43 protein-coding genes, 1 other RNA gene and 1 pseudogene (2 of these 45 running past the window's edge) are annotated in these 57,671 nt (G+C 71.5%); 19 read left to right on the top strand and 26 right to left on the bottom strand.

Annotation, left to right across the window (positions count from 1 at the left end):
* A protein-coding gene (locus tag OG440_RS26610) for a small ribosomal subunit Rsm22 family protein (RefSeq protein ID WP_406009299.1) crosses the window boundary here: on the top strand, nucleotides 1–10 show its 3' portion. 977 nt of this gene lie to the left of the window's left edge; 10 of the gene's 987 nt are visible here — the last part of the coding sequence; its start codon lies beyond the left edge, outside the window; its stop codon occupies nucleotides 8–10.
* A gap of 30 nt (nucleotides 11–40) precedes the next feature.
* Here the strand turns inward: OG440_RS26610 and OG440_RS26605 are convergent, their stop codons facing one another.
* Nucleotides 41–1,681 (bottom strand): alkaline phosphatase D family protein, encoded by a 1,641-nt coding sequence (locus tag OG440_RS26605; RefSeq protein WP_406009298.1) that lies wholly within the window; start codon nucleotides 1,679–1,681, stop codon nucleotides 41–43.
* Between the two features lie 159 nt (nucleotides 1,682–1,840).
* Here OG440_RS26605 and OG440_RS26600 point away from each other — a divergent pair, with 159 nt between their 5' ends.
* Nucleotides 1,841–2,611 carry an SDR family oxidoreductase gene (locus OG440_RS26600; protein ID WP_406009297.1) on the top strand — a complete coding sequence of 257 codons (771 nt, stop codon included), beginning with the start codon at nucleotides 1,841–1,843 and terminating at the stop codon, nucleotides 2,609–2,611.
* 287 nt (nucleotides 2,612–2,898) lie between these two features.
* On the opposite strand, the gene OG440_RS26595 is transcribed toward OG440_RS26600, so the two are convergent.
* Nucleotides 2,899–4,104, bottom strand: coding sequence for a D-alanyl-D-alanine carboxypeptidase family protein (locus OG440_RS26595; RefSeq protein WP_406009296.1), 1,206 nt, complete (start codon nucleotides 4,102–4,104; stop codon nucleotides 2,899–2,901).
* A 223-nt stretch (nucleotides 4,105–4,327) separates the two neighbouring features.
* Here OG440_RS26595 and OG440_RS26590 point away from each other — a divergent pair, with 223 nt between their 5' ends.
* Together OG440_RS26590 and OG440_RS26585 are read left to right on the top strand one after the other, a co-directional pair.
* Entirely contained in the window at nucleotides 4,328–5,794 is a 1,467-nt protein-coding gene (locus OG440_RS26590; RefSeq protein ID WP_406009295.1) for an ABC transporter permease, read from the top strand.
* Between the two features lie 96 nt (nucleotides 5,795–5,890).
* Nucleotides 5,891–6,580 carry an ABC transporter ATP-binding protein gene (locus tag OG440_RS26585; RefSeq protein ID WP_406009294.1) on the top strand — a complete coding sequence of 230 codons (690 nt, stop codon included), beginning with the start codon at nucleotides 5,891–5,893 and terminating at the stop codon, nucleotides 6,578–6,580.
* A gap of 140 nt (nucleotides 6,581–6,720) precedes the next feature.
* Here OG440_RS26585 and OG440_RS26580 read toward each other — a convergent pair whose 3' ends face one another.
* On the bottom strand, nucleotides 6,721–7,047 hold the full coding sequence (locus OG440_RS26580; protein WP_406009293.1) for a nuclear transport factor 2 family protein: 327 nt from the start codon (nucleotides 7,045–7,047) through the stop codon (nucleotides 6,721–6,723).
* A gap of 158 nt (nucleotides 7,048–7,205) precedes the next feature.
* Here OG440_RS26580 and OG440_RS26575 point away from each other — a divergent pair, with 158 nt between their 5' ends.
* The 5 genes from OG440_RS26575 (at nucleotide 7,206) to OG440_RS26555 (ending at nucleotide 13,988) form a co-directional block, all read left to right on the top strand.
* Nucleotides 7,206–7,751 carry a DoxX family membrane protein gene (locus OG440_RS26575; protein ID WP_406009292.1) on the top strand — a complete coding sequence of 182 codons (546 nt, stop codon included), beginning with the start codon at nucleotides 7,206–7,208 and terminating at the stop codon, nucleotides 7,749–7,751.
* A gap of 112 nt (nucleotides 7,752–7,863) precedes the next feature.
* Entirely contained in the window at nucleotides 7,864–8,343 is a 480-nt protein-coding gene (locus tag OG440_RS26570; protein ID WP_406009291.1) for a MazG-like family protein, read from the top strand.
* Nucleotides 8,344–8,509: 166 nt separating this feature from the next.
* Entirely contained in the window at nucleotides 8,510–9,370 is an 861-nt protein-coding gene (locus OG440_RS26565) for a hypothetical protein (protein WP_406009290.1), read from the top strand.
* Complete coding sequence (locus OG440_RS26560) at nucleotides 9,370–11,766, top strand: bifunctional serine/threonine-protein kinase/ABC transporter substrate-binding protein (protein WP_406009289.1); 2,397 nt, start codon at nucleotides 9,370–9,372, stop codon at nucleotides 11,764–11,766. The genes OG440_RS26565 and OG440_RS26560 overlap by 1 nt, the downstream gene beginning before the upstream one ends.
* On the top strand, nucleotides 11,766–13,988 hold the full coding sequence (locus OG440_RS26555) for a bifunctional serine/threonine-protein kinase/ABC transporter substrate-binding protein (protein ID WP_406009288.1): 2,223 nt from the start codon (nucleotides 11,766–11,768) through the stop codon (nucleotides 13,986–13,988). Before OG440_RS26560 ends, OG440_RS26555 begins: the two co-directional genes overlap by 1 nt.
* On the opposite strand, the gene OG440_RS26550 is transcribed toward OG440_RS26555, so the two are convergent.
* From OG440_RS26550 to OG440_RS26535, 4 genes are read right to left on the bottom strand one after another with little or no spacing between them, the layout of a single operon-like run.
* On the bottom strand, nucleotides 13,967–15,271 hold the full coding sequence (locus OG440_RS26550; protein ID WP_406009287.1) for a sulfate adenylyltransferase subunit 1: 1,305 nt from the start codon (nucleotides 15,269–15,271) through the stop codon (nucleotides 13,967–13,969). The two genes, OG440_RS26555 and OG440_RS26550, sit on opposite strands and share 22 nt — an antisense overlap.
* Nucleotides 15,271–16,206, bottom strand: a complete 936-nt coding sequence (gene cysD, locus OG440_RS26545; RefSeq protein ID WP_406009286.1) for a sulfate adenylyltransferase subunit CysD — start codon at nucleotides 16,204–16,206, stop codon at nucleotides 15,271–15,273. The genes OG440_RS26550 and cysD overlap by 1 nt, the downstream gene beginning before the upstream one ends.
* Entirely contained in the window at nucleotides 16,203–16,790 is a 588-nt protein-coding gene (gene cysC, locus OG440_RS26540; RefSeq protein ID WP_406009285.1) for an adenylyl-sulfate kinase, read from the bottom strand. Before cysC ends, cysD begins: the two co-directional genes overlap by 4 nt.
* The gene (locus tag OG440_RS26535) at nucleotides 16,787–19,876 is read right to left on the bottom strand and encodes an amino acid adenylation domain-containing protein (protein WP_406009284.1); all 3,090 of its coding nucleotides are present in this window, start codon (nucleotides 19,874–19,876) and stop codon (nucleotides 16,787–16,789) included. The genes cysC and OG440_RS26535 overlap by 4 nt, the downstream gene beginning before the upstream one ends.
* Before the next feature lie 292 nt (nucleotides 19,877–20,168).
* Here OG440_RS26535 and OG440_RS26530 point away from each other — a divergent pair, with 292 nt between their 5' ends.
* Entirely contained in the window at nucleotides 20,169–21,323 is a 1,155-nt protein-coding gene (locus OG440_RS26530) for an argininosuccinate synthase domain-containing protein (RefSeq protein ID WP_406009283.1), read from the top strand.
* A gap of 58 nt (nucleotides 21,324–21,381) precedes the next feature.
* On the opposite strand, the gene OG440_RS26525 is transcribed toward OG440_RS26530, so the two are convergent.
* The 8 genes from OG440_RS26525 to OG440_RS26490 form a co-directional block, all read right to left on the bottom strand.
* On the bottom strand, nucleotides 21,382–22,374 hold the full coding sequence (locus OG440_RS26525) for an aldo/keto reductase (protein ID WP_406009282.1): 993 nt from the start codon (nucleotides 22,372–22,374) through the stop codon (nucleotides 21,382–21,384).
* 22 nt (nucleotides 22,375–22,396) lie between these two features.
* Nucleotides 22,397–23,185, bottom strand: a complete 789-nt coding sequence (locus tag OG440_RS26520; RefSeq protein WP_406009281.1) for a methyltransferase domain-containing protein — start codon at nucleotides 23,183–23,185, stop codon at nucleotides 22,397–22,399.
* Between the two features lie 78 nt (nucleotides 23,186–23,263).
* Complete coding sequence (locus OG440_RS26515; protein WP_406011467.1) at nucleotides 23,264–24,847, bottom strand: condensation domain-containing protein; 1,584 nt, start codon at nucleotides 24,845–24,847, stop codon at nucleotides 23,264–23,266.
* Nucleotides 24,772–29,811, bottom strand: coding sequence for an amino acid adenylation domain-containing protein (locus tag OG440_RS26510; protein WP_406009280.1), 5,040 nt, complete (start codon nucleotides 29,809–29,811; stop codon nucleotides 24,772–24,774). The genes OG440_RS26515 and OG440_RS26510 overlap by 76 nt, the downstream gene beginning before the upstream one ends.
* Before the next feature lie 83 nt (nucleotides 29,812–29,894).
* The gene (locus tag OG440_RS26505; RefSeq protein WP_406009279.1) at nucleotides 29,895–30,638 is read right to left on the bottom strand and encodes a thioesterase II family protein; all 744 of its coding nucleotides are present in this window, start codon (nucleotides 30,636–30,638) and stop codon (nucleotides 29,895–29,897) included.
* Complete coding sequence (locus OG440_RS26500) at nucleotides 30,635–30,871, bottom strand: MbtH family NRPS accessory protein (RefSeq protein ID WP_142263938.1); 237 nt, start codon at nucleotides 30,869–30,871, stop codon at nucleotides 30,635–30,637. Before OG440_RS26500 ends, OG440_RS26505 begins: the two co-directional genes overlap by 4 nt.
* The gene (locus OG440_RS26495) at nucleotides 30,868–33,189 is read right to left on the bottom strand and encodes an acyl-CoA dehydrogenase family protein (protein ID WP_406009278.1); all 2,322 of its coding nucleotides are present in this window, start codon (nucleotides 33,187–33,189) and stop codon (nucleotides 30,868–30,870) included. The genes OG440_RS26500 and OG440_RS26495 overlap by 4 nt, the downstream gene beginning before the upstream one ends.
* Before the next feature lie 2 nt (nucleotides 33,190–33,191).
* On the bottom strand, nucleotides 33,192–36,539 hold the full coding sequence (locus OG440_RS26490) for a non-ribosomal peptide synthetase (protein ID WP_406009277.1): 3,348 nt from the start codon (nucleotides 36,537–36,539) through the stop codon (nucleotides 33,192–33,194).
* Between the two features lie 354 nt (nucleotides 36,540–36,893).
* Here OG440_RS26490 and OG440_RS26485 point away from each other — a divergent pair, with 354 nt between their 5' ends.
* The 6 genes from OG440_RS26485 to OG440_RS26460 all read left to right on the top strand — a co-directional run bounded on the left by OG440_RS26485 (nucleotide 36,894) and on the right by OG440_RS26460 (nucleotide 44,069).
* Complete coding sequence (locus OG440_RS26485) at nucleotides 36,894–37,637, top strand: sulfotransferase family protein (RefSeq protein ID WP_406009276.1); 744 nt, start codon at nucleotides 36,894–36,896, stop codon at nucleotides 37,635–37,637.
* A 29-nt stretch (nucleotides 37,638–37,666) separates the two neighbouring features.
* Entirely contained in the window at nucleotides 37,667–38,689 is a 1,023-nt protein-coding gene (locus OG440_RS26480; RefSeq protein ID WP_406009275.1) for a thioesterase domain-containing protein, read from the top strand.
* Nucleotides 38,686–39,537 (top strand): class I SAM-dependent methyltransferase, encoded by an 852-nt coding sequence (locus tag OG440_RS26475; RefSeq protein WP_406009274.1) that lies wholly within the window; start codon nucleotides 38,686–38,688, stop codon nucleotides 39,535–39,537. The genes OG440_RS26480 and OG440_RS26475 overlap by 4 nt, the downstream gene beginning before the upstream one ends.
* A gap of 65 nt (nucleotides 39,538–39,602) precedes the next feature.
* A complete protein-coding gene (locus OG440_RS26470; protein ID WP_406009273.1) occupies nucleotides 39,603–41,708 on the top strand; it encodes a non-ribosomal peptide synthetase in 2,106 nt (701 codons plus the stop codon).
* Nucleotides 41,705–43,030 carry an MFS transporter gene (locus tag OG440_RS26465; protein WP_406009272.1) on the top strand — a complete coding sequence of 442 codons (1,326 nt, stop codon included), beginning with the start codon at nucleotides 41,705–41,707 and terminating at the stop codon, nucleotides 43,028–43,030. Before OG440_RS26470 ends, OG440_RS26465 begins: the two co-directional genes overlap by 4 nt.
* A 367-nt stretch (nucleotides 43,031–43,397) precedes the next feature.
* Nucleotides 43,398–44,069: a response regulator transcription factor gene (locus OG440_RS26460; protein WP_142263945.1), complete on the top strand. Its 672-nt coding sequence runs from the start codon at nucleotides 43,398–43,400 to the stop codon at nucleotides 44,067–44,069.
* Here OG440_RS26460 and OG440_RS26455 read toward each other — a convergent pair.
* Genes OG440_RS26455 through OG440_RS26435 form a run of 5 tightly spaced genes read right to left on the bottom strand, consistent with a single transcriptional unit; the run spans nucleotide 44,047 to nucleotide 49,678 of the window.
* Nucleotides 44,047–45,120, bottom strand: a complete 1,074-nt coding sequence (locus OG440_RS26455) for an ABC transporter ATP-binding protein (protein WP_406009271.1) — start codon at nucleotides 45,118–45,120, stop codon at nucleotides 44,047–44,049. The genes OG440_RS26460 and OG440_RS26455 overlap by 23 nt on opposite strands.
* Nucleotides 45,113–46,138, bottom strand: coding sequence for an ABC transporter ATP-binding protein (locus OG440_RS26450; RefSeq protein WP_406009270.1), 1,026 nt, complete (start codon nucleotides 46,136–46,138; stop codon nucleotides 45,113–45,115). The genes OG440_RS26455 and OG440_RS26450 overlap by 8 nt, the downstream gene beginning before the upstream one ends.
* Before the next feature lie 19 nt (nucleotides 46,139–46,157).
* Nucleotides 46,158–47,078, bottom strand: coding sequence for an ABC transporter permease (locus OG440_RS26445; RefSeq protein ID WP_406009269.1), 921 nt, complete (start codon nucleotides 47,076–47,078; stop codon nucleotides 46,158–46,160).
* 29 nt (nucleotides 47,079–47,107) lie between these two features.
* Nucleotides 47,108–48,022 carry an ABC transporter permease gene (locus OG440_RS26440; RefSeq protein WP_406011466.1) on the bottom strand — a complete coding sequence of 305 codons (915 nt, stop codon included), beginning with the start codon at nucleotides 48,020–48,022 and terminating at the stop codon, nucleotides 47,108–47,110.
* Nucleotides 48,023–48,067: 45 nt separating this feature from the next.
* Nucleotides 48,068–49,678 (bottom strand): ABC transporter substrate-binding protein, encoded by a 1,611-nt coding sequence (locus OG440_RS26435; protein WP_406009268.1) that lies wholly within the window; start codon nucleotides 49,676–49,678, stop codon nucleotides 48,068–48,070.
* 521 nt (nucleotides 49,679–50,199) lie between these two features.
* Here OG440_RS26435 and rsgA point away from each other — a divergent pair.
* Complete coding sequence (gene rsgA, locus OG440_RS26430) at nucleotides 50,200–51,360, top strand: ribosome small subunit-dependent GTPase A (RefSeq protein WP_406009267.1); 1,161 nt, start codon at nucleotides 50,200–50,202, stop codon at nucleotides 51,358–51,360.
* A gap of 18 nt (nucleotides 51,361–51,378) precedes the next feature.
* Here rsgA and rnpB read toward each other — a convergent pair.
* The 3 genes and pseudogenes from rnpB to OG440_RS26415 all read right to left on the bottom strand — a co-directional run bounded on the left by rnpB (nucleotide 51,379) and on the right by OG440_RS26415 (nucleotide 53,534).
* An RNA gene (rnpB, locus tag OG440_RS26425) (RNase P RNA component class A) lies at nucleotides 51,379–51,783 on the bottom strand.
* A 94-nt stretch (nucleotides 51,784–51,877) separates the two neighbouring features.
* Nucleotides 51,878–52,705, bottom strand: a pseudogene (locus OG440_RS26420) (DMT family transporter); the annotation flags it as partial.
* Nucleotides 52,706–52,730: 25 nt separating this feature from the next.
* Nucleotides 52,731–53,534: a helix-turn-helix domain-containing protein gene (locus OG440_RS26415; RefSeq protein ID WP_406009266.1), complete on the bottom strand. Its 804-nt coding sequence runs from the start codon at nucleotides 53,532–53,534 to the stop codon at nucleotides 52,731–52,733.
* Nucleotides 53,535–53,796: 262 nt separating this feature from the next.
* On the opposite strand from OG440_RS26415, the gene yaaA reads away from it, so the two are divergent.
* On the top strand, nucleotides 53,797–54,588 hold the full coding sequence (gene yaaA, locus OG440_RS26410) for a peroxide stress protein YaaA (RefSeq protein WP_406009265.1): 792 nt from the start codon (nucleotides 53,797–53,799) through the stop codon (nucleotides 54,586–54,588).
* Between the two features lie 142 nt (nucleotides 54,589–54,730).
* A complete protein-coding gene (eda, locus tag OG440_RS26405; RefSeq protein WP_406009264.1) occupies nucleotides 54,731–55,393 on the top strand; it encodes a bifunctional 4-hydroxy-2-oxoglutarate aldolase/2-dehydro-3-deoxy-phosphogluconate aldolase in 663 nt (220 codons plus the stop codon).
* Here eda and OG440_RS26400 read toward each other — a convergent pair.
* From OG440_RS26400 to OG440_RS26390, 3 genes are all read right to left on the bottom strand, one after another.
* Complete coding sequence (locus OG440_RS26400) at nucleotides 55,365–56,786, bottom strand: bifunctional RNase H/acid phosphatase (RefSeq protein ID WP_406009263.1); 1,422 nt, start codon at nucleotides 56,784–56,786, stop codon at nucleotides 55,365–55,367. The two genes, eda and OG440_RS26400, sit on opposite strands and share 29 nt — an antisense overlap.
* An 82-nt stretch (nucleotides 56,787–56,868) precedes the next feature.
* Entirely contained in the window at nucleotides 56,869–57,612 is a 744-nt protein-coding gene (locus OG440_RS26395) for a zinc ribbon domain-containing protein (protein ID WP_406011465.1), read from the bottom strand.
* A protein-coding gene (locus OG440_RS26390; protein ID WP_406009262.1) for a Nif3-like dinuclear metal center hexameric protein crosses the window boundary here: on the bottom strand, nucleotides 57,609–57,671 show its final stretch. Its footprint extends 813 nt past the window's final position; the window shows 63 of its 876 coding nt (coding positions 814–876); its start codon lies beyond the right edge, outside the window; it ends in the stop codon at nucleotides 57,609–57,611. The genes OG440_RS26395 and OG440_RS26390 overlap by 4 nt, the downstream gene beginning before the upstream one ends.

Here is a 57,671-nt window from a genome sequence, read left to right as displayed (position 1 = left end):
GGCTCCCTGAGGCCGGCCCGTTCTCCGTACGGCGGCCGGCTCAGGCGGGCTTGAGCCCCTGGTCGCCGACCTCCGTCACGAAGGACGCGGCCGTGGTGAGGGGGGCGCCCTGCGTGGTGACGTACGGGACGGTCTTGAAGTCGGCGCGGGCGAGGTCGCGGCCGAGCGAGACGGTCGCGTAGCCGCGCAGGCCGTTGTAGAACCTCAGGTGCGGGTTGGCGGCCATGAAGGTGGCCCAGTTGGCGGGCTTCGCCGAGCCGTTGCCGCCGCTGGAGATCGACGAGGTGACGATCTCCGTGCCGAGCGTCTTCGACGCCGGGTCGGCGAAGTCCCGCTTGATGTCGAAGCCGTAGTGCACGTGGACGTCGCCGGTGAGGACCATCAGATTCTCGACTCCGGCGGCCTGCGCCCCGGCCAGGACGCGCTCGCGGGAGGCCGGGTAGCCGTCCCAGGAGTCCATGGAGACCTGGGAGGGCGCGGTGGTGGAGTTGTGTCGCCGGGCGAAGGTGACCTGCTGCGGGACCACGTTCCACAGGGCGCGTGAGCGGTGCCAGCCGTCGATCAGCCACCGCTCCTGGGCGCCGCCTGTGAGGGTGCGGGCCGGGTCCTGCGACTCGGGCCCGGGGACCTGCCAGCCGTCGCCGTACGCCTGGTCGGAGCGGTACTGGCGGGTGTCGAGGACGTCGAACTGGGCGAGCCGGCCCCAGTGCAGGCGCCGGTAGAGCCGGAGGTCGGCGCCGTCGGGGAGCTGCGGGCGGCGCAGCGGCTGGTTCTCCCAGTAGGCGCGGTAGGCGGCGGCCCGGCGGACGAGGAACTCCTCGGCGGGGTCGTCGTTCTCCGAGACCGCGCCCGCGTAGTTGTTCTCGGTCTCGTGGTCGTCCCAGGTGACGACGAACGGGTGGGCGGCGTGCGCGGCCAGCAGGTCGGGGTCGGACTTGTACAGCGCGTACTTGAGGCGGTAGTCGTCCAGCGTCACCATCTCGTGGCCGTAGACGGCGGGCACGGTCCCGGCCGGATAGGCGCGGGCGCCGCCGACGCCGCTGACGGCGTACTCGTAGAGGTAGTCGCCGAGGTGCAGGACGAGGTCCACGTCGTCCTCGGCGAGGTGCTTGTACGCGGTGAAGTAGCCCTGGTCGTAGCGCTGGCAGGAGACGACGCCGACGGTGAGGGCGGCCGTCCCGGCGCCGGGGGCCGGGGCGGTGCGGGTGCGGCCGGTGCGGCTGATCCAGGTGCCCGCCTTGAAGCGGTAGTAGTACACGCGGTCGTTCTCGAGGCCGTCGACCTGGACGTGCACGCTGTGGCCGAACTCCGGGTGCGCGAGCGCGGTGCCGCGTCGGACGGGCCGGCGGAAGGTCTCGTCGCGGGCCAGTTCCCAGTGCACGGTGATCCGCTCGGCGGGCAGTCCGCCGTCCGCCTGGTACGGGGCGGGCGCGAGGCGGGTCCAGAGGAGGACGGAGCCGGGCAGCGGGTCGCCGGACGCGACGCCGAGGGTGAAGGGGTCGTCGGTGAGCCGGGCCGGGTCGAGTTCGGCGGCGGCCGCGGTGCCGGCGGCGGGCAGGTTCACCGCGAAGGCGAGCGTGGCGGCGGCCGCGGTGCCGGTGAGGAAACGGCGGCGTCCCAAGTGGCGTGCGCCGGAGCGGAGTTCGGGGGCGTGCTGGGACTGGTGGGCTGCGGGTGTCATTCCGGTCCTCCCCTGAGAAGTGGTGACAGAACGCATTGGAGTGGCCGGAGACGGCTCGGGGGCGTCGTCGGGTTGGCGCGTACACACCAGTCGGATGTCGGACGCGCGCGTTCCGCATGCCGGATCGAGGGGGAGGGGGCTCACGTACGCTGCGTGGCCATGGATGCGAACCTCACTGCCGGACGAACGAAGATCGCGATCGTCACCGGGGCCGGTTCCGGGATCGGGCGCGCGGTGTCCGTGGAACTGCTGCGCGCGGGCTGGTCGGTAGCGCTGGCGGGGCGGCACGCCGAGACCCTGGAGGCGACGGCCGCACTGGTGCCCGAGGGCACGGGTCTCACCGTGCGGACCGACGTCTCACGCCCGGAGGAGGTGACGGCCCTGTTCGACGCCGTGCGCGACCGCTTCGGGCGCCTGGACCTGCTGTTCAACAACGCCGGCACCTTCGGGCCGGGAGGCGTGCCGTTCGAGGAACTCCCCTACGAAGCATGGCGGCACGTGGTGGACACCAACCTCGACGGGGCGTTCCTGTGCGCGCAGGGGGCGTACCGGCAGATGAAGGAGCAGGACCCCCGGGGCGGCCGGATCATCAACAACGGCTCGATCTCGGCACACACGCCCCGCCCGATGTCGGCGCCCTACACGGCGACCAAGCACGCCCTCACCGGCCTGACGAAGTCCCTGTCGCTGGACGGCCGGGCGTACGGCATCGCGGTCGGCCAGATCGACATCGGCAACGCGGCCACCGACATGACGGCACGGATGCAGACGGGCGCGTTGCAGGCGAGCGGGGAGACCGCGCCGGAGCCGGTGATGGACGTCGCCGACGTGGCGCGCACCGTGCGGCACATGGCGGAGCTGCCGCTGGAGGCGAACGTGCAGTTCGCGACGGTGCTGGCGACGGCGATGCCGTACGTGGGACGAGGCTGAGGACGGGCGCCGGGGGCGACCCGCGGTCGGCGTTCCGGTCCCCCACAGGTCGTCAACTCCTCAACCTGCACAAGCGGAGTTTCTCCGTCCGCACCATTGCGGCCGGTGGCGGACTTATGCTCAACTCTTCTCCACGAGAACTTCACACTTGGGGCACGACAGTCCACACCGGACGACCGCAAGCCACACCGAGGGGGGAGGGGCAGCCGTCCCATGGCACCGGGTGGGGGTGGACCTCGCCGGGACCGCGAGGTACGCACCGGCGCCGTGGGACGGCTGCCGCACCATCAACTCGCGGGCGGCGCCTCGCCGGAACGGCGCGCCGCCCGACGGCGCCGACGCAGCGCGTAGGCCCCGCCCGCCAGCAGCGCCACCGCGCTCGCGGACCCGCCGAGCACACCCCAGCCTTCCCGACCGCCGCCGGCCGACGACGCGGCCTGCGCCCCGGCGTGCGGCGCCTCCCCCGCGGGCGACCCGCTCGCCTTCGCCCCGCCCTCGCTCAACGCCTCGACCAGCGTTCCCACCGCCCGCGCCGAACCCCCCTGCGCGAAGCCCCAGTCGAGCAGCGCGGCGGTCTCCTCGTAGACGGCGTTGTGGCCGCTCTTCGGGTGCAGCACGGTGACGACGAGCGTGCGCCCCGCGCGGGTCGCGGCGCCGGTGAAGGTGTTGCCCGCGTTGCTGGTGAAGCCGTTCTTCACGCCGATCATGCCCGGGTACGGCGTCACCCCGTACGTCCCCGACAGCAGCCGGTCGGTGTTCTCGATCCGGAACGTCTTCCCGCCCCCGGCCGGGAACCGGGCCGCCCTGGTGCCGCAGTAGGCGCGGAAGTCGGCGTCACGCAGACCGTGCCGGGCGAAGAGGGCGAGGTCGTAGGCGGAGGACAGCTGGCCGTCGTGGTCGTAGCCGTCGGGGCTGACGACCCGGGTGTCCAGCGCCTGGAGGTCGACCGCCCTCGCCTGCATCTCGGCGACCGTCTTCGCGACCCCGCCGTTCATCCGCGCGAGCACCTGCACGGCGTCGTTGCCCGAGCGCAGGAACACGCCCTGCCACAACTGCTCGACGGTGTAGGTGACCCCGGCCTTGACGCCGACGAGGCTGGAGCCGGACGGGATCCCGGCCAGGTCCGCGTCGGTCACCAGATGGCGCTCGGTGCGCTCGAACCTGTCCAGCAGGGTGTCCGCGAACAGCATCTTCAGCGTGGAGGCGGGCGCCACCCGCAGATGCGCACGGTAGGAGGCGAGCACCTCGCCGCTGTCCTGGTCGGCGAGCAGCCAGGCCCGCGCGGTGAGCTTCGCCGGCAGGGCGCCGCCCCCGTTCACCTGGACGCCGTCGGCGACGAGCCGCGCGCCGCCGACCACCACGTCGGACGCGGCCTCGGCGGGTGCCGCGGCGAGCGCCGCGGCGGTCGGTGGCGTGGCGGCCGCGAAGGCCAGCAGGGAGCGTCGCGACAGACGCGGGGACGGGCGCGGGGACGGGCGCGAGAATGCGTGCACTGCGGGACCGTACAAGGGGATTCGGGGAAAAAGGAAATCCCCACTGAACCCCTGCCACCTGGGAAAAGCCCCTCCACAGCCTAGGAATCAGCTGTCTCAAGGAATTCTGATCCGACCCCCCGCATTCTCAGTCCTTACACATCTTTTACTCAGGATGACTCAAAGGTTTCTTCCTAAGTTGTGGCCGCGCCCACAGCGGGCGCCAAGAACCTTAGGGAACGGGATGTTTGGCATCTATCTCAAGCGTGAACTGGGCCGGCGCAAGAAGGCCGCCCTGGTCATCGCACTGGGTCTGGCGCTCGGAATCGCGCTGGTCATCACCGTCAACTCGGTGTCGGCCGGCATGACACAGGCTCAGGACAAGGTCCTTCAGTCGCTGTACGGCCTCGGTACCGACATGACGGTCACCAAGGCCCGCACGGCACCCACGGCCAACAGTTCGGGTGGCCCCAGATTCGAGTTCGACGCCTCGGCCGATGACGACGACGACTCGCAGCAGAGTTCGGACCGGGTGACGACGCAGGGCGGCCAGGCCCTCAAGGCCGCGCTCGTCACGCAGGTCGCCGACCAGAAGGGTGTGGAGGCCGCGGTCGGCGCCCTCACCCTGAACGTCACCAAGGTCGACGGCTCCTTCACCCAGGGCAAGGCGGAGAGCTCCAGCGGAAGCAGCGGCAACAGCGGCCAGGGCGGCCCCGGCGGCAACGGCGGCGGCTCCACGGCGGCCCCGAAGGTACAGGGCGGCGGCGCCTCCTTCGACGTCAACTCGTACTCCGTGGCCGGTGTCGACGTCACCAACCAGGACCTCGGACCGCTGGCCGGCTCCAAGATCACCTCGGGTGTCACGTTCACCTCGGCGCAGACCGACGCCAAGGTCGCCGTCGTCAGCAAGTCGTACGCCAAGGAGAACTCGTACAAGGTCGGCTCGACGCTGACGATCTCCAGCACCAAGTACAAGATCATCGGTATCGCCACCCCCGACAGCAGCGACTCCACCACGGACGTCTACCTGCCGCTGAAGCAGGCGCAGACCCTCGGCGACGCGGCGGCCCAGGTCACCACGATCTACGTCAAGGCGACCGACTCCCAGCAGATCGACACCGTCAAGGCGACGATCACGAAGAACATCTCCGGTACGACGGTCACCACCTCCGCCGACCTGGCCGAGACGGTCTCCGGCTCCCTCTCCACCGCCTCCAACCTGGCGACCAGCGTCGGCAAGTGGCTCTCGATCGCCGTCCTCGTCGCCGCGTTCCTGGTGGCCGCGCTGCTCACCTCCTCGGCCGTGTCCCGCCGGGTGCGCGAGTTCGGCACCCTGAAGGCACTCGGCTGGCCGAGCCGCCGGGTGACCCGGCAGGTCGTCGGCGAGTCCATGGTCAACGGTCTCCTCGGCGGCGCCCTCGGCATCGGCCTGGGCCTGGCGGCCGCGTACACCGTGACCGCGATCAGCCCGAAGCTGACCGCCGAGCTCGGCAACACCGGCGGCGGCGCGGGCGGCGGCCCGGGTGGCGGCGGTCCCGGCCGGCAGTCGGCCTCGAACACGATGGAGATCGCCCTCTCGGCTCCCGTCTCCGTCACCACCATCGCGCTCGCGGTGGGCCTGGCGATCGCCGGCGGCCTGATCGCCGGCGCGATGGGCGGCTGGCGCGCCTCCCGGATGCGTCCCGCGGACGCCCTGCGCAGCGTCTCCTAGACACGCCCCGACCAGTCGTCACATCCCGTCACGTTCCGTCGCCCCCGTCACCTCCGTCACGGAGAGCCCGGAGAGCACGGAGAACCCGGAGACCCCATGTACAACCTCACCGGCGTCACCAAGCGCTACACGCGCGGCAAGGAGACGATCGAGGCGCTGCGCGGCATCGACCTCACGATCGCGCAAGGCGACCAGCTCGTCATCCAGGGCCCCACGGGCGGCGGCAAGTCGACGCTGCTCCAGATGATCGGCGGCCTCGACCGGCCGACCGAGGGCAGCGTCGAGCTGGACGGCGTCGACCTCGCGCGCATCAGCGAGGCGAAGCTGACCCGGCTGCGCGCCGAGAAGATCGGCATCATCTTCCAGTCGTTCAACCTGATCCCGACGCTGACCGCACAGGAGAACGTCGAGACGGCCCTCGTCCCGCTCGGGGTGAAGCCCGCGGAGCGGCGCGAGCGCGCGGCGGAGGCCCTGCGCTCGGTCGGCCTGGGCGAGCGTCTCACGCACGCCCCGGCCGAGCTGTCCGGCGGCCAGCAGCAGCGCGTGGCGATCGCCCGCGCGCTGGTCAAGAAGCCGAAGGTGCTGCTCGCCGACGAGCCCACCGGCAACCTCGACGAGGGCATGCGCGACGAGATCATGGAGGTGCTCGAAGGGCTGTGGCACGAGTACGGGCTGACCTTCATCATGGTCACCCACGACTCGTCCATCGCCCGCCGGGCCCCGCGCCTCGCCACCATCAAGGCGGGCCGGCTCACCCTGACGGAACAGGCGGCCGCCCACTCCTGAAGGACTCCCGAGGAACTCCCTCAGGACTCACCGAAGAGCTCACCGAGGAACCCACTGCGGAAACCACTGCGGAACTTCCGTACTACGAGGGGCCGTTGACCGCCTGCCCGGCGATGAACGGCCCCTCGGCCGTGCCCCCGCTACGCCTGACCGGTCTCGAAGCGGGAGATCCGGCCGTCGTCCTCGACCACGAAGCTCCACCTGGTGCGCATCTCGCCCCAGGTGTCGTTGCGGTAGTCGGCGATCAGGGCGCGCCCGCCGGCCGATTCCTTGGTGACGTCCATGTGGCCGTGGGAGGAGAAGATCTCCCGGTCGGTCCACTGGGCGAGATCACGGTCGGAGCCGTCGTCCGCCATGGTCGCGTCGGGGGTGAGCAGGCTGCGGAACGCCTCCTCGTCGTGGGCGTTGACGGCGGCGACGAAGGCCCGCACGGCCGGGTCGCTGAGTCTGTCGATCTGGATCGCCATACGGGCCACCCTCACACCGAGGTCCGGGCCCCGCCACCCGAACGGCGTTCAGGACGGGCCGGACGGGTGTGAGTGATGCGACGGTGGAAACGCGGAGGGGACCGTTCCCGACCTTTTCTGCCCGCTCACGTCCGCAGTTCTCTGCTCAGGGAGTCACCGTGACCTGTTACGACCGTCGTGATCTGGGACTGCTGCTGCTCCGCCTCGGCACCGGCGGAGTGCTGGCGGCCCACGGCGCACAGAAGCTGTTCGGCTGGTTCGGCGGACACGGCCTGGAGGGCACCGGCCAGTTCATGGAGTCCGTCGGCTACGCGCCCGGCAAGGCCAGTGCGACGGCGGCGGGCCTGGCGGAGGCCGGCGGCGGCACGCTGCTGGCCCTGGGCCTGGCCACCCCGGCGGCGGGCGCGGCGGCGGCCGGCGCGATGGCGGGCGCGTCCGCGGTGCACGTCCCCAACGGCTTCTTCGCCCAGAGCGGCGGCTACGAGCACGCGGCCTCCCTGGGCCTGGCCGCCGCGGGCCTCGCCGTCACCGGCCCGGGCCGCCTCTCCCTCGACCACGTCCTCGGCCACACGGTCGACCGGCGCTGGATGGTCCCGGTGGCGCTCGGAGCGACGGCGGCGGTCACGGCGGTGGTCGTCGGCATGCGGACCAAGCGGCTGCGCCGGCAGGAAGAGGGGGAGCAGGAGGCGCTGTTCGAGGAGTGAGCCCGGGGGGGTACGGGAAGCGGCCCGTGAGCTGGAGGTGGGCCGCCGGTGAGCTGCTGGTGCGCCGCCCGTGAGCTGTCGGGGGCCGGGTCCGACCTGACACGCTTCTTCCATGAGCACCCGCCCCCGGCCCTCCAGGTCCGCACCCCCCGAACCCGAGGTCGCCGACCCCACCTCAACCGAGTCCGCCGACCCCGCTGAAACCCAGGTCGCCGACCCCACCGCACCCGAGGTCACCGGCCCCACCGATCTCTGGGCCACCGTCGATGCCCTGTGGACCTGGCTGGACGCCAACTCGGCGCACCGCGGCCGCGAGGGTCTGCTGCTGCGCGTGCTGAAGCTGTCGGAAGAGGTCGGCGAGGTCGCGCAGGCGGTCATCGGCGCGACCGGCCAGAACCCCCGCAAGGGCGTCAGCCACACGTGGGAGGACGTGCAGGGCGAACTGTGCGACGTGGCCATCACGGCGTTGGTGGCGCTGCGCACGCTGACTCCGGAGGCGGAGGCGGTGTTCGCGGGGCAGCTGGCGCGGGTGGCGGAACGGTCGGTGGGGCCGACGGCCGGACGTGTGGCGGATCGGTCGGCGCAGCGGTAATCGGCGCAGCGGTGATCGGCGTAGTCGGCGGGGCCTGCCGGTGAGGCCGCGGCCGACGTCCGCTGATTCCGGTCGCCCCCTCTTCGACGAACCGTCCGCCCGCTCCGCGCGTCCCTCTGTACGATCACCGCACGCGAGGCGGGGGCCGTAGGCGGAGGGGGCGTGGATGGACGACAACGCTGGTAGACGCAGGGCGGCTTGGCCGTGGCAGGTCGGTGCGTCGGTGGCCGCGGCGGCCGTGGTGCTGGGCGGTTGCGGTGCCGGAGACGACGACAAGGGCGCCGGGCCGAGCCCCTCGGCATCCACGCGTTCCGCGACCCCCGCGGCGTCCGGGGCCGCCGCCTCGTCCTCCCCCGCCGCGTCGGGGGGAGGTGACACCTCGTCACTGACGCCGTTCCAGGCGGATGCCGCCAAGGTGCCCACGACGAAGCGTCAGGCCGAGGCACTGGCGGCGGCGGTCGCGCTTCAACCGGGGGCGTGGGGTGCGGACTTCAGGGCCCAGCAGCCGGCCGAGAGTACCCCGGGCACCGTGGCCGTACTGGACGATCAGTGCCGGTGGGAGCGCAAGAGCCCGCCCCGCGGTGTCCTCGCCTCACTGTCCCGCTACAGCGAACTGCCGGGCGCCGCGGGCAAGGGAGAGGTCAAGGTGACCGCGGCGGTCACCGTGCACGCCACGGTGCTCGATGCCGACGACCAGCTGTCCACCACGCTGGAGGAGCCGTTGCGCTGCCGGGAGCAGCAGGTCCGTAGCGACGAGCGGATATCCGGGCTCATGTCGACCGGCACTCCCTACGGCCAGGGAAACAACACCTACGCCGACGACCAGGTCGTGGAAATAGGTTCCTATCTCGCCGGGAGCAGCGAGCAGTCGTACTTCTGGTTCGTCACCCGGCTCGGCACCGTGACCCTGGCGGTGTCGGTGAAGGGTGCGAAGGGCTACACGGACACCGAGTTGAACACGTTCGCGTCGCAGGCGACCGCCACGATGCTCAGCCGGGTGGAGTTCGAGCTCGGAGGGAAGAGCTGATGGAGTCACTGCGTTCGTCGGATCCCGCGCACATCGCGGAGCACCGCCTGCTCGGGCGGCTCGGTGCCGGAGGCATGGGCGTGGTGTACCTGGCCCGCACGCCGGGCGGCGCCCTGGTGGCGCTGAAGGTGCTGCTCGCCGAGTACGCCGAGGAGCCGGATTTCAAGGAGCGGTTCCGCCGCGAGGTGGAGGTCGCCCGGCGGGTCGACAGTCCCTGGGTGGTGCCGCTGGTGGACGCCGACGCGGACGCCGAATCGCCGTGGCTGGCCACGGCGTTCGTCCCCGGCCCGTCGCTGGGCGAGGCGGTCACCGCGTACGGGCCGCTGACGGAGCGCGGGCTGCGGCTGCTCGGCGCCCGGCTGGCCGAGGCGCTGGGCGAGGTGCACCGGGCGGGGCTGGTGCACCGGGATCTGAAGCCGGGCAATGTGCTGATCGCCCATGACGGGCCGCGGCTCATCGACTTCGGCATCGCCCGGGCCCCGGAGGACAGGACGCTCACGGCGACCGGGATGGTGGTCGGCACGCCCGGCTATCTGTCGCCCGAGCAGGCCGCGGGTCGCGGGGACGGCATCGGCCCGCCGAGCGATGTGTTCTCCCTCGGGTGTGTCCTGGCCTTCGCGGCGACCGGCCGGGCGCCGTTCGGCAGCGGAGCGGTCGACGCCCTGCTCTTCCGGGCCGTGCACGATCCGGCGGACCTCGACGGGGTGCCGGTGGGGCTGCGGGAGGTACTGGAGCGCTGCCTGGAGAAGGATCCTTCCCGACGGCCCGATGCCGGCGAGCTGGCCCGGGAACTGACGGCCGAGGGCGATCGCCCGGCTATCGGCGAGGGCGCGCCCCGGGACGGGCGGCGGGACAACCGAGCGTCCGACTGGCTGCCCGAGCCGGTCACCCGGCTGATAGCCGAGCGATCGGCCGCCGCGCTCGCGCTGCCGGACATCGAGCACACCCAGGTCACTTCCGGCGCGCAACTCGCTTCCGGCACACAGGCCCCTACGGACGGACAGCTCTCCTCGGGCGAACAGGCCTCCTCGGACGAACGGGCCTCCTCGGACGGACAGGTCCCTTCGGACGCGCGGGTGGCGTCCGACGCGGAGGCGCCGGCCGACGCCGTGGCCGGCGCCGGGGCGGCCACCGACCCGGCGGAGCCCGGTCCGCAGGACGCCCGCCCGGCCGACCGGCGCCGTTTCCTCCTGCTCGCGGGTGGGGCCGTGGCGCTGGCCGCGGCCGGGGGCGGAGTCTGGTGGGCGGTCTCCCGGGACGGCGGTCCCGGAGACGACAGCCCCGCCGCCGCGTCCTCGCGCCGCCCGGTGCACACCGTCGCACTGCACGGCGACCTCAGCGGACCGCAACGGGAGACGGGCAGGGCCCAGGAACGCGGACTGCGCCTGGCCGTCGCCGAGTTCAACGCGCGCGACGACGCCCCCTTCACCGTGAAGGTCAGGGCCGTCGACGACGGGGGCGATCCGGCGGCCTCGGCCCGGCTCGCCGAGGAACTCGCGGACGACCCGGCGGTCCTCGCCGTGGTCGGCCCGACCACCGACGCGACCGCACAGGCGGCGCTGGCCAAGTACGACGCCGGGCTCGTGCCGGTCGTCGCCGTGTCCCCCGGGAGTATCAGCCTCGTCATCCAGGGATTCCGCTCGTTCCTGCTCGGGCGGCTGCCCGACTCGGTGCTCGCCCTCTACATGAGCAACTACCTGCGCGGAACCGCCCGTTCGCAGAAGGTCGGGCTGGTCGTCGACCGTCCGGCAGGCAACTACGGCACAGATCTCGGTACTTCCCTCAGTACTCAGCTCAGCAACGCACAGCAGCCGGCGGTGCCGGAAGTGGTCAGCGCGATGCGCCACGACTTCGGCACCGCGGTGGACGCGGTGCTCTCCGCGGGCGCGGACTCCGTGTTCTTCGCCGGGCTGCCCGACCGGGGCGCGCTGATCGCCGCGACGCTGCGGCAACGCGCCTTCCGGGGCGCGCGCGTGTCCGGCCCGGCCCTGCTGGACGGACGGTTCCTGACCGGAGCTCAGGAGGCCGCCGACGGCTGGGTGATGGTGGCCCCGGTCGTCGACCCGGCCCGCAAGCCCGAGGGCGCGAAGTTCGCCGCCGCCTACCGCACGCGCTTCAAGGAGGCACCACCCCGGTACGCGGCTGAGGCGTACGACGTGACCGGGATGCTGCTGAAGGCGCTGTCCGGGCTGCCGGCGAAGAAGCGCACCCGGGCGAACCTGCTCGAGACCGTGCGGACGGGGAAGTACGAGGGCATCACGAAGGCGTTCGCCTTCGAGCAGACCGGCAAGATGGCCCGCACCGGGCTGATGGTCATCGACGGCACCGGCGGTTTCCTCTGGCGGGTCGAGCAGGGCGACTTCGTGTACGACGGCCCCGCTCCGCTCACCGTCTGATGGAGCCGCTGCGCACCGGCGACCCGTCCCGGATCGGCCGCTACCGTCTGCTGCGGCGGCTGGGCGCCGGTGGCATGGGCGTGGTCTTCCTGGCCCGCGCGCCGGGCGGAGCGATCGCCGCGGTGAAGGCGGTCCGGTCCTCGTACGCCGACGAGAGCGGTTTCCGGGCTCGTTTCCGCCGCGAGGTCGAGGCCGCCCGGCAGGTTCGCAGCCCCTGGGTGGTCCCGTTGCTGGACGCGGACGCCGACGCGGAGACACCGTGGCTGGCGACCTCGTACGTGCCGGGGCCCTCGCTCGGCGAGGCGGTGGACACCTTCGGGCCGCTGTCGCTCGCCTCCGCGCGGGTGCTGGGCCTGCGGCTCGCCGAGGCACTCGACGCGGTGCACGGAGCCGGCCTCGTGCATCGCGACGTGAAGCCGGGGAACATCCTGCTGGCCCCGGACGGGCCACGGCTCATCGACTTCGGCATCGCCCGCGCGCCGGAGGCCACCGCGCTCACCTCCAGCGGCGTGATCGTCGGCTCGCCCGGTTTCCTGTCGCCCGAGCAGGCGCGGGCGCGGGGCGGCGAGATCGGCCCGCCCAGCGATGTGTTCTCGCTGGGGTGCGTGCTGGCGTTCGCCGCGACGGGGGTCCGCCCGTTCGGCGGCGGCGGGGCCGCGGGCATGCTGCTGCGCACGGTCTACGAGGATCCGGATCCGGCCGCGATCCCGGACGGCCTGGCGTCCCTGCTGCGAGCCTGTCTGGGCAAGGATCCGGCCGACCGGCCCACCCTCGCCCACCTGCGCGAGGCCCTCGGGGAGGAGGCGGCGACCGACTCCGCCGAACGGTCGGGCTGGCTGCCCGCGCAGGTCGTCCGGCTCATCAACGACCGTTCCGCCGCCGTCCTCACCCTCGGCGCGATCGAGCCGACCCAGGTGCCCGCGCCCGCGGCGGCGAGCACGGTGTCCCCGGAAGCCGCGACACTGACGGCCGTCTCCGCCCCCCGGCCTCCCACCCCCACCGTCAACCGCCGCGGCTTCCTGCGCCTCGGTTCGACGGCCGGCGTCCTGGCGGCCGGCGGTGGCGGGGCCTGGTGGTGGAGCACCCGCCCGGAGAGGGGGGCTGGTGCCTCTCCGCCCGACGCGACTGCGCGTCCCGACCTGGTCGTGGCGTTCCACGGCGACCTGACCGGAGCCCGCAAGGAGCTCGGGAACGCCCAACTCGACGGGACCCGGCTGGCCGTCGAGCAGATCAACGCCAAGGGCCGCCACCCCTTCCGGCTGAAGCTGCTCCCCTACGACGACGGCGGCGACCCGAAACGGGCCGATCAGCTGGCCGGCCGCCTGGCGAAGGACGCCGCCGTCCGCGCCGTCCTCGGCCCCACCACCGACGCCTGCTTCCTGGCGAGCGAGGTCACCTACACCGAGGCGGCGATGCCCGTCGTCTCCGTGTCGGTGGGCGTCGACACACGGAGCAGGACGATCGACGAGAACCAGTTCCACCACTCCCACGCGGCCCTGCGCGTCACGGACCCGCTGCTCGCCGCCCCCTGTACGAGCTACCTCACCCACCACGTCGACGCGCGCAAGGTGTTCCTCGTGGACGACCGGGTCCAGGGCGACTTCTCCTGGGCGCTGTGCAAACAGACCGAACAGGCCCTGAAGCAGGGCGGCCGGGGCGCCACGGTGACCACCGTCGCCGCCGGGAAGGCCGACTACACGTCGCTCGCCGCCGCGGTGATGTCCGCCCGCGCGGACGCTGTCCTCTTCACCGGCGACGCGGCCCGGGCCGCCGGCATCGCGTCGGCGCTGAGCACCGCCGGGTTCACCGGAACCCGCATGGCGACGGAACGCGCCTTCGCCCCACGGTTCCTCACCTCGGCAGGCGCCGCCGCGACCGGCTGGGTCTTCGCGACCTCCTTCACCGACCCGACGGCCCGCACCTCGGCCCGCGCCTTCACCAAGGCCTACCGCGCCCGCTACGGCACCGGCCCCGGCTGGTACGCGGCGGAGGCCTTCGACGCCGTGATGTTCCTGGCGGACGCCTGCACCAAGGACGGCGCGGCGGTGACGGAACGGGGAGCGATCGCCCGCCGGCTGCCCGAGACCACGTATTCCGGCATCACCCGGACCGTCGAGTACGAGCAGGGCTACGGCTACAACCACGACGCGATGTTCCTGTTCCGGGCCACGGACGGGGCGTTCCGGTATCTGGGGCAGTATCAGGAGGCGGGGGTGTCGTGAGGCGGGAAGGCCTCACCCACCATGCCCGCGGTGAGCGTGCTGCCGTCCTCGGGATCGATGAGGATGAAGGAGCCGGTGAGGCGGGACTCGGCGTAGGTGTCGAGCGGGAGGGGCTCGGCGGTGCGGAGCACGACGGCGCCGATGTCGTTGACGTCGAGTGCCGCGGGGTCGGGTTCCCGGGCCAGGCCTTCGCTGAGGTCGACGCGGTGCGGCAGCTGCCGGACGACCGCCCGCACGGTGCGCGAACCGTGCTTGAGCAGGACCCGGTCGCCCTCGCGCAGGGGCCGTTCGTGGAGGTGGCAGACGGTGGCCCGGATGTCGTGGGTGATCGCGGGCGCCCCGGCGGTCGGCGCGATGAGGTCGCCGCGGGAGATGTCGAGGTCGTCGGCGAGCAGCACGGTGACCGACTGCGGCGCCGAGGCCTGCTCGACGCTCGTCCCGAGGGCGTCGATGCCGCTGACGGTGCTGGTCGCGCCGGAGGGCAGCACCGTGACCGGGTCGCCCACGCGCAGCACACCGGAGGCGATCCGTCCGGCGTAACCGCGGTAGTCGGGGTGCCGCGCGGTGCCCGGGCGGATGACGTACTGCACGGGGAAACGGGCCGGGGCTTCGGTGGGTGCGGGGCCGGCCGGCACGCGCTCCAGATGTTGGAGCACGGTGGGGCCGTCGTACCAGTCCATCGCGGCGGACCGGTCGACCACGTTCTCCCCGGTCAGCGCGGACACCGGGATGGCGGTGACGTCACGGACGCCGAGCGACGCGGCGTAGGCGGCGAACTCCTCGGTGATCGCCCGGAAGACGGCTTCGGCGTGGTCGACCAGGTCCATCTTGTTGACGGCCAGCACGCAGTGCGGGACGCGCAGCAGGGCGGCGACCGCGGCATGGCGGCGGGTCTGCTCGACCACGCCGTTGCGGGCGTCGACGAGGATCACGGTCAGGTCGGCGGTCGAGGCGCCGGTGACCATGTTGCGGGTGTACTGCACGTGCCCGGGGGTGTCGGCCAGGATGAACCGCCGCGCCGGTGTGGCGAAGTAGCGGTGGGCGACGTCGATGGTGATGCCCTGTTCGCGTTCGGCTCGCAGCCCGTCGGTCAGCAGCGCCAGGTCCGGATCCGCCAGGCCGCGCCGCCGGGAGGCGTGCTCGACCGCCTCCAACTGGTCGGCGAGTACCGACTTGGAGTCGTGCAGCAGCCGCCCGACCAGCGTGGACTTGCCGTCGTCCACGGACCCGGCGGTGGCGAAGCGCAGCAGCGTGGCCGCCGGGATCTCGACGGTTGCGGTCATCAGAAGTACCCCTCGCGTTTACGGTCTTCCATCGCGGCCTCGGACAGCCGGTCGTCGGCGCGCGAGGCCCCTCGTTCGGTGACCCGGCTGCCGCCGATCTCCGCGATGACCTGGGCGATCGTGCCCGCGCCGGAGTCCACGGCTCCGGTGCACGACATGTCGCCCACGGTGCGGTAACGGACCAGTCGGCGCTCGACGCTCTCGCCGGCCCCGGGTCCGCCCCACTCGCCCGCGGTCAGCCACATGCCGTCGCGGGCGAAGACGTCGCGTTCGTGGGCGTAGTACAGGACGGGGAGGTCGACGTGCTCCCGGGCGATGTACTGCCACACGTCCAGTTCGGTCCAGTTGGACAGCGGGAACACCCGGACGTGCTCGCCAGGGGTGTGCCGGCCGTTGTAGAGCTGCCACAGCTCCGGGCGCTGGCGGCGGGGATCCCAGGCTCCGAACTCGTCGCGCAGGCTGAAGACCCGCTCCTTGGCGCGGGCCTTCTCCTCGTCGCGCCGCCCGCCGCCGAAGACCACGTCGTGGCGCCCCGCGCCGATCGCGTCGAGCAGCGGCACGGTCTGGAGCGGGTTGCGGGTGCCGTCCGCGCGCTCGCGCAGCCGCCCGTCGTCGAGGTAGTCCTGTACACGTGCCACGCGCAGCCGCAGTCCGTGCGCGGCCACCGTGCGGTCGCGGTACTCCAGGACCTCGGGGAAGTTGTGCCCGGTGTCGATGTGCAGCAGGCCGAAGGGGACCGCGGCGGGGGCGAACGCCTTCCGTGCCAGGTGCAGCATGACGGCGGAGTCCTTGCCGCCGGAGAACAGCATCACCGGCCGCTCGAACTCCCCCACCGCCTCCCGGAGGATGTGCACCGCCTCGGACTCCAGCGTGTCCAGGTGCGACAGCGCGCCGGGCGGGCGGACCGCTTCGGCCCGCTCGGGAGCGATCGTCATGCCAGTCCCCTTTCGCCGAGCAGCGCGTGCAGCGCCGCGGCGCAGTCCTCGACGCCTCGGTCGTGTGTCCGGATCCGCAGGTCGGGCGTCTCGGGCGGCTGGTACGGGTCGTCCACTCCGGTCAGTCCGGTCAGCTCACCGGCGGCCTGCCGGGCGTAGAGGCCTTTGACGTCCCGGGTCGAGCAGACCTCCACCGGGGTGGCGACGTGGACCTCCAGATAGGGGGTGCCGTGCCGCTCGTGGCGCTCACGGACCGCCTGGCGGCTGTCGGCGTAGGGCGCGATGACGGGGACGACGGCCTTGACGCCGTGGGACGCGAGGAGTTCGGCGACGAAGCCGACGCGCCGGACGTGGCGGTCCCGGTCCGCGCGGGTGAACCCCAGGTCCGCGGAGAGGAACGCGCGGAGTTCGTCGCCGTCGAGCACCTCCACCCGGTGGCCCGTGCCGCGCAGCCGTTCGGCCAGCGCACGGGCGAGGGTGGTCTTGCCCGCGCTCGGCAGGCCGGTGAGCCACACCGTGGCGCCGCGACGCGCCGCGTCGGTCTCCCCGGGTGTCACCGGCTCGGCGTTCCTGCCGTCCGTCACTCGCCCATCACGGCCTCGGACGGGGCCGGGCGGTCGCCGACGAGCGTGGCGGCGCCGGCCGCGGAGCGGTAGTACAGGGCGTACCGGTGGAGGACGGCGGCGCCGACGGGCGGCCAGTCGAGTCCGGCGCGGGCCGCCAGCGCGGTGGCGTGCGTGCTGGAGAAGGCCGCGGGGTCGTCCCGGAAGAGCCCGGCCAGGGTCTCCTTGACCAGCACCTCGCCCGCGTCGCTGTCGGCGGGTTCAGGGATCAGCGCGAGGACACTCGCGAGTCCGTGGTTGTCGGGCTCCTCGACCGCCGTGCGGCGCACCGTCTCCCAGAAGGTCCGGTACGGCACCTCGGCGAGCCGGAACTCCTCCCGGAAGACCGCCATCAGCTCGTCGAGGCTCACGGCGCGCGGCTGGACGGTGTGGAACCAGCCGCGCTCGCCGCCCGCGACGGCCGCCACCACCAGACCGCTCACGTAGTCCACCGGTGTGTAGTCGGTGACGATCGGGCTGGGGAACCACATTCCGGTGCGCAGACAGGCCCTCACCAGCAGGTCGGGCAGGCCGTAGCGGCTCGGAACGCCGTGCCGCGAGTGGGGCATCACCTCGCCGAACCGGTGGACCACCGTGGGCACGCCCCGTTCGGCGGCCTGGGCGACCAGCCGCTCGGCGACCCACTTGGACCGGGTGTAGCCGTCGGACGGCGGGCGCTCGCTTCCCACCGGGCCCTCGAGGCACCGGCCGGCGCCGGGGGCGGCCGCGGGGAACACCCCGAGCGTCGAGATGAAGTGCACGGCCTTGAGCCGGCGGGTGGTGGCCAGCCGGAGGATCTCGACGGTGCCCAGCACATTGGTGGTCCGGTGCGCCCGGTAGCTGCGGGCGAGGTTGACCATGGCCCCGTTGTGGACGACGGTGTCGATCTCCCCGGCCAGCCGCCGGTAGGCCGTCTCCTCCAGGCCCAGCCGGGGCCGACCGAGGTCGCCCGGGACGGCGCTGATCCGGTCGGCGAACCGCTCGTCCCACAGCTGGTAGTGCGTCAGGTTGGCGACGACGCGCTGCCGGGCGGTGCGCTCGTCGGCGGCCCGGACCAGGCAGTGCACCGTCAGCGATGTTCCGGTCAGCAGATCGTGCAGCAGATGACCGCCGATGAAGCCGGTCGCTCCGGTGAGCAGAACGCTGCGCGGGGCCTGCCCGGCGAGTACCTCGACCGCCGCGCTCACCCGGATGTCCTCGGGCAGCTCGCCGTCCGTGTCGTACTGCTCGTGGGGCGGTTGGGGCGGGCCGGCCGGGCCGGGGTCGCCGGGACCGGCCTCGAAGGCGCCTTCGAGGTGGGCGGCCTGTCCGGCGAGCGTCGGCCGTTCGAACACGTCCCGCACCGAGACCCGGCGCCGGAACCGTTCGGTCAGCATGACGGCGAGCCGCTGCGCGGAGAGCGAGTCGCCGCCGAGGTCGAAGAAGTCGTCGTCCGGTCCGACCGTGCCGACCGGCAGCAGATCGAGCCACGCGGCCAGCACCGCGGCCTCCGTCCCGCCCGGAGCGACGCCGCCCTCGCCGGCCGTGGCCGGCTCACGGACCGCCGTCGCTCCGGCCATCCGGGCGAGTTCCCTGCGGTCCGCCTTGCCGTTGGGGGTGAGCGGCAGCTTGTCCAGGACGAGGAAACGGCGCGGTACCAGGGGCGCCGGCAGCACCTCGCGGGCGTGCGCCCGCAGGGCCTGGGCATCGGCTTCGGCGTGCGGCGCGCCGCCGTCGGGTTCGGCGGGGCGCACGGTCACGAAGGCGACCAGGGACCGGTTCTCCTGGCTCTCGTGCACGACGACCTTGGCCTCACGCACCCGAGGGTGGCTCAGCAGCCCGGCCTCGACCTCGGTCAGCTCGATGCGTACGCCGCCGATCTTGACCTGCTGGTCCCGGCGCCCGACGAACTGGAGCAGCCCGTCCGGCCGCCGGTGTCCCAGGTCGCCGGTGCGGTACAGGCGCGTGCCGGGGATCTCCGGAAAGGGGTTGCCGACGAACGCGGCCGCGGTCTTCCTCGCGTCCTTCAGATAGCCCAGGCCCAGACACTCGCCACCGATGCAGATCTCACCGGTCTCACCGGGCGCGACGGGTTCCATCCGCTCGTCGACGATCACCGCGTAGGTGTTGTCGATGGGGAGGCCGATGGGCATCGGGTCGTGGTCGGCGTCGGTCACCACGTGGAAGACCGAGCCGATGGACGCCTCCGTCGGCCCGTACGTGTTGACGATCGCGACGCCGGGCAGCAGGGACCGGAAGGTCTGCACGCTGTCCGCCGTCATCTCCTCCCCGCCGATCAGCAGCCGGCGCAGCGAGCGCAGCCGGTCGGCCGACTCGGGCTGGACCCGCAGCAGTTCCACGAGCGTGTTGAAGATCGACGGCACGAAGTCGGTGGTGGTCACGGCATGGCGGTCGATCACGTCGAGGGTGGCGGCCAGGTCCAGGATCCCGGAGCGTTCGGGGATGACGACCTGGCTTCCGGTGGTGAGCGGCCACAGCAGCTGCCACAGAGAGGAGTCGAACTGGTGCCGGCTGTTCTGGAGCACCACCTCGTCCGGGCGGTCGCTGAGGTGGCGGCTCATGTAGGTGAAGCGGTTGAGCAGCCCGCGGTGGATGTTGAGGGTGCACTTCGGCACGCCGGTCGAACCGGAGGTGTAGAACCCGTACACGAGGTCGTCGAGGCCGGCCGGTGCCGTCACCGGCGGCGTCGGCCGGTCCCGCAGTGCGGTGACGTCGACGTGCACCGAGGGTACGTCCAGCGGCAGGGGGCGGCCGGTGCGCGAGCGCACCACCACCTTGGCGTCCAGGGTCTCGATCATCCGCGTGACCCGGTCGGCCGGCGCGGTGTCGTCGATGGGCACGAAGGGCGCCGCGAGCTTCATGGCCGCGATCATGGCGAGGGGCAGCTCCAGTCCGCCGTCCACCGCCAGCGGCACGAAGTCGCCCCGCCGGACGCCGAGTCGGCCGAGGCGCTCCGCCAGATCGTTGGCCCGTTGGTCGAGTTCGCGGTACGAGAGCGTGCGGCCGCCGAAGGTGACGGCCGGCGCGTCGGGGACGGCCCGGGCCCGGTCCTGGAACAGCTGGAGCACGGTCCGGTCCACGGGATAGGCGACCGAGCGCCCCGCATTTCCCTGCACTTGAGCCCGCGACGCGCTATTCAAAGTCCAACGCCCCTTCGTTGAGCGAATCCCCGGCATGGCCACTCACGCTAATCGCATGCCCGCGCTCCGGGTACCGTCCAGCGATTACGGAACATGTAACCCTGGCGCTTACTCGATTACTTGTACATACGGAATGCTTGACTGAGCTGATTGATTGGCAGCGCATTTCCACAGGGGGTTGAACTGCATTATGGAACTGAATGACCTGAAAAATCAGCGGGTGGGTCTCCTGGTGTCGGGTGGGCTCTCGTCCACCGCCGTGGCGGCCTGGCTCACGGAAAAGGGTGTCGACACCGTCTGCTACGTGGCGGACATCGGCCAGGAGACACCGATGCCCGCCGGCGAACTGACCTCGGTTCTCGCCCGCATGGGGCTGAAGGCGCACACCGTCGACCTGCGCACGGACATGGCGGAGATGGCGCTCGACCTGGTCACGTACCAGGCGAGCTACGAGGGCGGGTACTGGAACACCACCGGCGCCTCCCGTGCGGTCCTCGTCGCCGGCCTGGCCGAGGCCCTGCGCGCCGACGAGCGCACCGTCCTCGCCCACGGCTGTGTCGGCGGCGGCAACGACCAGGCGCGCTTCGCCCGGTACGGCGCCGCCCTGGTGCCCGACCTGCCGGTGTTCACGCCGTGGACCACGCCGTGGATGCTGGAACGCTTCCCCGACCGCGGCTCCATGTCCGCCTACCTCGCCGAGGTGGGCTTCCCCGAACGGCTCACCGACTGGGCCACGTACTCGGTGGACGGCAGCATGGCGGGCTTCTCGCACGAGAGCGACGCCCTCGAATCGCTGAGCACGCCGCCGACCGGCCTGCGCCCTCTGCTGACACGCTGGCCGCACGAGGCGCCCGATACGGCCGAGACGTTCACGGTGCGCTTCGAACAGGGCCGTCCCGTGGAGATCGACGGCCGTCCGGTGTCCCCGCTCGACGCGGTGCTGAGCGCCAACGCCGCCGGCGGACGCCACGGTCTGTCGATGCGGACCGTCGTCGAGAACCGGGTCAACGGCACCAAATGCCGTGGCGTGTACGAGGCGCCGGGGCTCGACCTGCTCAGCCACTGCCTCACCGCGCTGTACCAGGTCGGACTCGACAAGCCCGCGACGGGACTGCTGAAGAGCCTGTCCGCGGCGCTCGGCGTGGCCGTGTACGAGGGCCGCTTCCACGACCCGTACGGCAGGGCGGCGGCCGCGGCGGCCGACACTCTCGCGGCGGGTGTCGGCGGCACCGTCGAAGTGGAGCTGTACAAGGGGAACGTCACCGTCCAGCGGCTCACCGGGCTGCCCGCCGCACCCGGCACGGCACGCCAGACCCGCTTCTCGGGCGGCGGCCACCACTGGCAGCTGGAGCCGGTGACGGCCGCCAGGCCCTGACCCGGACGACCCGGACGCGAAGAGGGCCGGCCCGCTGTGGGCCGGCCCTCTTCCGCGTCTACTGGGACCAGGCCGTCGGCGTACGGTCCCAGCGGTGCCGCCGCAGCTCCGCGACGAGATCGTCCGGCAACGGCTGCGCGCCGCTGACCCCGAGGTTGGCCCGGACGTGCGCGACGCTACGCATCCCGGGGATCACCGTCGCGACCGCCGGATGGCGCAGGATGAACCGCAGGGCCAGTTCGGGCAGGGTCATACCGTCCGGCACCACCCGCTTCAGCCGCTCCGCCCGCTCCACGCTGGCGTGCAGGTTCTCCGGTACGAAGTACGAGTTGCGCCAGTCGCCCTCGGGCCAGGTCGACTCGTGCGTGAGTGTCCCGGTGAGTGTGCCCTCGTCGAACGGCACCCGGCAGATCACGGCCACGTCCAGATCCTGGCAGGCGGAGAACAGCTCGTCCTCGGGCGCCTGGTCGAAGATGTTGTGGATGACCTGGACGGCGTCGATCAGGCCGGTGTCGAGCGTCTTCAGGACGTTCTCGGGCTCCCAGCGGTTGACGCTGATGCCGACGCCCTGCACGAGCCCCTCGTCCTTGAGCCGCCGGATCGGCTCCTGCCACCGCTCGTCGTCGGCCCAGGAGTCCTCCCAGACATGGAACTGGAGCAGGTCGATCGTCTCCACGCCGAGGTTCGCCAGGCTCTTGTGGGCGTACTCGATTATGTGGTCCCCGGGAAAGACGTCGACGAGTCTCGACTCCCGGGTCGACGGCCAGTTCCGGTCCTTCGGAGGAATCTTCGTGGCGACGTAGCACCGATTCCCGGGATTTCCCGAGTTCTCCTTCAGCAGCTTCCCGAGCAATTCCTCACTGTGCCCGCGCCCGTAGATCCACGCCGTGTCGAAGAAATTGCAGCCGAGCCGGACGCTCTCCCGCAGGGATTCACTTCCCGCGTCGTCGTCCGCCCCCGTCCAGCCGCCCTCCCCACCGGCGATGCCCCACATTCCGTAGCCGACCTCGCCGACCTGCCAACCGAGCCGGCCAAAACGTCGATACTGCACAGCCGATCACCTTTCACTTCACTCAGGACCCGAGAACGGATTTCACCCCGATGATGCCCTCGAACGCCATCTGCTTCTGGACCAGTTGAGGAGAGGCGAAGCCCGCCTCCGACAGCAGACGCATGTTCTCCTCGGTGGTGAACGGCTCCAGCACCGACCTGAGGCTGCGTGACTTGCCCAGGATCTCGTCCGCCGTGAAGCCCTTGGTCTGCTTGTACTCCTCGTAGCACTGGTTGAACATGTCCTGCATCCGCGCCTCGGGCGAGCGGGTCTTCTCGAAGAGGATCAGCGCACCCCCCGGCAGCATCTCCGAGCAGATCCGCTTGATCAGCGCCGGACGCTTCCAGATCGGTACGAACTGAAGCGTGTAGTACATGATCACCAAGCTGCAGTCGCTGTAGTCCACCCGGAGGGCGTCGCCGAGCTCGATGTTGACGTTGGGCAGCTCCACACAGCGCTGACGCGCCTGCGCCACCATCTCCGGCACGATGTCGATGCCGAAGAACTTCACATCCGCTTCCCGGTGGCGCACGGCCAGCTTGGCGGTGAGCGCCGCCGTGGAGCAGCCGATCTCGGCCACCCGACTGCCCGGGGTGACGAAGAAGTCGGACAGCTGCGCGATGATCTCGTGCCCCGCCTCGTACCCCGGGATGCTCCGGGACACGTGTTCGTCGAAGTGATCGGCCGTGTTCCCCGAGAAACTCCACCTCGGGGACTGCAACTCGATGTTGTCCCCGACCGTGGGAACACCGGACGCGTCCGTGATCAGGTCGATGTCCGCCAGCTCCTCTACCGCTTTGCTCTCAGCCATGACCAAGGCCTTTGCCTTCCCTCGTACGGTTGTGTTGACTGCTGTGCCGGTGAGAGGCGGTGTGTCCCGCCGTGCTCTTCAACTCGGCTTCGGCACCGGGCGCTTGACGTCGCCCGTCAGCGCGGTGAGTGCCTCGACGAACAGCTCCGCCACCCGGGCCCCGCCGGCCGGGGACGTCTCGTGCGGGTCCACCCGCACGCTCAGCTCGACGCCCTCCCCGTCCTGGAGCCGGTTCACCTCGACCAGGACGGGGAAGTTGGTGCGGTCCTCGTACCGCCAGCCGTCCACGGTGACGTGACGCAGCCCGTGCAGCGCGTCGGAGGCGTGGAAGTCGGTGTAGTTGAACATCACGGCGAACGGGGGCCGTCCGAAGTCACGCTGGATGCGCGCCAACGGGTAGGCGCGGAACGGCAGATGCTGCCGCTCGGCGTCGAACACGGCACGTACCAGGTCGGCCCAGGTGCCGTCGGCGATCCCGATCCGCACGGGCAGCACGTTCAGGAAGAGGCCGAGCAGCAGATCGGCGCCCTCCGTCTCCGGCCGGCCGTTGCCGCACAGTCCGCTCACCACGTCGGTCACGCCCCGCCAGGTGCCCAACGCCCACAAGTGCGCCGCCAGATAGACGCTTTTGACCGGCACCCCCAGTTCGTCCGCCACCCGACGGGCCCCGGCGGTGAGCTCCGCCGGGAGCAGCAGCAGGGTCGCCGGGTCCTGCCCACGGTCGTCCCCGTCGTCCCCGTCACCCCGGTCGGCCTCCGGGACGGACAACGGCTCGGCGCCGGCGAGCAGGTCCCGCCAGAACGCCCGGGCCTCCCGGGACTCCCTGAGGCGCTGCTCGGCGGCCACGAAATCCCGGTACCGGATCTGCGGCATCCGTTCGAGGGCACCGCCGCCGGAGCCGAGCCTGCTGTCGTACTCCACCAGCAGTTCGGTGGCGAACCGCGCGAAACTCCACCCGTCGAGCAGTACGTGGTGCACCGACAGCGACAGCTGGAACGTGTCCGCCGACCACCGCACCACGTGGGCCCGCAGCAGCGGCGGGGCGTCGAGGTCGAAGGCCGTGGCCGACTCACGGTCCCACCAGGCGCGCAGCCGAACCTCCTGCTCGCGCTCGTCCAGCACCCCGAACGCCTCCTCCACCTCCAGCGGGACGGTGGCGACGCGGTGCACCAGCTGCATCGGCTCGTCGAACTCGGCCAGATCGAACGAGGTCCGCAGGATCTCGTGCCGCCCGCACAGCGCGTCCAGCGCCCCCCGCAGCGCGGCCTCGTCCCAATCCGAGGTGACCCGCACGCTGGTGAGGTCGCGGTAGAGCCGCGAGTCGTCGCTCAACTCGACGTGGTAGAGGATGCCCAGCTGGAGATCCGCGAGCGGGTAGGCCGCCTCGACACCCTCTGGCACCAAGGCCGGGTCGAGTTCGGCGAACACGCCGGTCGACGCGGCGCCCGTCGCCGACGCACCCTCGGCCGGCACCGCGGCCCGAGGGTCCTCGATGTCGGCCATCGCCGCCGCCAGTTCGCCGATCGTCGGATGCAGGAAGAGCTGCTCCAGGCTGAGCGGCACCCCGGCCGTCCGCGCCTCCGCGATCAGCCGCAGCGCGGTGATGGAGTCGCCGCCGAGAGCGAAGTAGTTGTCGTCCGGCCCGATCCGGTGCTCCGGCACACCGAGCACGGCGGCCCACACGGCCCGCAGCGCCCGCTCCCCCGACGAGTCCCCCAGTGCCGCCAAGTCGCTCTTGTGCGCGGGGTGTTGGGTTGTGGTGGTGGGTGGGGGGAGTCGGGTGGGGTCGAGTTTGCCGTTGGGGGTGGTGGGGAGGGCGGGGAGGGGGTGAGGGTGGTGGGGATCATGTGGGTGGGGAGGTGGTGGGTGAGGTGGGTGCGTAGGTCGGTGAGGGTGGTGTCGGTGTGGTGGTGGGGGGTGGTGAGGACGGTGTAGGCGGCGAGTTGGGGGTGGTGGGGGGTGTGGGGGTTGAGGATGACGGTGGCGGCGTGGACGGCGGGGTGGGTGAGCAGGACGCGTTCGATCTCGGCGGGTTCGATGCGGAAGCCGCGGAGTTTGATCTGGTGGTCGGTGCGTCCGAGGTAGTGCAGTTCAGTGTCGTGACCGGCGGTGATCACCGTGCTGGTGCCGCCGGTGGTGTTGTCGCCGGTGCTGCCGGTGTTGTGGGCGGTGTTGTGGGTGGTGGTGCTGGTGGCGGCGAGGTCGCCGGTGCGGTAGCGGCGGCTGCCGGGCGGGCCGTCGGGGTCGGGCAGGAAGCGTTGTGCGGTCAGTGCGGGCCGGCCGAGGTATCCGGCGGCGACCTGCGGCCCGCTGACGAACATCTCCGCACCTTCCACCCCACCACCGGCGCCGTCGTCGGTGGTGGTGCCTGAGGTGCCGGTGGTGGGGTGGAGGGTGATGGTGAGGCCGGGCAGGGGGGTTCCGATCGGGCTGACCGCCTGGTCCTGGTCGGCGGCGGTCAGGGGCCGGTAGGTGACGTGGACGGTCGTCTCGGTGATCCCGTACATGTTCACCAGCCGCGGCCCGCGCCACCCGTACGCCGCACTCCACGCCTTCAAACTGCCCGGCCGCAGGGCCTCCCCGCCGAAGACGACCGTGCGCAGCGCCGTGGCCGGGAACCCCTGCGCCGCGGCCGCCGCCACCAACTGCGTGAACGCCGTCGGCGTCTGACTCAGCACCGTCACCCCCTCCCGGCACACCAACTCCCACATCGCCGCCGGATCCCGCGTCACCGCATACGGCACCACCCGCAACCGGCCCCCCCGCAACAGCGCCCCGAACACCTCCCACACCGAGAAATCGAACGCCGCCGAATGGAACATCGACCACACCTCGTCCCCGCCCCACCCCCCGAACGCCTCACCACACGCGGCGAACAACGCCAGCACATTGCCGTGCGTCACCACCACACCCTTCGCCCGCCCCGTCGAACCCGACGTATAGATCACATACGCCGTGTCCCCCTCCACCACCGGCGCCCCCACCCACCGCGCACCCGCCTCCGCCTCCACCGCACCCACCGGATCATCCAGCCCCACGAACACCGGCCCACCCACACCCCCCACAACACCCTCACCGTCCAGCACCCCCGCCCACGCCCGCTTGCCCAGCACCACCCGACAACCCGCATCCACCACCGTCTCGCGCAACCGCTCCACCGGAAAACCCGGATCCAACGGCACATACCCCGCACCCGACTTCAACACCGCCACCATCCCCACCACCAGATCCACATCCCGCTCCCCCACCAAAGCCACCAACACCCCCCGCCCCGCACCCGCCGCCACCAACCGCGCCGCCACCACCGACGACAACCGGTCCAACTCCCCATACGACAACTCCCGCACCCCGTCCCCCACCGCCACCCGACCCCCACACCGAGCCACCACCCCACCCAACACCCCATGCACACCTGTGCGGTGAGGGGTGTTCCGGTCCGCCGCGGGGGCGTCGAGTGCCGGCAGGACCGCGTCGGGGGCGGCCACCGCGGCCGTCAGACAGGCCGTGACGCGGTCCAGGATGCGTTCGACCGTGGCGGGCTCGAACAGGTCGGAGCTGTACTCGGCGGTGAGGACAAGCTGGCCGTGGACCTCCTCGACCTCCAGCGTGAGGTCGAACTTGGCGGTGCCGTTGTCCAGCGGCACCGGGGTGGCGTCCAGGCCCGCCAGACGTGCCTGCGGCCGACGTTCGCCCTGGTAGGCGAGGGCACACTGGACCAGCGGGGGTCGGGACAGGTCCCGGCTCGGGGCGAACTCGGCGGTGAGGCGGTCGAACGCCACGTATTCGTGCTCGAAGGCGTCCAGGGCCGTCTCGCGCACCTCGCCGAGCCAGCCGCGGAACGTCGTGCCGGCGGTGCGGCGCAGGCGCAGGATCACGGTGTTGACGAAGAAGCCGACCACGTCGTCGAGCTCGGGGTGCGGCCGGCCGGCCGTCGGCGAGGCGACGAGGAGTTCGGGCTGCCCGCACTCCTCGCTCAGGACGGCCCCCACGGCGGTGAGCACGACGCAGTACGGTGTGGTGTCCTCGGCGCGGGCCAGGGTGCGGACGCCGTGGAGCAGGCCGGTCGGGGCGGCCCGGGTGATCCGCCGTCCCCGGTAGCTCATCACGGCCGGCCGGGGGTGGTCCGTCGGCAGGTCGAGGACGAAGGGGGCGCCGCTCAGCCCGGTGCGCCAGTAGGCCAGGGCGGCGTCGGCGGCGGGTGAGTCGGCGACGTCCCGCTGCCACCGGGCGAAGTGGTCGTAACCGAGGGAGCCGGTCGGCGGCCGCGGGTCGGCTCCGGTTCGGCGGGCCGCGTAGGCGGCGGCCAGATCGCGGTCGAAGAGGTCCACGCTCAGGCCGTCCGCGACCAGGTGGTGGAAGACCACGGTGAGGAGGTGGTCGTCCACCGCCACGCGGGTCAGCTCCGCGCGCACGAGCGGCCCGCGTCCAAGGTCGATGTGCTCCCCGGCCAGGCGTTCGGCACGGGCGAGGGCCGCCGCTTCGGCGTCCGGCCTGTGCGACAGATCGACCAACGGCAGGTCCGCCGGCGCCGACTCCGAGGCCTCGGCGGTGATCCGTCCGTCGAGGGAGACGAAGGAGGTGCGCAGGCGGGGGTGCCGGTCGACGGTCTCCTGGTACGCCGTCCGCAGCGCGGAAAGATCCAGTTCACCGCGCAGCCGCAGGGCGACGGGGACGTTGTAGGCGATGCCCGCGCCACGGTGCAACTGGTCGAGGAACCACAGGCGTTGCTCGTGGGTCGAGACGATGCCGGGTGCCACCGGGGTCGTGGAGACGGTGGGCAGCGGCGCGACGGACGCCTCGGCACCGCCGTCCCGCAGGAGTGCCGCGAGTCCGGCGACGGTGGCGGCCCGCAGGAACTCCCTCGTGGTCAGCGGGACGCCGAAGGTGTGGCGCAGCCGTCCGAGGATCCGGACCACGTCGAGCGAGTTGCCGCCGAGCGTGCGGAAGTCGTCGTTCCTGCCGATGGCCGGGCCGTCCAGCACCTCGCTCCACAGCGCGGCGACGCGTTCCTCGATCGGCCCTCGCGGCGGTTCCGAGGGCCCGGACCCCTCGCGTGATCCGGCGTCCGGGGCGGGCAGGGCACGGCGGTCCACCTTGCCCTGGGCGGTGACGGGCAGGGCGTCGAGCAGGACGAAGTCCGCCGGGACCTGGTACACGGGCAGGATCCGGCCGGCCCGCTCGCGCAGGGCGGCCCGGTCCGTGTCGCCGACGACGTAGGCGATGAGCGCGGTCTCGGGGCCCGTTCCGGAGGGGACGACGACGCATCGACGTACGCCGTCGAGTTCCGCGAGCACGGCCTCGACCTCGGCGGGTTCGACCCGGTGTCCGCGGATCTTCACCTGCTGGTCGCCGCGGCCGAGGAACTCCAGTGAGCCGTCGTCGAGTTGCCGTACGAGGTCACCGGTGCGGTAGAGCCTCGCGCCGGGGCGGTCGGTGAACGGGTCCGGTACGAAACGCCGGGCGGTGAGGCCGGAGAGGCCGTGGTAACCGCGGGCCGGCGAAGCGCCGCCCACGTACAGTTCGCCTGCCTCGCCCGTCGGGCACGGGCGCATCGCGGCGTCGAGGACACGTACCTCGGTGCCGCCCAGCGGGGTGCCGATGGGCAGGGTGGCCGTGTCCGGGAGGCCTGCCTCGGCCGGGTACCGCCCGGTGGTGGCGGTGATGGTGGTCTCCGTGAGCCCGTAGGCGTTGATCACCGGGATCCGGCTGTGCCGGCGCCAGGCGGCCAGCGAGCGGGTGTGGGTGGTGTCGCTGCCGACCACCAGCAGCCGCAGGGTGGGGGGCAGGTCGCGGGGGCCGAGGTCCAGGTCGGCGCCCCACTGGTCCCAGTAGGGCGTGGGCAGGTTGGCGACCGTGACGCCGTTCTCGCGGATGAACTGTTCCAGTTCGAGGGGCGACACCGAGGTGTCGGGCAGCACCACGACGCTGCCGCCCGCGGCCAGGGTCGGGAAGACCTCCTCGGCGAGCACGTCGAAGCCGGGGTTGGTGAACTGGAGGACCCGGTCGTCCGCGGTGAGCCCGAACCTGTCCCGCGCGGCGAGGGCGTGGTGGGCCAGCGAGTGGTGTTCCACGGCGACGGGCTTGGGGCGGCCGGTGGACCCCGAGGTGTGGATCAGATAGGCGAGGGCGTGGGGCGACACGGTCGGCGAGGCGTGGCGGGCGCCGTCGGCGGGCCGGGCCGTGCGGGCGTCGGCCAGGTCGAGCACGGGGACGGCACCGGACTCCGGATCCCCTAGGGGCGGGCCGGGGAGGAGCCGGCTGTCGGTCACCAGCAGCCGGGCGCCGGCCGACTCCAGCAGGCGACGGGTGCGCTCCGCGGGCAGCCCGGGGTCCAGCGGGAGGTAGGCAGCGCCGGACTTCAGCGTGGCGAGGAGCGCCGTCACCAGCGCCGCACTCCGCGGCAGCCGGACGGCGATCACGACTTCGACCGTACCGGCCGAGTCGGACGGGGGCGCGGTGCGGCGGGCAGGTGTCAGGAGACGGGCGACGGCTTCCGCGCGTTCGTCCAGTTCGCGGTAGGTCAACCGGGTCGGACCGTCGACGACGGCGACGGCCTCGGGAGTCTCGGCCGCGTGCGCCGCGAAGAGCTGATGGACCGACTGTTCGGCGCTGTCCCCGTGTCCCACGTGTCTTCCCTCGCTCCTGGACCGGGCCCATCGCCCCGCCCGACCTTGCCCATGGCCCGCCGCCCGAAGGCGCGCGGCGGCTCCTACTGTTCGTCGATCACGTCGAGCACCCGCCGTACGACGGCGTCGGCGCTCTCCTCGTGCAGATAGAAATGGCCGCCGGGCAGGGCGAAACGTTGTGTCCGCCCGCTGGTGTGCTCGGCCCAGGCGTCCAGTTCCGCGACATCCACCAGGGCGTCCTCCGTGCCGTGCAGGACCGTCACCGGGCAGCTCAACGGAGCTCCCCGGTACGGGCGGAAGGTGTCGCCGACCGCCAGGTCCGCGCGCAGGACGGGCAGCAGCATCCCCAGCAGCTCGTCGTCGGCCAGGACCGACGGGTCGCTACCGCCCATCTCCCGCAGCCACGCGATCAGTTCGCCGTCGGGCAGGGTCGCGTTGACCGATGCCCGGGACGGCAGGTGCGGGGCAGGGGCACCGGACACGATCAGGTGGGCGGGCTTGACGCCGTGCTCGTGCTCCAGCCGCGCCGCGACGGCGAACGCCACGAGCGCGCCCATGCTGTGCCCGAACAGCGTGACCGGCAGGTCGGTCTCCGGCAGGACCGCCTCGGTGGCGGCTTCGGCCAGCGGTCCGCAGCGGGTGATCAGGGGCTCGCCGAAGCGGCCCATGTGGCCGGGGTACTGGACCGGGCGTACGTGTACCCGGGGGCTCATCCGGCCCTGCCAGGAGCGATAGACGCCGCCCGCGCCACCCGCGTGCGGGAAGGCGAACAGCCGCGCCGTGGCGTCCGGCTCCGTCCCGCCGAGGAACCAGCGGCCGACGCTCATCGGGTGCCGTGCGGTGTCTCGCCGAGGCTGCGGCGCAGACTCAGCGGGCGCATGTCGGTCCACACGGCCTCGATGTGCTCCAGGCAGACCGATTCCGGACCCGTCACCCCGTCGGCGCGCCAGCCCGCGGGCGGCTCCCGGTCGGCGGGCCAGATGGAGTACTGCTCCTCGTGGTTGATCACGACCTGATACGTGATCCCGGCCTCGGGGGCGGATTCTGCCGCTGCGGTCACTGGGGGCCTCCTGTCCACTTCGGGTTTCTGTCTTCGGGCGGGCGCCCGCCGGTCTCCGCGAGCGTCGGCCGGGTCAGCATCTCCAGGTCGTCGCGTCCTGCCAGCCGGATCAGGGCGGCCTCCCGCCACAGCCGGCCGGGCGTGCCCAGCCGTACGGCCTCGGTGCGGGCCAGCCGGTAGTACCGCTGTACGGGCAGCTGCGCCGTCAGGCCCCTGGTGCCGCAGACGTGCACGGCGACCGAGGTGGTGCGCGTGACGGCTTCGGCGGCGAGGGCCAGCGCGTCCACGGCGGCCCGTTCCACGGGACGGCCCTCGTCCGCCAGCCACGCGGCGCGGTGGACCGCGAGGCGTACCGGTTCCAGCTGGGCGGCGGCCTCGGCGAGCCGGAAGGCGATGGACTGGAAGTCATGGAGGGGGACACCGAACTGGTGCCGTTCGGCGGTGTGGGCACGGGCGGCCGTGAGCGCTCCGCGGGCCAGTCCCAGGAGGTATCCGGCCTGCCGGACGCGATGTCGTGCGGTCAGGGAGCGAAGGTCCGGGCCGGACGGCCGGCAGACGATGTCCCGCGGTGCGATCCGGACGCCTTCGAGCGTCACCACGGTGTCCTGGCCGATCCGCTCGGTGCGCCGGGCGGAGCGGTCGGCGGGCACCAGCGCCAGTGCGGTCGTGCCGTCGACGTGGACCGGCAGCAGCAGGTGGTGGGCGTTCGGGCCGTCCAGCGTGACGGGCCCTTCGACAAGCACGCCGTCGGCGGCGGCCCGCGTCCGCAAGGGCCGTTCGAGGTCGAAGTCGCCGCAGTCCACCGTGAGTTCACCGGCGGCGAGCAGGGACAGCGTCTCCCGGCCCGCGCCGTCCGCCCCCGGTCCGTCCTGCCCCGCGGTGCGCAGTACGTCGGCGGTGAGCGCGACGCCTCGGTAGGGTCCGCTCAGTCCCGCGCGGCCCAGTTCCTCGCAGACGGCGAGCGAGCCGGCGAGCCCCAGGTCCAGGCCGCCCGCCTCGGCCGGCACCTCGAATCCGGGCGCCCCCAGTTCCACCAGGGCGGGCCAGGCGGGGCACCGGTCGTCGTGCGCGGCGGGAGGTCCGTGCACCGCGGTGACCGGGTCACGGTCCCGGCCCTCGGTCGCCTGCCGCAGGCGTCGGCGCACCTCACCGCGCACCTGCCGCAGCAGCGGCTCCTCGTCGTCGTGCTTGACGCCGTCGGTGTCGTCGACGGCGATGATCTGGAGCATGACCTCTGAGGTCCCCGCCGACAGCGTCAGCCCGGGTGCCTCGCGGTAGGCGGCCTCCAGCATCCCGGCGGCCCGGCGGCGCGCGGCGCCGACGGGTGCGGGAAGGGTCGCGGCCCAGCCCGCCACGGACCCGGCCAGCTCGCTGGTGAGCAGTTTCGCGGTCGCGGCGAGGGTGTCGTCGACCGCGTCCAGTCCCGTGGCCAGTTGTCCGATCACCCGCCACGACAGCAGCCTGGCCGCCTCCACCGCGGCGCCGTACCGGCCCGCCTCGACGAGGTCCTCGGGCTCCAGGCCTCCGTCGAGGGCGGCGGCATACCAGCGTTCCGCCTTCAACGCGTAGTCCAGGCCGGTGCGTTCGATGGCGAGGGCGCTGGTGAGAAGGGGCCAGCCGGCGCCCTCCGCCCCCACCCGGTCGGCGGCCGGGACCCGGACCCCGTCCAGGACGACCCGGTGGAACTGTTCGTCGGCGATGCCGGGGATCGTCTCCCGGCGCACGCCGGGCGCGTGCAGGTCCACCAGGAAGAGGCTGATGCCCTGGTAGCGGTCCTCGGTGTCGCCGGTGCGCGCGGCGCACAGGGCGAGGTCGGTGATGTCGCTCTTGAGGCTGTACGCCTTCACCCCGTGCAGCAGATAGCCGTCCCCGTCGGCCTCGCGCACCGCCGTGGTCCGCAGCCCGGCCAGGTCGGAGCCGGCCTCGGGCTCGGTGTAGAGCACGCTGGCGAAACGCCGGCCGGCCGCCAGGTCCGGCAGGCAGCGGGATGTGAGGTCGGGGCTGCCGGCGAGGAGCACGAACAGTCCGACGATCTGGATGGTGTTGACGTGCAGGGTGTCCGGGACGCCGGCCCGTACCAGTTCCTCCGCGACGATCGACGCCTCGGCCAGTCCGGTGTCCCGGCCGCCGTACGCCGAGGGCCAGTTGACGGCGAGCAGGCCGCTCTGTCCGAGGGCCCGGTACAACGGCCTGACGTCCGGCTCACGGTCGTCGCTGAGCGCGAGCCGGTCCAGTTCCTCCCGGATGTGGGGGGCGGCGAGTTCGGCGCGGATCTCCTTGCGGAAGGCGTCCTGGGCCGCGGTGAAGCCGAAGTCCATGCTCAGGCCTCGCCCTCGAAGGTGGCGAGCCGTTCGGCCTCTTCGTCGGAGAGTCCTTCGATGAGTGCCAGCAGGTCGACCTCCGGCGCCGCCTCCAGGCGCAACCGGTCGACGATCGCGGCGAGGTGGGCGACGGTGGGCGAGCGGAAGAACTCCGCGAGCCCGACACGGACCTGGAAGCGCTCACCGATCCGGGACATCAGCTGGGCGGCCTGGAGGCTGTTGCCGCCGAGCTCGAAGAAGTGGTCGTGCACGCCGACGGTCTCGCGACGCAGCACCTCGGCGAAGACCTCGGTGGCCAGGACGCGTTCGGTGTCCGTCCGCGGCCGGGAGTCCGCGCCGCTGCCGGAGGTGTCGGCGGATGTCTCGGGGGCGGGCAGGCGGCGGTGGTCGACCTTGCCGCTGACCGTCAGCGGCAGCGCGTCGAGCGTCACGTGGAAGGGCGGGACCATGTAGGCCGGAAGCCGCTCCGCGAGATGGGCGCGGATCGCCCCCGCCTCCGGCGCGGGGTCTCCCCCGAAGGTCGTGTACGCGACCAGGTGCCGTTCGCCGTGCGGATCGGTCCACGGTACGACGGCCAGCTGACCGATCCCGGGGAAGGTTGCCAACGCGGCTTCCACGTCGCCGAGTTCGATGCGCAGGCCGCGGATCTTGACCTGCTGGTCGATCCGGCCCACGAACACGAGGCTGCCGTCCCGCCGCCTGCGGACCAGGTCTCCGGTCCGGTACAGGCGCCCGTCCGGTGTGCTGCCGAAGGGGTCGGGGACGATCTTCTCCCGGGTCAGCCCGGGCGCGCCGAGATAGCCGCGGGTCAGACCCGCGCCACCGATGACGAGCTCGCCCGCCACGCCGTACGGCACGGGTTCGAAGTGCTCGTCGAGGACGTGCCCCACATGGTTGGCGATGGGCAGGCCGATCGGCGGGGACGAGCTCCAGTGCCCCGGGCACTCGTGGACGATCATGGTGACGGTGCACTCGGTGGGGCCGTAGCCGTTGAAGAAGCGGCGCCCGGGGTTCCAGGCGTTCACCAGCTCGCCCGGGAACGCCTCGCCGCCGACGAAGACGATGCGCAGCGCGGTCAGCCGCTCCGGGTCGAGCAGCGCCATGACCGTGGGCGGCAGGTCGGTAACGGTGATGCCGCCCGTCTCCAGCAGTTCCTGGAGGCGCGCCATGTCGAGTCGCTCGTCGTCGCGGACCAGGTGCAACCGCGCGCCGGTGAGCAGCGCGTTGAACATCTCCCCGACGGAGACGTCGAAGTTGGCCGAGGCGTAGCCGAGGACGCGATCCGTCTCGGTGAGTCCGAACAGTTCCTGCGCGGCCCTGACGAAGGCGATCACCGAGTGGTGTTCGATGAGGACGCCCTTGGGGCGGCCGGTGGTCCCGGAGGTGTAGAGGACGTAGGCGACATCGTCGGGGGCGATCTCCACCGCGGGCGCGGTGTCGGGCTGGGCGGCGAGCGTCTCCGTCAGCCCGTCCAGGACGAGCAGCGGCGCGTCCGCGTCGGCCAGTTTCCCGGCCGGCCCGGCGTGGGCGACGACGGCGACCGGCGTCGCGTCGTCGAGGATGGCCGCGATCCGCGCGGGCGGGTAGCCGGGGTCGACCGGGACGTAGGCGGCCCCGGTGAAGAGGACCGCGAGGACGGCCACGACGAGGTCGGGGGTGCGGTCCAGACACAGCGCGACCCGCTCTCCGGGGGCGGCTCCGTGCCGGCGCAGCAGGTGGGCGAGGCGGTTGGCCCGGCGCTCCAGTTCGGCGTAGCCGAGTTGTTCGTCGCCGACCACCAGGGCCACGGCGTCGGGTGCCGTCCTGGCCCGGGAACGGAACATCTCCGGTACGGACACCTCGGGCAGCGCGAGCCGGGGGCCGTTCCAGCGGGTCAGCAGCTCGGTTCTCTCGTCGGCCGTGAGCAACGCCGCCCGGGAGACGGCGACGTCCGGATCGGCGGTGACCGAGGACAGCACCTGTCCGTAGTGGCCGAGGAGCTGGTCGATGCTCTCCGGGTCGAACAGGTCGGAGTTGAACTCCGCCTCGACGACCATGCCTTCGGGGCGGGAGGAGATGTTCCAGCTCAGGTCGAAGCGTGAGGTTCCGGGGTCGAGCGACTCCTGCTCGACGGTGAGGCCGGGCAGGCTCAGTTTCGCGTCGACCCCGTCCTGGAAGGCGAAGACGACCTGGAACAGGGGTGAGCGCGAGGGATCACGCGGGGGACGGACCGCGTCCACCACCCGCTCGAACGGCAACTCGCCGTGCTCGAAGGCCTCCTGGACGGTCCGGTCGACCCGGCCGAGCAGTTCACGGAAGGACGGGGCACCCGAGAGGTCGGTGCGCAACACGAGCATGTTGACGAAGAAGCCGATGAGCCGCTCCACCTCGACGGTGTCGCGGTTGGCCATGGGGGTGCCGATCACCAAATCTTCCTGGCCGGTGTAGCGGTGCAGCAGCACGAGGAACGCGGCGAGGTGGACGACGTACGGCCGGACGCCGGCCGAGTCCGCCAGCCTCCGCACGGCGTCCGCCGTCCCCGGCGCGAGTACGCCTCGGCGGTACGTACCGTCGTAGGTCGTCTCCGCCGGCCGCGGCCGGTCGGTGGGCAGGTCCAGGGTCGGTGCGCCGGCGAGCCGTTCCCGCCAGTGGGCGGCCAGCTTCTCGTAGGTGGCGCCGGAGAGCCGTTCGCGCTGCCAGTGCGCGTAGTCGCCGTACTGGACGGGCAGTGACGGGGGCGGGGCTCCGGTCCCGGTCTCCGCGGCGTAGAAGGCGGCGAGGTCGTCGGTGAACACCTCCCCGGACCAGCCGTCGAAGACGACGTGGTGCACGACGAAGACGAGCAGGTGGTCGCGGTCCGCCAGACGCAGCAGTTCGGCGCGCCACAGCGGTCCGCGCGTCAGGTCGAAGGGGAACCTGCCCAGTTCCGTGGCGTGGCGCCGGGCGGCCTCGTACCCGGCCGCCGCCGGTCCGCCGGCCACGTCGCGCACCTCGGACAGCAGGCCGGCCGTGGCCTCCCGCACCGTCAGGAGGTCCTGGACCATGCCGTCCGGGCCGCGTCGGAACGCCGTGCGAAGCGTCTCGTGACGGGCCACCGTGGCCCCCAGGGCCCGGCGCAGGGCCGCGACGTCGAGCGCTCCCGCGATCCGGTAGGAGGTGCCCACGTTGTACGTGGCCCGGCCCGGGGAGAGTTGGTCGAGGAACCAGAGCGTCTCCTGGGCGAAGGAGAGCGGTGCCGGACGACCGGCGGGGGTGGGGGCCGCGGCCTGTCGCGGACCCGCCTGGCTGCCGCCCGCGCGGAGCTGAGCGATGAACGCGGCCCTTCGGTCCTCGGGCAACCGCGCCAGCCTCTTGATCATCTCGCTCATGACGGGAAATCTCCTCACGCCGCACGGCCGTGGCCGTCGTCGCGGCGGGTGTGCACCACGCCGGCTTCGGCCACGAGTTCTGACATTAGGAGCGGCGGCCGAAGCCGTCTTCCATAGCGGCGTTGATTCCTCGGTGCTCGCGACGTGCACCCGCGTGTATGCGGCCGTCACAAAAGTCCGCACCGCGTTTCACGAGGGGTAAGCATGGTAATTACTTCGCCTTCCACGGCCCGTCCCCGCTGTCTGGCGGGTGTTCCCCAACCGCCCCCTCATGGCTAATGTGGCCGGGACACACGGGTGCGATGGGTAACGTCGGCGGACAGTCGGCGAGTCACCCGGGGAGGAGTATCAAACGTGCGCGATCAGGATTCGGCCGATCGACCCAAGCCCTCGATTATCGCTTTGTGGAGTGCCCCCCGGTCGCGCTCCACGGCTTTTCTGAAAATGATGATGGAGCGCGACGACGTCGTCTCCCTGCACGAGCCGTTCTGCCGGCTGGCCGACTTCGGCGAGGCCGAGGTCGGGTCCCGGACGGTGCGCACTGAGGCCGATCTCATCGCCGCGATCCGTGAACTCGCCCGGGACACGACGGTCTTCTTCAAGGACACGACCGACTTCAGGTACCCGGGAGTGCTGGCCGACCAGGCGTTCCTGCGGGAGGTGGCACACACGTTCATCATCCGGGATCCCCGGGAGGTGATCGCCTCGCACTATGCGCTCAACCCCGAGCTGAAGCGCGACGACGTCGGTTTCTCCCGGCTCCACGAGCTGTATCTCGCGGTGGCCGAGGCTCAGGGTACGGATCCTCTGGTGGTCGACTCGGACGATCTTCTCGACCACACCGAGGAAATCGTCAGGACCTACTGCCTGCACACCGGCCTCGGCTTCCGTCCGGACACTCTGCAATGGAATCCAGGAATTCCGAAGGACTGGCAGCTCACGGAACGCTGGCACGTCGATGCCGGAAACAGTTCCGGCTTCACCAGAAAGCCGAAGGAATACGCCGACACCGTCGACAACCACGCCGTACTCGCCGATTACTACCAGAATCAACTGCCTTTTTACCAATACCTGTACGACCATCGGGTCACGGTCTGACCGACACATTTCGGCGGAGGGGGACGCATATGGCGGAGCAAGGTGCCGAAAAGGTGCCGGCCGCCCGTATCGAGGCTCTGTCACCGGCCAAGAGGGCACTGCTGGACTCGCTGGCCCGGCGGCGGAACAGCGCCGCCTCCGGTGACCCGACGGCGTCGGCGGGCGGGCCGGTACGGCTCAGGAGCGGCGCGGCGGACGGTGGTGAACCGATCGTTCTCGTCCATCCGATCGGGGGCGGCGTCTTCTGCTACGCCGAGCTCGGCGGGTTGATCCCCGGCGACCGGGAGGTGATCGGTCTCGCGGCGGATCGGTTCCTGCGGCAGGCCGCACCGCCGTCGGTGGAGGAACTCGCCGACCACTACCTGGGCCTGCTGCGGGAACGGGGTGTCGAGCGGCCCGCGGTCCTGGCCGGCTGGTCGTTCGGCGGTGTGGTCGCCTACGAGATGGCGCGCCGCCACACCCCACCCGCGGGTGCCCCCGCCCAGGACGGGGGCGTCCCCGTCGTGCTCATCGACTCCGCTCCGTGGCCGCGGCAGACCGGCGCGTGGAGCCGGGCCACGATGCTGGAGATGTTCGTCGAGGACCTGCTCGGCTCCGGCGGCGTGACGGTCGACCGCGTTCCCGTCGAGCCCGCGGTGTGGCAGCTGCCGGTACCCGACGCGCTGGCCGCCGCCGCACGGCAGCTGAACGCCCACGGCCTCGACCCCGGTCTGCCGCACGCGGACATGATGGACCGTTACACGGTGTTCACCCATGCGACCGCCGCCATGCAGCGCCATCGCCCCCGCCCCCGCTCCGGCCCCCTCACCCTGCTGCACGCCGAGCACTCGCAGGCGTACCCGGACACCTGGACCGCCCTGGCCCGCGACATCGCGCCGACCGTGCTGCGCGTGCCGGGCGACCACTTCTCCGTGCTCCGGCCACCGACGGTGCACCGGGTCGCGGAGGCACTCGGGCAGGCCGCCGGCGTGCCGGCCTCTCCTGCCCCACGCTCCCCGGCCCCGGTATCGGGGCCCGCCACCACACCGCCTCAGCACAGGAGCACACGATGAGTGACACCGAGACCACCACCGCGTCGACGACGGACGAGACGGCGGGCCCGCGCACCACCCGGATCGACGGCTCCGCCGACGACTACCTCTTCGAGGCCGAGCTGTACGACCTGCTGTGGGCCGATCTCAACACCCTCGACCTGCCGTTCATCCTGGCCAAGACCGAGGAGTTCGGCGGTCCCCTGCTGGAGCTGGCCTGCGGTACGGGGCGGGTTCTGCTGCCCTGCGCGGAACGCGTGGAGCGGGCTGTCGGGGTGGACCGCTCGCCGTCGATGCTGGCCCAGGCCCGCGCCACCGCCGACGCCGCCGGGGTGCCCGAGGACAAGGTCCGTCTCGTCGAGGGCGACCTGCGCGACTTCGACCTGGGTGAGCGCTTCCCGTTGATCATCGCGGGCGGACAGCCGTTGTTCCACATGCCGACCGACGAGGACTGGGCGCGGACGCTGGACTCCGTGCGCCGCCATCTGGCCCCCGGGGGCCGGTTCGTCGCGGGCGTACCGGTGTTCCAGCAGGAGGACTTCGACAAGTACGACCAGCGCTATCTGTTCGTCGACGAGGTCCGCCATCCGTCGACCGGCCAGCGCGTGGCGATCTGGGACTACAGCGCCTTCGACTTCGACGTGCAGTCGATCACCCGGCGGCGCGTCACGGAACTCCTCGACGAGCAGGGACTCGTGGTGCAGCGACGGCACGACCTGCGCACCAACTACTACCGCTTCCCCGACCAGATCCGGGGACTCTTCGAGAAGGCCGGCCTGCGCATCGAGCGCGAGTACGGCGGTTACGACGAGAGCCCGTTCGACGCCGACTCCGAGTACTACATCTGGGTGGCCACCCCCGCCGACTGACCGCCCCGGTCCGGCACCGCCCGTCCCCCGCCGACAGGTCCTCCGCCCGCCCCGCTTCCACGAAGGTGAACGCTGTGCTGAACACACCCGAGAACGCCACGGTCTCCTCCTACACAGGTGTGCATGGGGTGTTGGGTGGGGTGGTGGCTCGGTGTGGGGGTCGGGTGGCGGTGGGGGACGGGGTGCGGGAGTTGTCGTATGGGGAGTTGGACCGGTTGTCGTCGGTGGTGGCGGCGCGGTTGGTGGCGGCGGGTGCGGGGCGGGGGGTGTTGGTGGCTTTGGTGGGGGAGCGGGATGTGGATCTGGTGGTGGGGATGGTGGCGGTGTTGAAGTCGGGTGCGGGGTATGTGCCGTTGGATCCGGGTTTTCCGGTGGAGCGGTTGCGCGAGACGGTGGTGGATGCGGGTTGTCGGGTGGTGCTGGGCAAGCGGGCGTGGGCGGGGGTGCTGGACGGTGAGGGTGTTGTGGGGGGTGTGGGTGGGCCGGTGTTCGTGGGGCTGGATGATCCGGTGGGTGCGGTGGAGGCGGAGGCGGGTGCGCGGTGGGTGGGGGCGCCGGTGGTGGAGGGGGACACGGCGTATGTGATCTATACGTCGGGTTCGACGGGGCGGGCGAAGGGTGTGGTGGTGACGCACGGCAATGTGCTGGCGTTGTTCGCCGCGTGTGGTGAGGCGTTCGGGGGGTGGGGCGGGGACGAGGTGTGGTCGATGTTCCATTCGGCGGCGTTCGATTTCTCGGTGTGGGAGGTGTTCGGGGCGCTGTTGCGGGGGGGCCGGTTGCGGGTGGTGCCGTATGCGGTGACGCGGGATCCGGCGGCGATGTGGGAGTTGGTGTGCCGGGAGGGGGTGACGGTGCTGAGTCAGACGCCGACGGCGTTCACGCAGTTGGTGGCGGCGGCCGCGGCGCAGGGGTTCCCGGCCACGGCGCTGCGCACGGTCGTCTTCGGCGGGGAGGCCCTGCGGCCGGGCAGTTTGAAGGCGTGGAGTGCGGCGTACGGGTGGCGCGGGCCGCGGCTGGTGAACATGTACGGGATCACCGAGACGACCGTCCACGTCACCTACCGGCCCCTGACCGCCGCCGACCAGGACCAGGCGGTCAGCCCGATCGGAACCCCCCTGCCCGGCCTCACCATCACCCTCCACCCCACCACCACCGGCACCTCAGGCACCACCACCACCGACGACACCGGCCACGACACCGGCATTACCGGCGACGGCGCCGGTGGGGTGGAGGGTGCGGAGATGTTCGTCAGCGGGCCGCAGGTCGCGGCCGGATACCTCGGCCGGCCCGCACTGACCGCACAACGCTTCCTGCCCGACCCCGACGGCCCGCCCGGCAGCCGCCGCTACCGCACCGGCGACCTCGCCACCACCAGCACCAGCACCACCCACAACACCGGCAGCACCACCCACAGCACCGGCGACAACACCACCCACGGCACCGACACGGTGATCACCGCCGGTCACGACACTGAACTGCACTACCTCGGACGCACCGACCACCAGATCAAACTCCGCGGCTTCCGCATCGAACCCGCCGAGATCGAACGCGTCCTGCTCACCCACCCCGCCGTCCACGCCGCCACCGTCATCCTCAACCCCCACACCCCCCACCACCCCCAACTCGCCGCCTACACCGTCCTCACCACCCCCCACCACCACACCGACACCACCCTCACCGACCTACGCACCCACCTCACCCACCACCTCCCCACCCACATGATCCCCACCACCCTCACCCCCCTCCCCGCCCTCCCCACCACCCCCAACGGCAAACTCGACCCCACCCGACTCCCCCCACCCACCACCACAACCCAACACCCCGCCACCACCCGCAAGGAGCCGCGGGACGCTGTCGAGACGACGCTCGTGGAACTCTTCTCCGAAGTTCTTCCCGAGCAGTCCGTGGGAATAGAGGACAGCTTCTTCGACCTCGGCGGGGACTCGTTGCTGGCGATGCGCGTGATGGCCCGGGTCCGACGCGCCTTCGGGGTCGATCTGCGCGTGGGGGCGCTGCTCGAGGCTCCGAGCGTCGAGGGGTTGGCGGTCACGGTGGTGGAAGCGTTGCTGAGCGAGGCCGATCCGGCCCAGCTGGAGTCGCTGCTCACGGGGCAGGAAGACCAGTCCCGCACGCCGGCCGAAGGCGGGCCGGACCAGGAAAGGACCGCATGAACATCCGCAGCAAGCGGCGCACGGCCCACCGGGAAGGAATCACGGGGCTGCTACGGCAGCGCGAGTTCCGGTTGTTGTACATAGGCCAGACGTTCTCGGTGGTGGGTGACGCGATCGTCCCCATCGCCCTCGCCTTCGCCGTGCTCGAAGTGACCGACTCCGCGTCGGCGTTGGGGCTCGTGCTGGCCGCCAGGATCCTCCCCACGGTGGTCCTGCTGCTGCTGGGCGGGGTGATAGCCGACCGCATGGCGCGCCGTCGGCTGATGCTCGTGTGCGACGCGGCCCGTTTCGTCTCCCAACTCCTGTTGGGCGTCCTGCTCGTGACCGGGCACGCCTCCCTGGCGTGGATGATCGCCTTGCAGCTGGTCGCCGGTACCGCCGCGGCCTTCTTCCAGCCCGCCGCCTCCGGCCTGCTGCCGGAGGTCGTCAAGGCGGGGGCGTTGCAACGTGCGAACGGACTCGTCGGGCTGAGCGAGAACGTCGCGTACACGGTCGGCCCCGCCTTCGGCGGTGTCCTGGTCGCGCTCGTCTCCCCCGGGTCCGCGCTGATCTTCGACGGTGTGACGTACGCGGTCAGCGCGGTGGCGCTGTACATGCTGCGGCTCGGGCCGAAGAAGGCGGCCGACGGTGAGGAGGCCTCCAGCATCCTCAACGACCTCAAGCTGGGCTGGCAGGAGTTCCGCTCCCGCACCTGGCTGTGGACCATGGTGGCCTGGGCCGCCAGTTTCCACCTGCTGGTGCTTCCCGCCTGGCAGGTCTTCGGTCCGACCGAGGCGCTCGCCCACCTGGGCGGGGCACCCGCGTGGGCCCTCATCACCACGTGCAGCGGGATCGGTTCGGTCCTCGGCGGTGTGATCGCCCTTCGTATGCGTCCCCGCTACATCATGCGCGCGTCGTTCCTTCCGCTCGGGCTCTACGGGTTGCAGCTGCTCATGCTGGCGCTGCTCGCCCCCGTCCCCGTGATCGCGGCCGCCGCCCTGGTCAGCAATATCGGGCTGTCCATGTTCAACGTCTTCTCGCTGACCGCCATGCAGCAGAACGTGCCGCTCGGTTCGATGGGCCGGGTGAGTTCGTACGAGTGGCTGGGCAGCATCGGTCTGCTGCCGGTCGGTCAGGCTCTCGCGGGGCCGGCCGGCGGGCTCACCTCTCCTGCCACGATGCTGACGATCGGCGCGGTGTGGATGTTCCTCACGCCCGCGCTGCTCTTCGTGGTGCGCTCGGCACGCATGTTGGAGGCGGTGCACGAGGACCCCGAGCCGACGGACGACCCCACCGACGAGACCGCACCGGAACCCGACGGCAGCGAACGCGCCACGGCTTGATACCGACCCGGGCGACCATGGCGAATGCCGAAAGGAGACTGAAAGAAAACAGTGCAAATGCTCTGCCCGTCGGCATGCGCACGGGGGGCGTCGTCACGTTTGCGCGCGAAGGCCATCATTTCCTGCGCGGCACATGACGGCGCCCTTAACCATGACAGCGATGAGATTTAGCCAACCCTTGCTTTGCGTCAGCCAATCTGACAGCCTGTGCAACGAACGCGCTGTAGCAAAGCTTGACCAGCGGCGACGGGGATAAGAACAGCGGGGCAGGACCAAAACGCACCATCCGGAACTTTCCCTTTCGCCTACATGGACTGGAAGGGGGCCCGCCATACCCGCGGCGTGTCCTCAAGGGGGATTTTCACGGATGACCATCAACGTGCTGATCTGCGACGAGTTGCCTGTGGTGCGCGACGGTCTACGCGCGCTGCTCTCCAGCGAGAGCGACATCAACGTCGTCGACACGACCGACAGCGGAATACACGCAATCATGCTGGTCCGCAAACACCGCCCGGATGTTGTTCTTACCGGACTCTCACTCAAGGGTCTGTCGGGAATAGAAATGATCCGGAGACTCAATCAGGAAATTGTCGAGCCTTCTCCGCGAGTGGTCGTCTACACGATGAACGACGGCTCCGACATCGTGGCGGACGTGATTCATGCCGGCGCGTGTGGACTTCTGGTGAAGGAAGTCAGTCGTGAGGAACTCCGCAGTGCAGTGCACGCCGCCGCTCGCGGTCAGGTGATGCTCGCGCCCCGGGTGGCCCAGCGGCTCGTGCACTGGTTCCGGCGTCAGGACAGCCAGCCCGAGGAACTTCTACAGCCGGTCCTGACGGCACTGACCCCGCGTGAACGCGAGATCCTGGTCCTCATCGCCAAGGGCATGTCGACCGAGGAGATCGCGGACGAGCTGACGATCGGCAACGCGACCGTACGGACGCATGTCTACCGGCTGCGCAACAAACTGGAGCTGAGGGACCGGGCTCAACTCGTCTCCTTCGCCTTCCGTGCCGGCCTCATGCAGATGTCGATGTCCTAGCGGCACGCCGCCCGCCGTCCCCGGCTGTGTCCGCGTCACCCGTTCCGCGTTCCGCGGCGAAGTGGCAGGCACTCGGGTGAGCGGTGGGCCCGGCCGCGGTGCCGAACCGGTCCGGCACCGCGAGCAACGGCACCTCGGCCGCACAGCGGTCCTCGGCCTTCCAGCATCGCGTCCGGAAGTGGCAGCCGGAGGGCGGATCCGCCGGTGAGGGGACGTCGCCGGTGAGGATGATCCGCTCGCGCCGCCGCCCGGCCTCCGGATCCGGTACGGGGACCGCGGACAGCAGCGCCTGGGTGTAGGGATGGGTGGGGTGCTCGTAGATCTGGGTCACATCACCCGTCTCCACCATCCGCCCCAGGTACATCACCCCGACGTGGTCGGAGATGTGCCGGACCACGGACAGGTCGTGGGCGATGAACACGTACGACAGTCCGAACTCCGCCTGGAGCCTGCCCATCAGGTTCACCACCTGGGCCTGCACCGACACGTCGAGCGCCGAGACGGGCTCGTCACAGATGATGATCTCGGGGTTGAGGGCGAGGCCGCGGGCGATGCCGATGCGCTGCCGCTGACCGCCGGAGAACTGGTGCGGGTAGCGGTTGACGTACTCGGGGTTGAGACCGACCACGTCGAGGAGTTCCCGCACCTTGCGCCGCCGGTCGCCCTTGGGGGCCACCTCGGGGTGGATCTCGTACGGCTCCCCGACGATGTCGCCGACCGTCATGCGTGGGTCGAGCGAGGTGTACGGGTCCTGGAAGACCATCTGGATGTTGCGGCGCACCGCCTTGAGGGCCTTGCCGGACAGCCGGGCGATGTCCTCGCCCTTGTACAGCACCTGCCCGGCGGTGGGCTGTTCGAGGCGCATCAGCAACTTGGCGACGGTGGACTTGCCGCACCCCGACTCGCCGACGATGCCGAGGGTCTCGCCCCGGCGCAGGTCGAAGGAGACCCCGTCGACCGCTCTCACCGCCCCGATCCGCTTCCTGAGCAGGCCGCCGCGGGTCAGGGGGTAGTACTTGACCAGGTCCCGTACCTGGAGCAGCTCACTCACCGAAGGTCTCCTTCCAGAAGTGGCAGGCGCTCGTCCGCTCCGCGTCCACCCGGGCCGGGGCCGGCACCTCGGTGCGGCACAGATCGCTCGCCCGGTGGCAGCGCGGGTGGAAGGCGCACCCGGGAGGCATCCGCAGCAGACTGGGCGGCAGACCGTCGATCGATCGGAGCCGGTCGCCCTTGCGGTCCAGCCGGGGGATCGACTCCAGCAGGGCCTCGGTGTACGGGTGGGCGGGCCGCCGGTAGATGTCGTGGGCGGGGGCGCTCTCCACGATCCGTCCGCCGTACATCACCGCGATCCGGTCCGCGACATCCGCGACCAGCCCCAAGTCGTGCGTGATCAGGATCAGCCCCATGTCGGACTCCCGACGCAACTCGGCGAGCAGATCCATCACCTGGGCCTGCACGGTGACGTCCAGGGCCGTCGTCGGCTCGTCGGCGATGACGAGATCCGGTTCGAGGGCCACGGCCATCGCGATCATGATCCGCTGGCGCATTCCGCCGGAGAACTGGTGCGGGTAGTCCCCGACCCGCGCGGCGGCCGCCGGGATCCGCACCCGGTCCATCAGCTCGACCGCCCTGGCCCGGGCGTCCTTCTTCGACAGTCCCTGGTGCACCCGGAACATCTCACCGAGCTGGTGACCCACGCTGAGCACCGGGTTGAGCGCGGAGAGCGCGTCCTGGAAGATCATGGCGATCCTCCGGCCGCGGAGCCTGCGGCGCTCCTCACCCGTCATGGTCAGCAGGTCCCGGCCGCGGAAGAGGATCTGGCCCTGGGTGATACGGCCGGGCGGCGCATCGAGGATGCCCATCACGGCCTGCGCGGTGACCGACTTGCCGGAGCCCGACTCGCCGAGCACCGCCAGCGTCTCGCCGCTGTGCACGCGGTAGTCGACGCCGTTGACCGCCTTGGCCACGCCGTCGCGGGTGCGGAACTCGACGTGCAGATCGCGGATCTCCAGCAGGGGCGCCGTCTCCCGCGCCTCCCCGGCCGAGGCCGGGCTCTCCAGGATGGTCATGACCGGAGTTCTCCTCTCCTCAGCGCAGCTTGGGGTCGAGGGCGTCGCGCAGTCCGTCTCCGACGAAGACGAAACCCAGCACGGTCAGCACGATGGCGAAGCCCGGGCAGAGCCAGAGGTAGTCCTTGACCCCGACGAACCCGCGTCCGGACGCCAGCATGTTGCCCCACTCCGGAACTCCCGGCGCGACCCCGATGCCGAGGAACGACAGCGATGCCACGCCGACGATCGCCGTCCCGACGTTGAACGTGGCGTACACGAGCACAGCGGTCAGGGAATTGGGCAGGATGTGCCGCCGGATGATCCGCGCCCGGCTCGCGCCCAGCGCCCTGGCGGCGTGCACGTAGTCCATCTCGCGGGTGACGAGGAGGGAACTGCGCAGCAGCCGGGCGATGGTGGCCCACGAGAACAGGGCGAGCGAGATGATCACGGGCGTGATGCCCTGGCCCACCACCAGCATGATCGCGATGGCTCCGATGAGCAGCGGGAAGGCGAAGAAGATGTCCGCGGTCCGCATGATCAGGGTGTCCGCCCATCTGCCGAAGCAGCCGGCGAGCACGCCCATCGCGATGCCCAGGAAACAGCTGAGGGTCATGGCGGCGAACCCGACGAGCATCGCGATCCGGGTCCCCGAGACCAACCGGGAGAACAGGTCGCGGCCGAGCGCGTCGGTGCCCATCCAGTGCCGGGCCGACGGGCCCGCCAGGGTGTTCATCAGGTCCTGGGCGGACGGGTCCTGCGGGGCCAGCCACGGGCCGAACACGGCGACGAGCACCAGCAGGGTGACGATCGCCAGCCCCACCACGGCGAGTCTGTTCTGGAGGAACCGGTAGCGCACGTCCCCCCACTGCGTGGTGGCGGGGATCAGGGCTTCGGGCGGCGTGGGTGTCTCGACGCCCCCGGCTCCCCGCCGCTTGGTCAGATCGGTCAGATCGGTCATGAGCTCGTTTCCGTCACTACGAGGGCCGGCTACTCGAATCGGATGCGCGGATCGAGGGCCGCGCAGACCAGGTCGACGACGAGGTTGAGCACGACGAACACGGCGACGCCGTACGTGACCACGCCGAGGACGACCGGGTTGTTCTGCTCCTGGACCCCGGAGACCAGCGCGAGTCCTACGCCGTCCCAGTTGAAGATGGCCTCGGTGATCAGCGCGCCGCCCAGCATCAGCCCGAAGGAGATGCCCAGGTAGGTGATGACCGGGATCGCCGAGTTGCGCAGCACGTGCTGGGTGATCACCGTGCGCCGCGGCAGCCCCTTGGCGATGGCGGTCTTGACGTAGTCCGCCCTGAGCACCTCCAGCATGGTGCCCCGCATCAGGCGGGCGACCAGGGCGGCGTCGAGGATCGCCAGGCTGAACGCCGGCAGCACCAGCGACTGCAGATCCCCCTGGCTGAGGAGCGGGAACCAGCCGAGTTGCACCACGAAGAACTTCTGCAGGAGAAAGCCCGTGACGAACGTGGGGAAGCCGACGGCCAGCGTGGTCGAGAAGGTCGTCAGGATGTCCCAGACACTGAATCTGAACAGCGCGCCGACCATTCCGACGGAAATTCCCAGCACGACGTCGATGATGATCGCCGCCAACGCCAGTTCCGCGGTGTTGACCAGTTTCGGCTCGAGGATCTCGGTCACCGGGCGACGCTGGACGAAGTCCTCGCCCAGGTCGCCTGTGGCCAGATTGCGTACGTAGATGGCGTACTGCTCGTACACCGGCTTGTCCAGGTGGTAGTGCTCCCTCAACTGGGAGGCCACCACCGGGTCGCTCGCCTTCGCGTCACCCGCCAGTGGTCCGACGGGATTTCCCGGAACCAGGAAGAGGCAGGTGAACATGATGACCGTGGCGCCGAGCAGAACCACGACCAACTGCCCGAGCCTACGGACCACATACCTTCCCACGAAGGACCTCTCTGTCGCGCCGCCCGGATCCGGTCACTTCTTGAGCGAGATGTTCTCCAGGTTCGGGGTCTCCCCGAAGTTGATGTCGTCCAGGCCGTCGAACCTGTCGGTCCGCACCACCCGGTACTCGGTCCTGGTGAAGGTCGGGATGAGCGCCATGTCGTCCATCGCGACCTTCTCGGCCTGCTTGTAGATCGCGATGCGCTGCTTCTCGTCGGTGGTGGCCCGGGCTTTGCCGATCAGCGCGTCGAAGGCGGGGTTGTCGTAGCGGGCCCGGTTGTCACCGACCACCGAACCGTCCGCTCCCCGGTTGATCGAGGCGGAGTCCAGCAGGGGGTAGAGGTAGGAGTCGGGCGTCGGGTAGTCCGCGCCCCAGGAGTAGCGGAAGAGGCCCGTGGCGTCCGGACTCTGTTCGCCCTCGAAGACCTGCTTCGACGGCAGGCCCTCGATCTTGACGTCCAGGCCGAGGACCTCCTCGATCTGCTTGCCCGCCGCCTGGATCCAGTCCTCGTGGCCCGCGCCGGCGTTGAAGGTCAGCTTCAGCGGGTCGCCGGGCTTCAGCCCCGCCGCCTTGGCGTGCGCCTTGGCCTTCGCCGGGTCCTGCTTGAGGCAGGATCCGCAGATCCCCGGCTGGTAGGAGGTGGGGAGTGCCGCCGGGACGAGGGAACTCGACGGCTTCTGGAAGCCTTGGTAGACGCTCTTGGCGATGAGGGAACGGTCGATGGCGTACGAGATCGCCAGCCGGGCGTCCTTGCTCTTCAGGGGGCCCTGATCGGTGATCGGCAGCAGGTAGTTCATGCCGTTGGTCTCCTTGCGGATCCACTCACCCCGCGGCTTGTACTTCGCCTCGGCCGACTTCAGTTGCGGAGTCGGCACGTGCGCGTAGTCGAACTGGCCCGTCTGGTAACCCTGGTACTCCAGGTCGAACATGCTGGTGGGGTTGAGCAGATAGATCTCGACCTTGCCCAGCTTGGCCTTCTCCAGGCCGTAGTCGTCGTTGCGCACCAGCGTGATCAGCTTGTTGTGCTGCCACTTGCCCTGCATCTTGAACGGGCCGTTGCCGATCGGGGCCTCTTGGAACTTCTTGTTCGGGCCGGTCCCGGCCGCCTTGGGCATGGGGCTGAACACGGTGTGGCTGGTCTTCTTGTCGAACTCGCAGTCACCTGCGGTGAGATCGACCTGGAGTGTGGTCGCGTCGACCGCCTTGAGCCCGCTGAAGGCGGTGGCCTTCCCGTCCTGGAGTTCCTGGAATCCCTTGATGCCGCCGAGGTGATAGGCGACGTCGGAGGCCATGGCCTTGCCGGCCGCCCGGGACCACCCGCGGACGAAGGCCGCGGCGTCCACGGGCTCGCCGTTCGTGAACTTCGTGCCGCCCTTGATCTTGAAGGTCCACTGGGTGCAACCGGCGTTCGGCGTTGCGGATTCGGCCAGCTTGGGCACCATCTGCCCCTCCGGGCCCACCCGGTACATCCCGGTGAAGAGCACCTCCGCGGAGACCAGGCCCGGGGTCTCGGCGGCCAGCGCCGGGTCGATGGTGGCGGGCTCGATGAGACCGAACCGGAAGGTGCCGCCGGCCGGGCCGTCACCCCCGTCACCGCTCTTGTCGGCTCCGCACCCGCTCGCGGCGAGTCCGACGGCCAACATTCCGGCACACCACTTCACCTTCACACGGCTCGAACCCCGCATGGAATTCCCCCTCCGCCACTGTCACTTCCTCCGTGGACACGCATCAGCACCCCCGCGAGGACGAATCCCGGATCCACCGGCACACGGCGCCCCACTGTCGGCCATCCCCTGTCGGCAGACCCCGTTTCCTTTGTCTCCGTTCGATCACAACCACCGCACATGCCGTCCCAAAACAGTGCAAAGAACACAGGGGGTAGCCGAAGTGACATGGAGCCGTCTCCATGAATGAAGGACGCTCTCGCATCGCCGCGTGCAGCACCGGAACACGAATTCAACGCAGCGTTTATGCGGGTACGCAGCTCTGGGATGACATGTCGTCAACAGCCCTGCCACCGGGGCGGAAAAGACAGGGTGTATCGCCGGCCGCCGGTTAGTCTCGGGAGGCAGGCGCCGGACAGCGGTGCGGCCGAGGCAAGGCGAAACCGCTCAGGACGACGCCTCAACCGCCTGCCGGACGGCACTTCGAAGGGGTCGCTCTGATGACTGGTCACCCGGACGCACACCCGCTGAGCCGCTACGGCTGGGCGGCGGACGTGGCCGAGGGCTTCACACCCCATCTCGCCGACGGGCTGGTCCCCGCGCGGGTGGTACGCGTCGACCGGGGGCGCTGCTCGGTCGTCGTCCCCACCCCGGCAGGGGGCACACGAACCGTCCAGGCCGTCACCGGCCCACTGGCCTCGCGTGACTCCGACCCGTATGTGCCGACGGCGCTCTTCGCGAAGCCCTCGGACGGCAGACTGCGCGCCGTCTGCACCGGCGACTGGGCGGCGGTGGACCCCGAGGCCGACCCTCCCGCCGTACTGGCCCTGCTCCCCCGCCGCACCGCCTTCGTCCGCTCCACCTCCTCCAAACGGTCCGACGGGCAGGTTCTCGCAGCCAACATCGACCTCGTCGTCATCGCCGTCTCCCTGGCCGTCGAACTCGACCTGGCCCGCATGGAGCGTTTTCTGGCGCTGGCGTGGGAGTGCGGGGCACAGCCGCTCCTGGCGCTGACCAAGGCGGATCTCGTCGAGGACCCCGTCTCGCTCGGATACCTGGTCGCCGACTGCGAAGCGGCCGCGCCCGGTGTCCGCGTCCTGGCCGTCAGCGCCGAGAACGGCACCGGCGTCGAGGAGCTGGCCGCGGCCGTCGCCGGCGGCACGGCGGTCCTGCTCGGCCAGTCCGGAGCCGGCAAGTCGACCCTGGCCAACGCGCTGCTCGGCGAGGACGCCCAGCAGGTCCAGGCCGCACGGGACTCGGACGGCAAGGGCCGCCACACGACCACCACCAGGGATCTGATGCCGCTGCCCGGCGGCGGCGTCCTCATCGACACCCCCGGACTGCGCGGGGTCGGCCTGTGGGACGCGGAGAGCGGCATCGCCCAGGTGTTCTCGGAGATCGAGGAACTCGCCCGCTCCTGCCGCTTCCACAACTGCGCACACGACGCGGAGCCCGGCTGCGCGGTGCTCTCCGCGATGGCCGACGGCGAACTCTCCGAACGCAGGCTCCACAGCTACCGCAAGCTTCTCCGCGAGAACGAGTACATCGCGTCCCGCACCGACTCACGACTGGAAGCGGAGATCCGCCGCGAGTGGAAACGAAGGCAGGTCATCGGCCGCGACCGCTCCCAACGAGCGGGCGAGGCCTTGGACGACCTGTAGGGACGCCGCGGGCAGCGGCAGACGAGTCGGGCTGTACGCCGGGTTTTGTGCCGAGGGGTCTCGCGACGTCCTCGGTGACGGCCATCCATCTAGGACCGGCGTTGCCGCCGGCCTCGTGCGGTCTACCCGCGGACTCGGGCGGGCAGCCCTCGAACGTCCGCGCAGAGCCGCCTGTTACAGCGGCTCCTTTTGACCTTGCTCCAGGTGGGGTTTACCTAGCTGCCCAGGTCACCCTGGGCACTGGTGGTCTCTTACACCACCGTTTCACCCTTACCCGGTGCCGAAGCGCCGGGCGGTCTGTTTTCTGTGGCACTGTCCCGCGGGTCACCCCGGGTGGCCGTTAGCCACCACCTTGCCCTGTGGAGCCCGGACGTTCCTCGGGAAGTCCCGTGAGGGACTCCACGCGGCCGCCCGCCCGGCTCGTCTGCCGTAGCGACCATGTTACCGGGCGCGGACGGCGTGCCTTTCCAGCGACCGGTCCCCCGGCGGCCGGTCCCGCGGCCGTCGCCAGCACCGAGCCCGCGAGGATCAGGGTGAAGGCGGCGAGGACGCCGGCGGTGAGGGGCTCGTCCAGGAACAGCGCGCCCGCCGCCACCGCGACCGCCGGGTTGACGTAGGTGATGACCGTCGAGCGGGTCGGGCCGATTTCCTTGATCAGCTCCAGGAACGCCACGAAGGCGACGGCCGTGCAGACGACGCCCAGGGCCGCCAGCGCCGCCAGGACGGAGGCGCCGGGCATCTCCGAAGGCCAGGTCGCGGCCGCCGCCGGTGCGTAGACGAGTGCCGCCAGGGTCAGGCAGGGGACGATGAGATGGAGGGTGGGGACGTCCTTGAGGCGGCGGGCCGCGATCAGCGGGGCCGTCGCGTAGCCGATGACCGTCAGCAGCACCTCGCCCAGGGATTTCGCGTCGCCTCCCGTCAGGTGCGGGACCGTCAGGACCGCCACCCCGGCGAGGCCCACGGCCAGCCCCGTCAGCCGCCGTATGCCCAGCCCCTCCGTGTCGCCGAGGAAACGGGCCGCCAGTACGCCGACGATCGGGACGCCCGCGACCAGCAGGCCTGCGGTGGAGCTGGAGAGGTGCCGCTCGGCATCCGTGAGGGTGAACCACGGGCCGATGATCTCGATGGCCGCGAAGGCCAGCATGGGCTTCCAGTGCGCCCGTACCGTCCGGGTCAGGCCGCGTTGCCGTAGCGCGAAGGGAAGCAGGAGGGCCGCGCCCAGCGCGCACCGGGTGAAGACGACCATGGACGGGGAGAGGTCCTCCACCGCGACCTTGATCAGCAGATAGGGGATGCCCCAGATCACTCCCATCAGGGAGAACAGCAACCAGCCGCGTGCAGTCATACGGAGAGTGTCGGCCCGGCCCCGGTCAGGTGTCTTGAACGCTGTTGCGGTACGCCGCCGGGGTCACGCCCAGCACGCGGCGGAACCAGCGGGTGAGGTGGGCCTGGTCCGCGAAGCCGACGAGGCCGGCCACTTCCGCGGGACGCAGCCCTGACTCCAGCAGACCGCGGGCCCGGGTCACCCGGTACTGGGCCAGCCAGGCGTACGGCGGCATGCCGGTCGTCGTACGGAAGGCGCGCAGCAGTTGGTAGCGGGACAGTCCCAGGTCGGCCGCGAGGTCGGCCAGCGAGGGCGGGGCGAGGAGTTCGTCGGCGAGACGGGTGCGGACGGCATGGGTGAGGTGTTCGGCGCCGGGGATCGTGTCGCACACGGGACGGGCCGTGGAGTGGCGTCGGGCGAGAGCCGTCAGCAGCCACGGGAAGCGGGACTCGGCCTCCAGGGGGTCGGGGCAGGCGACCAGTTCCGTGTGCGTCCGGCGCAGGGCGGCGGCCAGTTCCGGGTCGTCGAGGACGGGTTCAAGGAAGTGCGGCACCCCGCCGACGGTGCCCTCGGTGAGGAGGGCGGGGCTCGCGTACAGGGCGCGGTAGGCGTAGCCGTCGGTGTCGTTGCCCGGGCCGCCGGTGTGCGTCTCGCCGGGGGCCAGGACGACGATGGAGCCGGGACCGGTACGGATGTGGCCGCCGCGGTACGCGATGATCTCGGAGCCGTCGACGCAGACCCCTACGGTGAACTCCTCGTGGGCGTGCGGGGCGTAGACGTGCCGGTCGAAGCGCGCGGTGAGCAGGTCCAGCGGCGGACCGCAGCGCCCCAGCCGCGCTCTGGTCCACAATGCCTGTTCCCGACTCACTCGCCACCCCCGTGCGACCCCGCCATGTGACCCCGTCCGTGCCTCTGCGGCTGTAACGCCTTCTGGCCCCGGTTCATGCCGCCGGGCGGATGCCGGGAGAGCGGACGGGCAGGCGGACGAGCGAGCGGACGGACCGCTGCCGGGCAGGGGGCGGGCCGGTGCCGGGCGGGGACCGACCTCGACCGGGCCCTCCCGTGGCACGTCGTACGCTGTCGCAGCAGAGCTCTATTGAAGGAGATTTCCCGTGCTTGTCCTGCTGCCGCCCTCCGAAGGCAAGGCGTCCTTTGGGCGTGGCGCCCCGCTCAAGCCGGAGTCCCTCTCCCTGCCGGGGCTCGGCGCCGCCCGCGAGGCCGTCCTCGACGAGCTGGTCGAGCTGTGCGCGGCCGACGAGGACAAGGCGCGCGAGGTGCTCGGGCTGAGCGAGGGACTGCGCGGCGAGATCGCGAAGAACACGGAGCTGCGCACGGCTGCCGCCCGGCCCGCCGGGGAGATCTACACGGGCGTCCTGTACGACGCTCTCGGCCTGGCCTCGCTCGACGCGGCGGCCAAGAGGCGCGCGGCCCGGTCGCTTCTCGTCTTCTCGGGCCTGTGGGGCGCCGTCCGGGTGACGGACCGGATCCCGTCGTACCGGTGCTCGATGGGCGTCAAGCTGCCCGGGCTGGGGGCGCTGGGCGCGTACTGGCGTGCGCCGATGGCGGCCGCGCTGCCCGAGGTGGCCGGAAAGGGACTGGTGCTGGACCTGCGGTCGGCGGCGTACGCGGCACCCTGGAAGCCGACGGGTGAGGCGGCGGGACGGACGGCGAGCGTGCGGGTGCTGCACGCGCCGACCCGCAAGGTCGTCAGCCACTTCAACAAGGCGACCAAGGGGCGGATCGTACGGAGTCTGCTGACGGCGGGGATCGCCCCCGCGGGTCCCGCCGAGCTGGTGGAGGCGCTGCGAGACCTCGGCTACGTGGTGGAGGAGCAGGCGCCGGCGAAGGCCAAGGCCGGGGCGGCCGCCTGGACCCTGGACGTGCTGGTGGACGAGGTGCACTGACCCACCACCGAGGTGCACTGACCCACCACCCTGGCCGGCCGACCGACCGCCTGACCGACTGGCCAACTGGCCGACGTCCGTCTTGTTGCAGCATGTGCAATGCCCTTTGCGGAGGTTGCACACCGGGGGCAGGATGAGGCGCATGACCTCACCCCTGCCCTCCCCTTCGGCTGCCTCGGTACTGGATCTGGCGCCGGTCGTGCCCGTGGTGGTCGTCGAGGACGCCGCGGACGCCGTACCGCTGGCGCGGGCGCTGGTGGCGGGAGGGCTGCCCGCGATCGAGGTGACACTGCGGACGCCGGCCGCGCTCGACGCGATCCGGGAGATCTCCGGGTCGGTCCCGGAGGCGGTCGTCGGGGCCGGGACGGTGATCACGCCGGAGCAGGTGACGGCGTGCGGGGAGGCCGGCGCGCGGTTCCTGGTGAGCCCCGGCTGGACGGACGCCCTGCTGACGGCCATGCGGGCGTCCGGGCTGCCCTTCCTGCCCGGGGTGTCGACCACGTCGGAGGTCGTGGCGCTGCTGGAACGCGGGGTGCGGGAGATGAAGTTCTTCCCTGCGCAGGCCGCGGGCGGCACGGCCTACCTCCGGTCGCTGGCCGGACCGCTCCCCCAGGCCCGGTTCTGTCCGACCGGCGGGATCGGCCCCGACAACGCGCCGGAGTATCTGTCCCTGCCCAATGTCGGATGCGTGGGCGGGAGTTGGATGGTCCCGGCGGACGCGGTCGCGGCGCGGGACTGGCGGCGGGTCGAGGAACTCGCGCGGACCGCCGCGCTGCTCAGGACCGCAGGTGGGACGTGTCGTTGAGCAGGCGGACACTGGCGTTGCCGTCCGCGTAGTAGGCCACCGCCGACAGCGAGGCCGCCGACAGTTCCATGCGGAACAGCGACTCGGGCGGGGCGCCCAGGGCGAGCCGGACGAACGTCTTGATCGGGGTCACGTGGGTGACCAGCAGGACCGTGCGACCCGCGTACTCCTCGACCAGCCTCTCCCGGGTCGCCGCGATCCGGACGGCGGTCGCCGCGAAGCTCTCGCCACCACCGGTCGGCTCGGCCTCCGGGTCGGCGAGCCATGCGTTCAGATCGTCGGGGTGACGCTCGCGCACCTCGCCGAAGGTCAGCCCCTCCCAGGCCCCGAAGTCGGTCTCGATCAGCCCGTCCTCGACGGTGACCTCCAGGCCGAGGCGGGCGGCCACGGCGGCGGCCGTCTCGCGGGTGCGGGCGAGCGGGGAGGCGAGGATGTGCTGCACGGTCCCGCGCCGGGCGAGGGCGGCGGCGACCCGCTCGGCCTGCTCCCGGCCGACGTCGGAGAGGGAGGGATCGGTGCCTCCGCTGCCGGAGAACCTCTTCTGCGGCGTGAGCGGCGTCTCGCCGTGCCGCAACAGTACGAAGGTCGCCGGCGCCCCCAGATCGGGAGCCGACCCCCACCCGACGGAGGGGGTGGCCGCGGGCCCGACGGCGGCGGGTCCGACGGCCGCGCGCCCGACACTGCCGGAGCCGACGGAAGAGGCCGACGCCGACGCCTGTGTCGGAGCCGGCGCCTGCGTCGAGGCCTGCGCCGGGGTGGCGACCGTGCGGGCGGCGCGGAGGTCCGCGTCCGTTCCGGTCGACGTCTCCTGGGCGGTGTCCGCGGTCGGGCTCGCGGTCGGGCGGGACCGGGCCAGGGCCTCGCGGGCCTTTGCCGCGCCTGCCGTGGCGTCGCCGGGCGGGCCTGCGGGCCCGGGTGCGGCCGGGGTCACGGGGACACGGGCGTCGAGCTCGGCCCGCGACGCCCCCGCGTCCCACTGCTCGCCCCGCTTGCCCGCGTCCATCGCCTCGTTCGCCAGGCGGTCGGCGTGCTTGTTCCGCTCGCGCGGCATCCACTCGTAGGTGACCTGCCCGGGCGGGAGGATCCGGGCCGCCTCGGCGGCCAGCGGCTTCATGTCGGGGTGCTTGATCTTCCAGCGGCCCGACATCTGCTCGACGACCAGCTTGGAGTCCATGCGCACCCGCACCGTGGCCGACGGGTCGAGCTCGCGCGCGGCACGCAGGCCGGCCACCAGGCCCCGGTACTCGGCCACGTTGTTGGTCGCGACGCCGATGTACTCGGCCCGCTCGACGAGCGTCTCCCCCGTCGCCGCGTCGATCACCACGCTGCCGTAGCCCGCGGGCCCCGGGTTGCCCCGCGACCCGCCGTCGGCCTCGACGATGAACTCCCGCACGACGTAAGCCCCTTACTGTCGTTGACCGACCCGCGGACCCGGACGGACCCACCAGAGACCGGCTACAGACCGGAAAGACCGACTACAGGCCGGACTCGGACGTGCGCACGAGGATGCGACGACAGTTCTCACACCGTAGGACCGTGTCGGACGGAGCCTTGCGGATCTCGGCCAGCTCCGTGATGGCGAGTTCCTGGCGGCATCCCTGGCAGGTCCGCTGGAGGAGCTTGGCCGCGCCGACGCCGCCCTGCTGCTCGCGCAGCTTCTCGTACAGCTTGAGCAGATCGGCGGGAACGGAGGCCGCGACGACCTCGCGCTCCTTGGCGACGGAGGCGGCCTCGCTGTCGAAGCCCTCCAGGGCCGCGTCCCGGCGCGCGACGGCGTCGTCGATCCTGCCCTGGACGGAGCCGACCCGCTCGGTCAGCTCCGCGGCCCGCTCCTGCGCGCTCTCACGGCGCTCCATGACCTCCAGGACGATGTCCTCGAGGTCGCCCTGGCGCTTGGCGAGGGAGACGATCTCCCTCTGGAGGTTCTCCAGGTCCTTGGAGGAGGTGACGGCCCCGGAGTCGAGACGCTGCTGGTCGCGGGCGGAGCGCTGACGGACCTGGTCGACGTCCTGCTCGGCCTTGGTCTGCTCGCGGGCGGTGTCGCTCTCCTCGGTCTGTGCCGCGACAAGGAGGTCACGCAGCTGCGTGAGGTCCTTGTTCAGCGACTCGATCTCGGCGTGCTCGGGCAGCGACCTCCGCTTGTGCGCGAGCTGCTGGAGACGGGCGTCGAGGCCTTGGACGTCGAGGAGTCGGATCTGGTCGGCGGGCGCGGCGTTCAGTTGGGGGCTCCCATTGAGCTAGAGGTGGTGTTGGACGCCGCGTGGGCCGTCCAGGGGTC

Source organism: Streptomyces sp. NBC_00637, from assembly GCF_045161545.1.
Classification (GTDB): domain Bacteria; phylum Actinomycetota; class Actinomycetes; order Streptomycetales; family Streptomycetaceae; genus Streptomyces.
This window is presented reverse-complemented; position numbering and strand designations above follow the sequence as displayed.

Excerpts from the sequence above, each read along its gene's own strand:
- OG440_RS26490 (WP_406009277.1), bottom strand. The coding sequence starts at position 36,539 with ATGAGCGAGATGATCAAGAGGCTGGCGCGGTTGCCCGAGGACCGAAGG.
- OG440_RS26565 (WP_406009290.1), top strand. The coding sequence starts at position 8,510 with ATGGACGACAACGCTGGTAGACGCAGGGCGGCTTGGCCGTGGCAGGTC.
- OG440_RS26520 (WP_406009281.1), bottom strand. The coding sequence starts at position 23,185 with ATGGCTGAGAGCAAAGCGGTAGAGGAGCTGGCGGACATCGACCTGATC.
- OG440_RS26495 (WP_406009278.1), bottom strand. The coding sequence starts at position 33,189 with ATGGACTTCGGCTTCACCGCGGCCCAGGACGCCTTCCGCAAGGAGATC.
- OG440_RS26555 (WP_406009288.1), top strand. The coding sequence starts at position 11,766 with ATGGAGCCGCTGCGCACCGGCGACCCGTCCCGGATCGGCCGCTACCGT.
- OG440_RS26600 (WP_406009297.1), top strand. The coding sequence starts at position 1,841 with ATGGATGCGAACCTCACTGCCGGACGAACGAAGATCGCGATCGTCACC.
- OG440_RS26460 (WP_142263945.1), top strand. The coding sequence starts at position 43,398 with ATGACCATCAACGTGCTGATCTGCGACGAGTTGCCTGTGGTGCGCGAC.
- OG440_RS26445 (WP_406009269.1), bottom strand. The coding sequence starts at position 47,078 with ATGACCGATCTGACCGATCTGACCAAGCGGCGGGGAGCCGGGGGCGTC.
- OG440_RS26450 (WP_406009270.1), bottom strand. The coding sequence starts at position 46,138 with ATGACCATCCTGGAGAGCCCGGCCTCGGCCGGGGAGGCGCGGGAGACG.
- OG440_RS26585 (WP_406009294.1), top strand. The coding sequence starts at position 5,891 with ATGTACAACCTCACCGGCGTCACCAAGCGCTACACGCGCGGCAAGGAG.
- OG440_RS26475 (WP_406009274.1), top strand. The coding sequence starts at position 38,686 with ATGAGTGACACCGAGACCACCACCGCGTCGACGACGGACGAGACGGCG.
- rsgA (WP_406009267.1), top strand. The coding sequence starts at position 50,200 with ATGACTGGTCACCCGGACGCACACCCGCTGAGCCGCTACGGCTGGGCG.
- OG440_RS26505 (WP_406009279.1), bottom strand. The coding sequence starts at position 30,638 with ATGAGCGTCGGCCGCTGGTTCCTCGGCGGGACGGAGCCGGACGCCACG.
- eda (WP_406009264.1), top strand. The coding sequence starts at position 54,731 with ATGACCTCACCCCTGCCCTCCCCTTCGGCTGCCTCGGTACTGGATCTG.
- OG440_RS26480 (WP_406009275.1), top strand. The coding sequence starts at position 37,667 with ATGGCGGAGCAAGGTGCCGAAAAGGTGCCGGCCGCCCGTATCGAGGCT.
- OG440_RS26570 (WP_406009291.1), top strand. The coding sequence starts at position 7,864 with ATGAGCACCCGCCCCCGGCCCTCCAGGTCCGCACCCCCCGAACCCGAG.
- OG440_RS26465 (WP_406009272.1), top strand. The coding sequence starts at position 41,705 with ATGAACATCCGCAGCAAGCGGCGCACGGCCCACCGGGAAGGAATCACG.
- OG440_RS26550 (WP_406009287.1), bottom strand. The coding sequence starts at position 15,271 with ATGACCGCAACCGTCGAGATCCCGGCGGCCACGCTGCTGCGCTTCGCC.
- cysD (WP_406009286.1), bottom strand. The coding sequence starts at position 16,206 with ATGACGATCGCTCCCGAGCGGGCCGAAGCGGTCCGCCCGCCCGGCGCG.
- OG440_RS26580 (WP_406009293.1), bottom strand. The coding sequence starts at position 7,047 with ATGGCGATCCAGATCGACAGACTCAGCGACCCGGCCGTGCGGGCCTTC.
- OG440_RS26560 (WP_406009289.1), top strand. The coding sequence starts at position 9,370 with ATGGAGTCACTGCGTTCGTCGGATCCCGCGCACATCGCGGAGCACCGC.
- OG440_RS26435 (WP_406009268.1), bottom strand. The coding sequence starts at position 49,678 with ATGTTGGCCGTCGGACTCGCCGCGAGCGGGTGCGGAGCCGACAAGAGC.
- OG440_RS26605 (WP_406009298.1), bottom strand. The coding sequence starts at position 1,681 with ATGACACCCGCAGCCCACCAGTCCCAGCACGCCCCCGAACTCCGCTCC.
- OG440_RS26590 (WP_406009295.1), top strand. The coding sequence starts at position 4,328 with ATGTTTGGCATCTATCTCAAGCGTGAACTGGGCCGGCGCAAGAAGGCC.